The organism is Ruegeria sp. AP11 (assembly GCF_056535865.1).
Map to the genome: position 1 here is coordinate 632,781 of NZ_JBQFJB010000002.1, position 57,671 is coordinate 690,451.

Genomic DNA, 57,671 nt, shown 5'->3' on the forward strand with positions numbered 1-57,671 from the left:
CGTCGAATTTCCGGCTCATCATCCAGAATGGTGACCAAAGGGTTTGTCATCTAAGCTGCCTCGGTACGGATCAGCGCCGACAATTGCGCCTGTGTAAAGGGTTTGCGCAGGACCGGTGCCCGGGTCAACGCCTGATTGTGCAAAGGATCGGATTGCGGCAGAGAGGTCATCAATATGCAGGGCAGCGTGCCTTTGACCCGGTCCACAAGGTCGATACCGGTTGCTTCGCCCTCCAACCGGATATCGGACACCACCAGCGAAATCGCGTCGATATCCGCCGTCAATTCCAGCGCTTCATCGGCAGAACTGGCCTCGACGACAGAATAGCCGAGCTCGACCAGCATCTCGCGGAACTGATCGCGCAGGTCATCATTGTCCTCGACAAGCAGCACAAGGCCGGTCTGTGCCGGGGGTGCGGGCCGGTACGGCAAACGCATGACCACTGACGCGCCGGACGGTGTGTTGCGCAGGCTCAGGTCCCCCCCGGCGAGTTTCACCGTGTCATAGACCATCGGCAGGCCCAACCCTGAACCATCACTGCCTTTGGTGGTAAAAAAAGGGTTCAAAGCCTTGTCGAGCGCTTCAGAAGAAAAGCCCGGTCCAGTGTCGGAAACCGTAATCTCGGCCCAAATCGTGCCGATCGCATGGGCGCTGATTGTGATCTGGCCGGAATTGCCACACGCGTCACGGGCGTTGAGCACCAGATTCAGCAACGCATCCTGCACCATGCCCGGATCAAGCATCAACGGTTTGTCGGGCAGAGTATTCACCACCGACAACCCCATCCCGCGCGGCAGTGATGGGGTGGCCAGAACCCGCAGATCCTCGAGCAGACCGCGCATATCGGTGGCCTTCGGCTGCAATGTCCGGTTGCCGGTCATATCAGCGATGCGGTTCAGCAACTGTCCGCCCCTGCGTGCTGTGGTTTGCGTCGCGGCAACAAGTTGCCGGGCCTCATCTGGCAGGTCCATTTTAGTCAAACGCGCCTGCATCCCCAGAATGATGGTCAGAAGGTTCGAAAAGTCATGGGCCAGCCCGCTGGTCATCTGAGCGGCCATGGCCCGGCGTCGGGTTTGCTGCAATGCGACCCGGGCCTGGGTCTCTTCGGTGATATCCACCGACATGACATAGACACCACCCGCCTTGTCGGGTGTAAAGGATACCCGGATGCGACGGGCATCTTGATCTTCGGTAAACTCAAAGACCGAAGGGTGCCCGCCATAGGCCCGCTCCAGATGCGGTTTGACCCGGTCATACGCCGATTGGCCCAACGCCTCGGAAATATGAAGCCCCAATATCTCGGACGGTCGCCCCGGCATGACCGAACTGAGACGCCGGTTGGAGTAATCATACCGTCCGTTGGCATCGAGATGCGCGATATGGGCAGGCATCATCTCGGTCGTCATTCGGGTGCGGGCTTCGATTTCGGTCAGCTGGCGCTTGGCCTCTTCAAGCGCGGTGATCGTGGCGGCCAGTTTACGGTTTGTTGCCGACAGCTCCTCGGCACGGTCCAACAGTTGTTCCGACAACTCTTCGGACCGGGCACGCAGCAGGTCTTCGGCCTGCTTTGTGCGAGTGATGTCGGTATAGACCGCAACCCATCCGCCGGTTGGCAATGGCGCCCCTTCGACCGAGATCACCTGCCCGTTCGGTCGCGTCCGTTCAATGTAATGCGGCTCGAATGCCAAAGCTTGTTCGACACGCTGGGCCACCATGCCATCCACATCCTCGTCATCACCGTATTCGCCACGGCTGGCCAGAAAATGGATTGTGTCGTGAAAGCTGGCACCGGGCTGAACCAGATCGTCCGACAAATCAAACATTTCCTGAAAGCGTGCGTTGCACAGCACCAAGCGCAGTTGACTGTCGTAAATCGACAGGGCCTGGCCGATCAGATTCAATCCGGCCGACGTCATCGCCTTGATGCGTTGTTCGGTGATGTTCAATTCCATCCTCCCCTGCGCCTATGGGTAACACCAGTTCAGGCGCAGGTGTAGGGCCTTGTCTAATCGTGCAGTGGTCGATAGCTGACGGCGCGATCAGCCAACGCTCTGCTCAGGCAACCTGCACGAATGACCCAAGGAACATTTCTGCGCCGCTCAAAAAATGCTTCCTCCGAAATAAGGGTACGATTTGCGGCAGATTACCTCTGGCGTTAACCGACCAAGCAACCGCTTTCTGACTGGAAGCCACTGTAACACCAGTGCTATTGCCGTGCGCGAAATCCCGGCTTGGTTGAACAAAGCCATTGCAGCCGCAGCCGGATTGACATCACATACCGCCATGACTCGTCCCACGATCACCACTGAAGCCGACGCGACCGGTCTTTGCATTCGGATTTCGGGTGATCTTCGTACGCAACAGTTGGACACAATCGAAAGCGATTTCGCTGCAATCAGGGCCAGCGGGCAAGACGCTGTAATGGACATGTCTGAGCTGCAGGCGCTGGATACAGGCGGCGCATGGCTGGTGGCTAATCTGGCGCGACGTCTGGGCGCAAATGGCACAAATATCCGCTTCGAAGGATTGAAACCCGCCCATTCCTCGTTGATCGAGACGGTGTCGCATAACATCCCCGAGAAGGTGGGCGCTCAGGCGCCGCCTGCAGGTTTTGTGAATTGGGTCGCCCGGATCGGAGAACACACGGCGGGCGGGTGGCAGGATTCACTTTCTATTCTCGGATTTCTCGGGCTTACGCTGCACCGATTGGTACGCACACTGATCATGCCCTGGCGGCTGCGCCGTGCCGCGCTGGTTTCGCAGATGGAGCAGGTCGGCTTCAAGGCGCTGCCCATCGTGACGCTGATGGGCTTTCTGATCGGCGTGGTTTTGGCCTTTCAGGGCGCGACCCAGTTGAAACAGTTCGGGGCCGAGATTTTCGTGGTCGAACTGATCTCGATCTCGATCCTGCGCGAATTGGGCATCCTGCTGACCGCGATTATCGTCGCAGGTCGCTCGGGCTCGGCCTTCACCGCCTCAATCGGATCGATGAAAGTCCAGGAAGAGATTGACGCGATGCGCACCTTGGGCCTCGATCCTATCGAGGTGCTAGTGATCCCGCGTGTTGTAGCCTTGCTGATCATGCTGCCCATTCTTGGATTTGTGGCCGATATGGCGGGTCTGATCGGCGGCGCATTGATGAGCTGGATTGACCTTGGGGTCAGTCCGGGCATGTTCCTGACCCGGTTGAAGGAAAACACCGGTGTCTGGCAACTGGCCATCGGGATGATCAAAGCCCCGTTTTTCGCGTTGGTGATCGGGGTCATCGCTTGCTGGCAAGCGATGCAAGTCAAAGGGTCGTCCGAAAGTGTCGGCCAGCGTACCACCGCGTCGGTGGTGCAATCGATCTTCATGGTGATCGCCATCGACGCGCTGTTCTCGATCTTCTTTTCCGAGTTGGGGGTCTGAGATGGACGGTACCGCCCTGCAGGACAAACCTCAAAGCGATGCACAACGCGAAGCTGTCATTCGTGTGCGCAATCTGACCAACCAATTCGGCGAGCAGGTTGTGCATGACAACCTCAACCTCGACGTCTGGCGGGGTGAGGTTCTGGGCGTCGTTGGTGGATCCGGCACCGGCAAATCGGTGCTGTTGCGCACGATTGTCGGACTGAACAAACCCAAAGCGGGTAGTATCGAGGTTCTGGGCGTCGATGTTCTGAATGGCCCTGAGGCCGACCGCCAGCGGATCGAGAAAAGCTGGGGCGTGGCGTTTCAGGATGGCGCGCTGTTTTCCTCGCTGACCGTGTTGCAGAACGTGATGGCCCCGCTGCGCGAACATACCGGCATCAGCGAAAGCCTGATGGAGGCACTGGGCGGGCTGAAGATCAGCCTGGTCGGCCTGCCGCAGCTGAGTTGCAGCAAATTCCCTTCGGAGCTGTCGGGCGGGATGCGCAAACGGGCGGCGCTAGCGCGGGCGTTGTCGCTGGACCCCGAGATCGTTTTTCTGGACGAACCCACCGCCGGGTTGGACCCTATCGGTGCCGCCGCCTATGATGATCTGATCGGAGAGTTGCAGCAGGCGCTGGGGTTGACCGTGTTCATGGTTACCCATGATCTGGACAGCCTTTACGCCATTTGTGATCGCGTCGCGGTACTTGCGGAAAAACGCGTGCTGGTTGAAGGTCCGATTGAAGACATGACCAAGGTCGACCATCCTTGGGTGCAGGAATATTTCACAGGTCCCCGTGCCCGCGCGGCGCAAGAGAAGGGGCAAAACAGGTAGAGGCGATGGAGACCCGAGCGAATTATATCCTGATCGGTGCGTTCACCCTTGCCGGTATTCTGGGGGCCTTCGGCTTTTTCCTGTGGCTGGCCAAGTTCGAGGTGACCCGGCAATACGCCTATTACGATGTGCTGTTCGACAACGTGGCGGGCCTGTCCGCTGCGGGTGGCGTAAACTATAACGGCCTGCCGGTGGGACAGGTCATTTCGCTGCAATTGGATGATGACGATCCGTCAAAAGTGCGCGTCCGGCTTGAGGTGGATGCGGATATTCCTGTCACCAAAGAAACCATCGCACAGCTTCAGTCGCTTGGCGTGACGGGCGTGGCTTATGTCGAGCTGTCAGGCGGCTCTGCTAACGCGGAACGGCTGCCGCAAAACAGTGTCATTCAAAGCAAACGCAGTTCCATCCAGTCACTGCTTGAGGGCGCACCCAAAGTTTTGGACAAGGCGCTGACGCTGCTGGAAGACCTCAACTCAGTCGTGGATGCAAAAAACCGCAAAGCGGTGTCCGACATTCTGGGCAATCTGGCATCGGCGTCGGGACGGTTGGACAAGACGCTTTCGGATTTCGAAAGCCTGTCCAGCGATCTGGGCAGCGCCGCAAAGGAAATCGGGGATTTCACCAAACGGCTGGACACGCTGGCTGACACTGCCGAAACAACGCTCACCACTGGAACGGATACGCTGAACAGCATCAAAGACGCCTCAGAATCCGCCAAAACCGCGCTGGAGACGGCAAACGGCACGCTAGAGACGGCCCAGACCGTGATGACCGATGACATCCGGCCCTTTATCGAACGCGGATCAAGGCTGGCCGATCATCTGATCGTGTTGTCCGAGGAGGGCAGCATCACTCTTGGTACGGTCACCGAGACCTTCGCCAATGCAAACACCACGCTCGCTTCGATCAATTCCGCCATGGACACGGCCAAGGCAGCGCTGGCCTCGGCCGAGCGGGCCTTCGACTCGGCCAACCGGGTGATGGATGAAGACATCGCCTCGGTCGCAGCGGATGTGCGCAACGCGGCCAATCAGGTGGCGTCGACCGTGTCGAACATCACCGAAAAGATCGACAAGATTTCGGATGACATTCTCAGCGCGTCGCAGTCCGCCTCGGATCTTTTGGGTACCATCGACGGGATCGTTCAGGATAACCGCCGTCAGGTCTCGGACTTTCTGCGGGTGGGTTTGCCGCAATTCGTCCGCTTCATCGAGGAATCGCAACGTCTGGTCATCAGCCTCGATCGGCTGGTCGACAAGGTCGAGCGTGACCCGGCCCGTTTCCTGCTGGGCACCCAAGCATCGGAGTTCCGTCAATGATACGCCCTCTTCTTGCGAGTCTGGTTCTTGCGTCGCTTGCCGCCTGTACCGGACTGGACACGCTACGTCAGGCATCCAAGCCGAATGACCTGTACCTGCTGACGCCTAAAAGCACATTCTCCGGGTCGCTGCCACGGGTTCAGAAACAGATCGTGGTTCAGGAACCCATTGCAACGGCTGCCGTCAACACCGACCAGATCGCGGTGCAACCCACGCCGCTGCAGGTACAATACCTGCCCCGCGCCCGCTGGGCTGACCGGGCGCCGATCCTTGTACAAACACTGCTGGTGGAAAGCTACGAAAACTCGGGCAAGGTCGCGGCGGTCGGGCGGTCAACGGTAGGATTGCGGGCAGACTATGTCATCGCACCTGATCTGCGAGAGTTTCAGGGTCATGTGATTGCCGACGAGAACGGCACAAAAACCGTACAAGTCCATGTACGGCTCAATATCAAGATCATCGACGAATATAGCGACAAGATTATCGCTTCGGCATCGTTCGAAGAGAACTTCGTTGCCGCCAGCGATCAGACCCCCGATCTGGTTCTGGCATTCGACGAGGCATTGGGGGACACCATGCGCGATGCGGTGGAATGGAGTGTGCGCCGGATACACACCCACGCCGTGAATAACCCGCGCGACACCCCCAGCTGAGCCTAGAATTGACTGGCTGACGCTGCTTTCCAATCCGCCGCGAACTCCTCTGGGATGACACCACCCAGCAACGCGCCGTCATCCAGAAAACTGTAGAGATCCGCATAAGAGCGTTCACGCTCGTCTGCTGTGCGGCGACGGATGTCCGCGGGGCGCAGATCAGAGACTTTCTCTTTTCCCATCGCGCCCAGAATCTCGCGGAAGCTTTCCAGTGTTGAATCGTGATAACGGCGAACACGTTGCCGTTTCTGTGGCACATTGACAGCACGGCCGCGGATCGGGTCCTGCGTCGCAACGCCCGAAGGGCAGCGGTTGGTATTGCAGTGCAAAGCCTGAATGCAGCCGATCGCAAACATCATCGCCCGCGCCGCGTTGCACATATCCGCGCCCAGAGCGAGTTTTTCGACCAAATCAAACCCGGTCGCCACCTTACCCGAGCAGATCACACGGATCTTGTCGCGCAAACCAACCCCACGCAGGCAGTTGTTCACAAAGATCAGCGCCTCGTTCAACGGCATACCCAGACGGTTGGTGAATTCGACCGGGGCTGCGCCGGTGCCACCTTCCGAGCCGTCAATGGTAATGAAATCGGGCAGGATGCCGGTTTCCAGCATCGCCTTGCAGATCGCCATGAACTCGGACGGTTTGCCAATACACAGCTTGAATCCCACCGGTTTGCCGCCTGACATCTCCCGCAGATGCTGTACGAACTGCATCAGCCCGGTCGGCCCGTCAAATGCCGAATGCGTGGGCGGAGAGATCACGTCCTGATGCACAGGCACCCCTCGGATTTCGGCAATTTCCTCGTCTACCTTCGCTGCGGGCAGCACACCACCATGAGACGGCTTGGCCCCCTGCGAGAGCTTGATCTCAATCGCCTTCACAACGTCTTTTTGGGCTTTCTCGGCAAACTTGTCCTTGTCAAAACCACCCTCGGGTGTTCGACATCCAAAATAACCTGTCCCGATCTGCCAGATAATGTCCCCGCCTTCGGCCAGATGGTGTGGAGACAGCCCGCCCTCGCCGGTGTTATGCGCAAATCCGCCATCCTTCGCGCCCCCGTTCAGCGCTCGGATCGCATTGGCGCTAAGCGCGCCAAAGCTCATCGCGGACACGTTCAGGCGCGAGGCGTTATAGGGTTTGTCACATTGCGGACCGCCCAGCATCACCCTCTCTTCGCTTTCGGGCACGTGCTTGGGTGCAAGCGAGTGATTGGCGCGGTGATAGCCAACGGTCAGGATATCGTATTGTGTGCCGAAGGCCTGCGTATCGACCTGCCCCTTGGCCCGCGAATAGACCAGACTGCGAATGATACGGTTGAAAGGCCGGCCGCTTTCGTTGGTTTCCACGAAATACTGTCGGATTTCAGGGCTGACAAACTCCAGCATATAGCGGAAATGGCCAAGAACCGGATAGTTGTTCAGCACGTTATGCTTGGTCGTGAGCAAATCGTAGAGGCCGATCACCGCATATGGCACCAGAATGACCAGCAGCCAGTGCGCGGGAGGCCAGAAAAATCCCAAAACCACGGTCAGGGGCAGACAGAGTAAGCTAAGAACATAATAAAGTCTGCGAACAATCATATCTGATCTCCCTGGGTGGTGCCGAAGCGACGGCCTTGGCCTGTGCATTGCCGCGACCGTGGAACAATTTGACCTTTCAGTGCAAGCCTTTGTACCTGGCGATTTCATAACGAATGCTTCATCGCGCTTGCTTGAAGCGCATTGATACGATTTGTATGCCAGATAATGCAGGGGTCAGAGCAGGATCAGCCGCAGTGTCACGACCAACCTCTCAGTTCAGGCAGCGCGCTCTGATGTACATCGCGGTGTTTGTCGGTGGCGCCGCAGGATCGCTGTTGCGAGAGCTGTTTGCGCTGGAAATACCCGGCGCGCCGTTTTTGACAGCAACCTTCGGCATCAATGTGGTGTCCTGCTTCGTCCTCGGCTGGCTTTATGCCATACGCCACCGCGTTCACACCCATGTGCTGCATCTGGGGGCGGTCGGGTTCTGCGGCGGCTTGTCCACATTCTCTTCCTTTGTAGCTGAGTTGGAGCGGTTGGCCGAAACCGGCAGCGGACTCGTGCTGCTCGCCATCGCAGCCGAAATCATGATTGGCCTCGGTGCCGCCATATTGGGCGAAGCATTGGGCCGCCGCCTGCCGCCGCAGGAGGGCGCCGAATGAGCGATCTCTATCTGCACGCCATGTTTTCACTGGGCGGAGGGTTGGGTGCAGTCCTGCGCCATTGGCTGGCCCTGCGCCTAACGCATGACCTTCCCTTTTCTACGTTGATCGTGAATGTTGCCGGCAGCCTGCTACTTGGCCTCTGGATCGGTTATCTGGGCGGCCCGGTTGAGATGGGTGAAGAGGAAAAGCGACTGGTATTCGGCTTCTGCGGGGGCTTCACCACCTTCTCGAGCTTTGCCTATCAGTCCCTGCAACTGCATCGGGAACGGACCATCGCACTGGCGGCGGGGAACATCATCCTCAGCCTTGTTCTGTGCTGGTTTGCGTTGTGGCTGGGCCTGTTTCTGACCCGTTAGTGTTGAGGTATTATACCGCTGCCATCATTCTCGGCTCACATCATCGGCATATGCATCCGCATTGCCAAATTACCCAGGATCCAGACGGTTCCACCGATGATGATCAGCAATACCAGGGTCGAGAACAGGATCAAGTCCAGATCCTCGCGGCTGCTGCGGCGGCGGTCGATATGCAGGAAATAAATCAGTTGCACGAGCAATTGCGCCAGACCCAGCAGGGCGATGGTCAAATAGACGCCGGTGGTCCGGATACCGAAGTGATAGGCGATGCCGAAAACCAACAAGGTCAGCAGCAGCGAGCCGCCATAGCCGATGACATAGCGACGACGCTCGCGCCGGTGCATCTCGGTGCGTTTATCCATAAGACAGCCCTCCGAAATACACGATGGTGATGATGCCGATCCAGATCAGATCGAGGAAGTGCCAGAACAGCGCCAACCGTACCATACGCGACATCAGTAGGTCGGTCAGACCCATCACACGCAATTGGATGCCCAACACGATCAGCCACAAGCATCCGGCCGCCACATGCAATCCATGCAACGGAACCAGACCGAAGAATGCCGACAGAAAGCCGCTGCGCTGGGGCACGCCACCAAGGGCGGCCATGTTCATGAAGTCGCGGATTTCCAGCACCAGAAAGCTGAGCCCCAGCACCAGAGTAACGCCAAACCAAAGCACGATGCGCCATCTGGGCAGGTTGTATTTCAACGCAAGCATGGCCAATCCCACGGTCAGGCTGCTGGTCAGCAGGATCAGGGTCTGGGCGAAAATGCTCTTCAGATCGAACAACTCATGCGGTCCCGGCCCTCCGGCCTGCGCGTCGATCATGGTGATGTAGATCGCGAACATCAGGCCGAAATAGACCAGATCGCTCATCAGGAAGACCCAGAAGCCGAAGGTTACAACCTCGGTCGCCTTGTGCGCGCTGGCGTGATCCTCGCCCAGGTTGATGCCCGGATAGCTGTGTGATGGCGCGCGCCTCATGTCATCGCCTCCATGTCCGGGCGGGCAAGGCCGCGGTTTTCGGGGGCACTTTCGTGGTCGCGATCCACGGCGGGTGAGCTGCGGACCAGCGCCAGCCAGGCTTCGTGTTCCTTTCGGACATCTTCGGCGGGAATGATGATCTCGGTGCTGGTATCAAAGCTCCAGACGATGATGGCGAGGATTATGAGCACTGTCATCGACGCGGCCAGCCACCAGATCCACCAGACCAGAGCAAACATCCAGACACCGCTGAGTACACACAAGATAAAGCCAATCCCCGTGTTGCGCGGCATCTCGATATCTTCATAGGCGTCTGGCGCGGGGTAGGCGTCGCCGCGTTCCTTGGCGGCGGCAAAGTCATCACGTTCGGTGACGTTGGGGATGATGGCGAAGTTATAGGGCGGCGGCGGCGACGGGATCGACCATTCCAGCGTGCGCCCATCCCACGGGTCGCCCACCGGCGCGCGTGCCTGATCGCGATCGCGGATGCTGACCCAAAGCTGGATCAGGACCGAGAACAACCCGCAGGTGATCACCAGCGCGCCGATCACGGCGGTGATCATATAGGGGTGAAAGCTTGGGTCCTCCCAACTGAACGACCGGCGTGGCATGCCCATCAGGCCCACGAAATAAAGCGGCATGAAGGTCAGCAGGAAGCCGACGGTCCAGCAGAAAACCGAAACGCGGCCCCAGAATTCGTTCAGGCGAAAGCCAAATGCCTTGGGAAACCAATAGTTATAGGCAGCCAGCAGGCCGAACAGAACGCCCGGCAGCAGAGCGTTGTGGAAATGCGCCACAAGGAACAGCGTGTTGTGGACCTGATAGTCGACGGTCGGATTAGCCAGGATCACACCGCTGAGACCGCCGATCACGAACAGCATCAGGAAGGCCAGACCATAGAGCATCGGCACTGAGAACCGGATGCGCCCGCGATAGAGCGTTGCCATCCAGTCATAGACCTTTACCCCGGTTGGGATGGCGATCAGCATCGTGGCGATACCAAACACCGCATTGATCAACGCGCTTTGACCCATAGTGAAGAAGTGGTGCAGCCAGACCGTGAAAGACATGACCGCAATCGACATCGTGGCGATGACCAGCGAGTTGTAGCCATAGAGGCGCTTGGCCGAGAAGGTGGCGAAGACCTCGGAATAGATGCCATAGGCGGGCAGCACCAGCAGATAGACCTCGGGGTGGCCGAACAGCCAGAACAGGTTGGCATAGTTCATCATGTTGCCGCCCAGATCATTGGTAAAGAAGTGGAAATCAAGATAGCGGTCGGCGGCCAGCAACAGCGCCGCGACACCCAGCGGCGGCATGGCAAAAATGATCAGGATCGAGCTGCAGATAATCGTCCAGCAATACATCGGCAGCCGCATGAACTTCATCCCCGGCGCACGCAGCTTGTAGATCGTGACGGCGAAATTGATGCCGGTCAGAGTGGTGCCGACGCCCGAGACGACGATGGCCCATATCCAGTAATCCGGCCCCACCCCCGGATTGAACGCGGCCCCGGTATAGGGCGGATAGGCCGTCCAGCCTCCGGTCGAGAACTCTCCCACCACTAGCGACACCATCAACATCATGCCTGCGGAAACGGTCAGGCCAAGACCGATTTGGTTCATCACCGGAAACGCCACGTCGCGCGCCCCGATCATCAAGGGGACAACGTAATTCGCGACGCCAAAAACGAATGGCACGGCGACAAAGAACACCATGATGGTGCCATGGGTGCTGAACAGTTCGGCAAAATGTTCGGCTTCAAGAAACCCATCCCCCGGCCCCGCTGCCTGTTGGGCCCGCATCACCACGCCCTCCAGCACGCCGCGCGCCAGCATGACGATGGCGAAGACGATATACATGATGCCGATCTTCTTGTGATCCGCGCTGGTCAGCCAGTCGCGCCACAATGGCCCCCAAAGGCGGAACCATGTCAGAATGCCAATGACGGCCACGACACCGACAACAACGATTCCAGCGGCTGCGTTGGCCACGATCTCATTTGCGTTGGGGTTCTGGATGAGCCCGGTAATGGGGAACGCATCCCAACTCAGGCGGCCAAAGAATCCGGTATCGGCGGATGTCATTGGCCCACCTCCTGCCCGAACGCTGACGTGCCGGGCTGCTTGTCCAGTGGCAGTGGCTTTCCGCTGTGATACCTTCGAAGGATGTTGTGGAACAGGTCACCGTCATCCAGTTTGAAATAAAGTGCATCTTCGGGCATCTGAGCGGTGCCGAGCGCGGCCTGAACCTCATCCCGGTCGGTGCGCATCGCGAGTGTTTGATAGGTCGGCGGGTCAAGAAGAATGCCGTTCCTGCGGACGTTGTCGACCCAGGTGTTGAATTCATCTGGCTGCATGGCGACCGCCTGAAATTTCTGTTTGGTAAAACCGCGCCCGTTATACTGCGTATTCTCGCCCTGCATCGTTTCGGGCATGTCCGCCACCACATGCAACTGCGTCGTCATGCCGGGCATAGCATATATCTGGCCTGCCAAGGCTGGGATCATGAAAGATTGCATCACGGTATCGGTGGTCAGCGTCATCGCCACCTGCTGTTTGACCGGGATACCCAGCTCTCCGACGCTGGCGATACCCAGATCGGGATAGATGAACAGCCATTTCCAATCCAGACCGACGACCTGCACCCGCAGGGCAGGTTCTTCACCGAACGGGGCGCTATAGGGATCGAGACGATGCGTTGCCTTCCAAAGATAGAAAGACAGGATCGCCACGATCACAACCGGCACGCCCCACATCAGAAACTCCAGCTTCGCCGAGAAATCCCAATGCGGGGTGTAAGCCGCTTTCCCCCCCTTGTGGCGGCGGTAACGCAGCGCAATCAGCGGCACCAGAACCAGAACCGGGACCACCGCGATCAGGATCAGAGCCGTCGCACGCAGCAGGTGCGTTCGTTGTACCGCTGCAATCGGACCTTGCGGATCCATGAAACTGTCGCTCGCCCCGGCGGTCTGGGCCGATACAAGCAGGACGGCAAGCGCCGCAAGAACTTGCGCCGACGCAGTGGACATCCGAAAAATGCTCACGCCTGTTGGTCCTCTTGCGGCTGGGTTCTCCGCAACTATCGGCAGAGTCAGAGAATTTCTCAAGTTATTTTCGGGAAAAGGCATCCAATTGCGCCTGTTGACATAAAAGGTCGCGCGCGCGAGACCGGTAGAGATGCAACGGGTTCTTGCCATTCTCTGCCTGACATTGCTTGCAACGGCTACGCTCGCGCAGGATCGCGCAGCGGTTGAACGCCAGTTCCGGGACTGGCTGCATCAGACCATCTGGCCGCAAGCCAAAGCAAAGGGCGTTTCACAGCGCACCTTTCAGCAAGCCTTTGAAGGCGTTTCGTTGAACTGGGATTTGCCGGACCTGGTGCCTCCCGGAGGCAAAAAGAAGTTGCCGAAGACACAGCGGCAGGCTGAATTCGGCTCGCCCGGGCGCTATTTCAATGCGGGGTCGGTACAAGGTGCGACCTCGGTGGGCCGCAAAATGGCGCGGCGCCATGCGGACACCCTCGCGCGGGTCGAGGCAAAAACCGGGGTGCCCGCCCGCATCATTCTGGCCATCTGGGGACGCGAAAGCGGCTATGGGCAGGTACCGATCCGCCACAATGCCTTTCAGGTTCTGGGCACCAAAGGGTTCATGAGCACACGCGCCGACTATTTCACAGGCGAATTGATAGCGGCCTTGCAGATCGCCGAGGCAGGACACACGCCCGTTTTGAATAGCAGTTGGGCGGGCGCCCTAGGGCAGCCGCAATTCATGCCAACCAGCTTTCTGACTTATGCAATCGACGGGAACGGCGATGGACGCGCCGATATCTGGAATTCCGAGGCGGATACCATAGCCTCCATCGGAAACTACCTGGCACGACATGGCTGGATCGCTGGCCGCGACTGGGGCTTTGAAGTGAACGTACCACGCGACGTCTCGTGCGCGTTAGAGGGGCCGGATCAGGGTCGGCCGATCCGCGACTGGGCCGCGATGGGCATCACGCGTGTCTCTGGCCGACCATTTCCTGCACATGAAATGCCCGCCGAAGGCTACCTGATGATGCCAGCAGGTCGGAATGGTCCGGCCTTCATCGTGACGCCGAATTTCTACGTGCTGAAGGATTACAACACCAGTGACCTCTATGCACTGTTCGTCGGTCATGTCGGGGATCGTATCCAATACGGCGTCGGAGATTTCAGCGGACTCTGGGGCAAGGTCGGCGGGCTCTACCGCTCGGATATTGCCCGAATGCAACAGGCTCTGGTCCGGCAAGGCCACGATGTGGGTGGTGTCGATGGATTGCCCGGTTACAAAACCCGCCGCTCAATCGGGCGCTGGCAGGAGGCGACCGGCCAGCCGCCCACCTGTTTCCCCGAGGCGCAAATGAAAGCCCGCCTGGAGCCCTGAACCCGCCACTGATTCGCCATCTTCGGGTATTTTGCACAACTCATTCACGCTATTCGATATGTTGTGCTTCACGAAAATGTCATAGTGGCGAGATGTTTCAAAATTTTATTTCGAGGGCGCTGCCCGTTACGGTTTCATTCGACCTTTGACCTAACGACAACCTTAAAACTCTTTACCTTTGCCCAAAAACTGGCACGTTTTGCGGTAGTGAAAGACAACTTTCGCAGTTGATTTTCCGACATCCCCTGCCGTGCGAGGCCCGCAATTTCCGGCCCTTTTCGCGATTCAGATCAAAGCGACACTGCAGCAGATAGCGGAAACACAAGGGTAGTCGACCCCGCGACACCTTTCGCGTGGGCTCTGGTTGCCAAGAAAATGGGAGTAAACACATGAACAGAATAATCCGAACCTCGCTGGCGGGGCTGTTGTCCTCAACTATCATCGCAGGCGCTGCAATCGCCGCTGGTACGCACCCGGAAACCGGGGAAGCGCTGGCCGATGATCAGACTTTTACCTATCGCATTCTGGACGAGCACAGCTCGGTCGATCCGCAGGTTGTCGAAGATGTCTCGGGTGCCGAGATCGTGCGCGACCTGTTCGAAGGTCTCATGAACCAGGATGAAGAAGGCAATCTGGTCCCCGGTGTCGCCACTGGTTTCGAGGTCAACGACAGCAAGGATGTCTACACTTTCACGCTGCGCGACAATGCGAAATGGTCGAATGGCGATCCGGTTACTGCAAGTGATTTCGTCTTTGCCTGGAAACGTGCCGTCGATCCGGAACTGTCTTCGCCCTACGCATGGTTCATGGAACTAATGTCGATCGAGAATGCGGCAGAGATCATCGCTGGCAACGCATCCGTCGACGATCTGGGCGTCAAGGCCATCGACGACAAGACACTCGAAGTCCGCCTGAGCGCGCCGCTGCCCTACTTCCCGCAAATGACCACACATTCGACGACCTTCCCTGCCCCGCAGAAAGTGATCGAAGAGTTCGGCGATGCATGGACCAAGCCTGAAAACATCGTCTCGAACGGCGCATATGTCCTGACCGAGCATCTGCCGCAGGAACGCTCGGTGCGTGAACGGAACGAGATGTATTGGGACAATGACAACACCATCGTCGACAAGGTGGTTGCGCTGGTCATCAACGATGAAAACGTCGCTCTGACCCGCTATCTGGCCGGCGAACTGGACCGTACCGAAATTCCGGCTGGTCAGTATCCGCGTCTGAAGGAAGAGCATCCGGTAGAGGCCATCAGCTTCCCGCGCCTGTGCAACTATTACTACACCTTCAACCTGTCCGAAGGTGGCCCCGAAGCGTTCAAGGACCCCAATGTCCGTCAGGCGCTTTCACTGGCCGTAGACCGGGCAATCATCACCGAGAAAGTGATGGCCGGTGGTCAACCCCAAGCCTACACCTTCGCCCCCGAAGCCACAGCAGGCTTCACCGTTCCAACCGTCGAGATGGCGTCGATGAGCCAGGCCGAGCGCGACGAATTGGCGAAAGAACTGCTGGCCGAAGCGGGCTATGGCCCTGACAATCCGCTGAGCTTCGAGATGGTCTACAACACTTCGGAAAACCACAAGAAAGTTGCAGTGGCGCTGAGCCAGATGTGGAAACAGAAACTGGGTGTTCAGGCCGAACTGGCCAACATGGAATGGAAAGTGTTCCTGGAAGAGCGCGGCAACCAGAACTTCGATCTGGCCCGTGGCGCCTGGTGTGGCGACTATAACGAGGCGTCCACCTTCCTTGATCTGCTGCAGTCGGATTCTGGTTACAACGATGGCAAGTACAACAATGCCCGCGTCGATGAGCTGCTGGCCGAGGCCAAAACCTCGGACGATCCGGCTCCCTTGTACACCGAGGTTGAGCGTATCATCGCGCAAGAGACCCCTGTGATCCCGATCTACCACTATGCCGGAGTCTACATGATGGACAGCGATGTGGGGAACTGGCCGGTCAATAATGTCGAGCAGAACTGGTACTCGAAGAACCTCTATAAGCTCGCCGAATAATCGTCATTGAACCGCGCTCTGCCCCGGGAACGCCCGGGGCAGAGCCAATAAACATGGGGGCAGAATAATGCTTGCCTATAGTGTTCGGCGACTACTGGTCGCAATTCCGACGATCCTGCTGCTGATCGTCGCCTGTTTCTTTCTCATGCATGTTGCGCCCGGCGGACCTTTTACCTCGGAACGGCCATTGCCACCGCAGGTTCTGGCCAATATCGAGGCGCGCTATGGGCTGGACCAACCGCTGTGGAAGCAGCTGTGGGACTATCTTTACAACATCGTCGTGCATTTTGATTTCGGACCGTCCTTCAAGTTCAAAGATCGGGACGTGAACGACATCATCGCTCAGGGTTTTCCGATCTCGCTGACCTACGGATCTTTGTCGTTTCTGTTTGCGACCGCCGTGGGTATCAGCCTGGGCATAGCGGCTGCAATCAGACATAACACCTGGATCGACTACATTGCCGTCGGTCTTGGGATTGCCGCGCAGGCATTGCCGAACTTCATCATGGGCCCGATCCTGATCCTGACCTTCACCCTGTGGCTGGGTTGGCTGCCGGGCGGCGGCTGGCACGGCGGTCAGTGGCAGTATCTGGTGATGCCGGTGATCGCGCTGGCTACGTCCTACATGGGCTCGATCGCGCGGATCACCCGGTCATCGATGCTGGAGGTTCTGAACTCGAACTTCATCCGCACCGCACGGGCCAAGGGATTGCCGACCAGAACCGTGATCTGGCGTCATGCGCTGAAACCGACGCTTCTGCCGGTGGTGTCCTATCTGGGCCCGGTCTTTGTTTATGTACTGACCGGATCGGTTTTCGTGGACATCTATTTCTCGACCGGCGGTTTGGGGCAGGCTTATGTCGGCTCGGCCCTGTCGCGCGACTATGCGGTGCTGTTGGGGGTCACGATCCTCTATGGCGCACTAACCGTAATCGTGAACCTGCTGACCGACCTGGCCTATGCCTGGTTCGATCCGAAAATCCGTTATTGAGGGGCTGGCGATGCTTGGAAAATCACAAAAAGCCGCCCATCTGGCGGAAGACATCACTGACTACACGGTCATTCAGGGGCGGTCGCTTTGGCAGGATGCGCGGATTCGTTTTGTCCGCAACAAAGCCGCAATGGCGAGTGTCTTCATCCTTGCTATGATCGTATTGTTCACGATCTTTGGCCCGTATTTTGCCGTCTGGAACAATGAAGAGATCGACTGGAACGTCATGGGGGATGTGCGCGGCATGGGCATGCCGTCCATCGAGACCGGTCACTTTTTCGGCGTCGATGATCTGGGGCGCGATCTTTACAGCCGCGTTATTCAGGCGACCACCACTTCGCTGCTGGTGGGCCTGATCGGGGCTGCGACGGCGCTGATCGTGGGCACATGCTACGGCATCGCGGCTGGCTACATTGGCGGGCGCACCGATAGCGTGATGATGCGTTTCGTTGACATTCTGCTGGCGATCCCGGCGACATTGGTCATCATCCTGCTGCTGGTTGTCGCAGGACGGTCCTTCTTCATGCTGTTCATTGCCCTTGGCGCGGTGGGCTGGCTGACCATGGCGCGGATCGTGCGCGGGCAGACCCTGACCCTGAAGAACCGCGAGTTCATCGAGGCCGCGCGTGCCGCCGGTGTCAGCGAGTTCACCATCATGTACCGCCACATTCTGCCCAATCTTCTGGGTGTGGTGATCGTATATGCCTCATTGCTGGTGCCAGAGATGATCCTGACCGAGAGCTTTATCTCATTCCTCGGTCTCGGGATCTCGGAACCCTACACCTCGCTGGGTCGTCTGATTGCCGAAGGTGCTGGCACGATGAGTTACGGCACCCTGTGGCAGTTGATGTACCCGCTAACCTTCTACGTCACCATCATCATCACGATGTTCTTCATCGGTGATGGTTTGCGTGACGCCCTGGACCCGAAGGATCGCTGATATGAGTTTGTTCTCCGTCAAGGACCTGAGCGTCCAGTTCGACACCCCCGATGGTGTGGTCGAGGCCGTCAAAGGCATCAGTTTCGACATCAACCCCGGCGAATGCCTTGGCATCGTGGGCGAAAGCGGGTCGGGCAAAAGCCAGACCTTCATGGCCGCAATGGGCTTGTTGCCGCCCGCCGGACACGCCTCGGGCTCGGCCATGTTGAACGGCAAGGAAATCCTGAACCTTCCGATTAACGCGCTGAACCGCATCCGTGGTGCGGATGTGGGCATGATCTTTCAGGACCCCCTGACCGCCCTGACCCCGCATTTGCGCGTTGGTCAGCAGATGCGCGAAGTGTTGCAGATTCATGAGGGTCTGCAGGGCCCTGCCGCGCGTCAACGCTGCTTGGACTGGCTGAACCGCGTGCGCATCCCCGAGGCGGCGCGCCGTCTGGACCAATACCCGCACGAACTGTCGGGTGGCATGCGTCAACGGGTGATGATTGCCATGTCGATGCTGTGCAATCCCAAGCTGTTGATCGCGGATGAGCCGACAACTGCGCTGGATGTCACCGTTCAGGCCGACATTCTGGACCTCATGGTGCGCCTGCAAAAGGATGAAGGCACTGCCATTGCCCTGATCACACATGACATGGGTGTGGTGGCGCGGATGTGCGACCGGATTCAGGTCATGCGCATGGGTGAATTTGTCGAATCTGGCGACACGCGCGATATTTTTAACGCGCCACAACATGACTATACCCGCACCTTGTTGGAAGCCATGCCGCGCATTGATGCGGGTGACGCGCCGAAGGCACTGCCCGTGGTTGATGAGCCACTGCTAAAGGTCGATGACGTCAAAGTTCACTTCCCCATTCAAATCTCGGGCGGGCTGTTCGGGCGAAAGGTGCCGTTGAAAGCGGTTGATGGCGTCAGCTTTGACATTCGCAAAGGTGAAACCCTGGGCGTCGTAGGCGAATCCGGATGCGGCAAATCCACGCTGGCGCGGGCTGTGCTGCAATTGATCGAACCCAGCGCAGGCAATGTCAGCTGGTTGGGAAATCCGATTGTCGGATTGAAACGGGCCGAGCTGAACAAGTATCGCAAAGACCTGCAGATCGTGTTCCAGGACCCTCTGGCCAGTCTCGACCCGCGCATGACGATCTCGGCCTCGATTGCCGAACCCCTGAAGACCTATCGCCCTGACCTGACCGAGCGCGAGCGCAAGCAGATGGTGGCGGAAATGATGGAGCGGGTCGGTCTGAACGCCAACATGATCAACCGCTATCCGCACGAGCTGTCTGGTGGTCAGAACCAGCGGGTCGGAATCGCCCGCGCGATGATCAACAAGCCAAAACTGATCATCTGTGACGAGGCAGTTTCGGCGCTTGACGTGTCCATTCAAGCCCAAATCGTCGAATTGTTGCGTGAACTGCAACAGGAATTCGGCCTTTCGATGATCTTCATCAGCCATGATTTGTCGGTTGTACGGGCGATCTCGAACCGAATCATGGTTCTGTATCTGGGTCGCATCGTCGAGCTGGGCGATGGTGAGGTGATCTGTTCAGATCCAATCCACCCCTACACCAAGTCGCTGATCTCGGCTGTACCTATTCCCGATCCGGATGTCGAACGCAGCCGTCAAAGGCTTAAATTGCCGGGAGAATTGCCCTCACCAATGGACCCGAAGGCAGCGCTGCGGTTCTTGCCCAGCCGTTTGTCGACGGGTCAGATGGATTATGTCCCGCAACTCAGCGAAGTCGCGCCGGATCATTTCGTTGCAGAACATGACTCGCTTGAAACCATCATGGCCAACGGCTGACGCTCTGAGCACCCCCGATTCTGTCTCAGGTCGGGGGTGTTGCTTTTCTGCTGGTCTGGTTTGCTTTTGACTCTGGCCTGATGTTGATGGCAAGTTTTAACCGGCCCACGCTGTTCCTGCCTGGGGCGATTGATTGATACGGATTTAAGATTTATGTGGAGGCGCCGGCGCTGATACGACCTGCCGGCAAAGCATCGAATTTGAGAGGTAACATGACACGCAAGGTCACCAAGGCGATTTTCCCGGTTGCAGGAATGGGTACGCGCTTTCTGCCGGCGACCAAATCGGTGCCAAAAGAAATCATGACATTGGTTGACCGCCCTTTGGTCCAATATGCCATCGACGAAGCCCGCGCGGCCGGGATCAAGGAATTCATCTTCGTGACGTCGCGCGGCAAATCTGCGCTTGAGGATTATTTCGACCACAATCTGGTGCTGGAACAAGATCTGAAAGCAAAGGGCAAGGACGAACTTCTTGAGGTTCTGAACAAGACCAACATGGAAAGCGGCGCGATCGCCTATATCCGGCAACACAAGGCGCTGGGGCTGGGTCATGCGGTATGGTGCGCAAGGCGCCTTATCGGGGATGAACCCTTTGCCGTCATGCTGCCTGACGACGTGATCGCCGCAGACAAACCCTGCCTGCAACAGATGGTTGAAGCCTATGAGGAATCCGGCGGCAATATGGTGGCCGCGATGGAAGTTCCGAACGAGAAGACAAGCTCTTACGGAGTTCTGGATACCGGTGAAAATGTAGGCACCGTTGTCCGGGCACGGGGCATGGTGGAAAAACCAAAACCCGAAGAGGCCCCTTCAAACCTTGCCGTGATCGGTCGCTATATTCTGCGCCCATCGGTTCTGTACAACCTGAACCAAAAGAAAGCGGGCAGCGGCGGGGAAATCCAGCTGACCGACGCAATTGCCGAGGATATCGCCAACGGTGTACCGGTTTTTGGCTACAAGTTCGATGGTCGGCGGTTCGACTGCGGTTCAAAAGCGGGCTTCCTGCAGGCAACCGTTTCGTTTGCACTGGATCGTGACGATTTGCGGGACGATCTGAGCGGATATCTGCACGACATCGTTGCTTCGGACCGGGCAGCCCAATAACAAGATCCGGTCTGAGGGAGCAGCCATCATGAGCAAGGTCTATCCGGTCATCCTGTGTGGCGGCTCTGGTACACGGCTTTGGCCGTTGTCACGCAAAAGCTATCCCAAGCAGTTTGTATCGCTGATTGGTGAAACCAGTCTATTGCAGCAATGCGCCAATCGAATGAGCGGCCCTGATGACGCCCCTTATGGCAAGCCGTTGATTCTGACCAACGAAGCTTTTCGCTTTGTGGTGCCCGAGCAGCTGATGGCCATCGGCATTGATCCTGGCCCCATCCTGATCGAGCCCGAGGGGCGCAATACCGCCCCTGCTGTTCTGGCCGCCGCGCTACATCTTGCATCAGTCGACCCGGAGGCGGTGATGCTTGTGGCCCCATCGGATCATGTGATCCCCGACGCTTCGGCGTTTTACGCGGCCGTGGCCGAGGGCACCCGCGCAATCGCCGAGCGTGGCGATCTGGTAACTTTCGGCATCGCCCCCGACCGGCCCGAGACCGGTTATGGCTATCTCAAGTTGCGTCATACACCTGACGCCACCGGCGCGGCCGTTCCCTTGGACCGATTTGTCGAGAAACCCGATTTGGAGAATGCCAAGGCGATGATGGCCGAGGGCAGCTATCTTTGGAACTCGGGTATCTTCCTGTTTGCCGTGCAGGACATCCTGAAAGCGTTTGAACAACATGCGTCGGACTTGGTGGCCCCGGTCCGTTCCGCAGTTGAGCAGGCGCAGACCGATTTGGGGTTCCTGAGGCTTAACCCAGAAGCTTGGGCGACGGTCGAAGACATCTCAATCGACTACGCGGTGATGGAAAAAGCCGACAATCTGAGCGTCATTCCCTATGCCGCCGGGTGGTCCGATGTGGGCAGCTGGTCTGCAGTGCAGGAGTTGGGCAATCCCGATGCAAATGGCGTCGCAACCTCGGGCGAAGTGACCGCCATCGATTGCCGCAACGTGCTGGTGCGGTCAGAATCCCCGGCACAGGAAGTTGTCGCAATGGGGCTTGAGAATGTGATCACCGTTGCAATGCCTGACGCGGTGCTCGTGGCCAGCATGGACCGGGCGCAGGACGTGAAACAGGCGGTTGCGGCTTTGAAGGCCAAAGGCGCGAAGCAAGCGGAATCTCTGCCTGTTGATCACCGCCCATGGGGCTGGTTTGAGAGCCTTGTGATTGGCGACCGGTTTCAGGTCAAACGCATCCACGTCCATCCCGGCGCTTCGCTCAGCCTGCAATCGCATCACCATCGGTCGGAACACTGGATCGTTGTGGAAGGAACGGCTGAGGTCACCATTGATGACAAGGTGCAGTTGGTTTCCGAAAACCAGTCGGTCTATGTGCCGCTGGGGGCCGTGCATCGGATGGTCAATCCAGGCAAGGTTCCGATGGTACTGATCGAGGTACAGACCGGGACCTATCTGGGTGAGGACGATATCATTCGCTATGAAGATATCTATGCCCGCGATTAACGGCAGTCTTCGTTAACAACCGACAAATCGGGCGTTCGGCCCGGTCAGGCGGGATTCACGCGGATCACGGCAGTGTGGCGCGCAATCATCGTCGGACCGACAGCCACAGGAGGACGCCCGTGCCACAGAACTCACCCCGATTGAACCTGCCCTATCTGCAACCCGCGCAAGCCCAGAAACATGTCACCCATAACGAGGCGCTGCTGGCGCTGGATCTGGCCGTTCAACTGAGTGTTTCTTCGCTAAACGCAACAACACCGCCCGCTGTACCGGATCAGGGAGAAGTCCATGCCCTGGGCGCTGCCCCGACCGGAGATTGGAACGGACATGCAGGCCAGCTGGCGGCATGGGTTGATAACGCCTGGCATTTTGTGACGCCGAACACCGGGTGGCGCGTCTGGGATCAGAGTTCGGGCCTGATCAAAGTTTGGGACGGGGCCGCATGGATCGATCCGCCCATAAGCACGCAGAACCTGACCGGTGTGGGGATTACAACCAACTCTGACAGTACCAACCGACTGGCTGTGCGCAGCCCCGCCACGTTGCTGACCCATGAAGGTGCCGGGCACCAGTTGAAGGTCAACAAGGCAGGCACGGGGGATACCGCGTCGCTGCTGTTTCAGTCAAACTGGACCGGCCATGCCGAGATGGGTCTGTCCGGCAGCACCGATTTCTCGATCAAGGTGTCTCCAGATGGCGGCAGTTGGACCGATGCGCTGCGGATTGATGCCGCGACCGGCGTGGCAAGCGGCGCGGCGGTGCAGAACAGTGCCGAAGACACCACCCCGGGTCGCCTGATGCGTGCAGATTATGGCTATGGGCCTGGTAATCTGTTGGGCACCGTATCCGAAAGCGGAGGAACCCCCGGCGGTGCCGTTATCGAACGCGGCAGCACGGCGGGTGGGGATTATGTACGCTTTGCCGATGGAACCCAGATTTGTTCGGTTACCATGAGCGCGGTGACATGCACCGTCACCGCAGGGGCCCTGTACACCAGCTCAACCACAACCTGGGATTTCCCGATGGTCTTTGCCAGCGGCACCACACCTGCTCTGAGCGGCAATGGCGGCGCGCTCACCCGGTTCGTTGGCTTCGACACACCGTCAGAGACCCAGGTCACCTGTCAGATCATGTCAGTGACATCAGACGCGGCAGCCGTGCCGCCGACACTTATAGCAGTTGGCCGCTGGTTCTGACGGCTCGGGCCGCTTGACCCTGTGGGTCGGGCGGTCACAAATCTGCGGTCCAGACTCGGTAACGTCCCTGCCCTGTCACCTCGCGGATCAGGCCTCTTTTGGTGAATGTGATCAGGTTGCGCTGCACGGCGGCGCGCGAGGATTTCGTCAACTCTTCGGCCAGCGGTGCCGAAACCATCGGCCAGGCGGTCAATACGTCGATCAGGACGGGTGGCGTGCGGCCGCTCAGATCGGATGTTGCTTCGCGCGCGCGCGCCTCCCAGGCGCTTATCCGATCCAGATGAAGCAGGGCCGCAAGCGCGGCCTGACCTGCGCCGCCCACCCAGGCCGACAGTTTTTCTTCGACAGTACCGGCCCCGCGCAGCGCACCTGGTCCGGACAAAGCCAGCGGCATGAACACGGCCCCGCCCCGGCCCATCGAGGCGGCATGACGGTTCGCGACAATGGCGGCCTCGGTGTCCTGACCGATGCCCGTTGAAAACGCGCGCCATGCGTGAAATCCAATCGCTGCCTGGGTCACCGGATGGACACCATCGGCGCTGCGCATAACCTCGGCCAAATCGGCAACCGATTCTGGCACTTCCTCGATCCCCTGCGCCTGACGGTCGAGGAAAGCGGTAAGCCCGGCCTCCCACCCGCCTTCCGAAGGGGTTGCCCCCGAAGTCAAACGCCGTACCGCCCAGCCTGCCCGATAAAGGGCCTGCACGTCATCGCTTGTCGAGCCGATCCGTAGGCCGGTCCAAAGCGCAAGGCGATCAACGCCGATCCGGTCGCCGGTCCACCAGCCCAGATCCGAGACCTCCATCAACGCCAACCGATGCCCCCACCCCACCGGGCCCGCGCGCAATCGTTCATCCAGCGCCCCGAAGGTCAGGGCGAGATCTGCAAGTTCGGCCGAAAGCTCAGACTGTGCTGCGCGCCAGTCTCTTACATCGAAAAGCAGGTTCTGCTGAGGCCTTAGCCCCGGGGTCAGCAGGTCTTCCGGGTCTTCCTCGTCAGCAGGGGGAAGAAACCACAGATCCTCTTCCTCGGGTGGATCGGTGTCGTAGATGCTGCGAGGCCCCTCTTCGGGGGCCTCTTCATCCGTATCCGGCGTCAGGGGTTTCGGCGTCATGGCCATTATTCTTCGACCATTTGGCGCGGTTCACAAGAGATATTCCGCCCGATCACCCCGTGAAGATATCGGTCAGGATGCTCAGCTCGCTGTTCAGATCGGTCTGCGGATTATTGCCCAGCAGCATATAGCCATAGCCGTCGCCCGCCCAGGTGGCTGTCGCCAGACCGCTGAGCACGGCAAGATTTACATCCTTGGCAGGAGCGTCGCCACCCTGACGGATAATACAGAACGCAAAGGGGCGTCCCTGCGCATCGGCAAAAACGATCTGAATCAAAGGCTTGCCGTTGAATGACAATACCTGAGCCCGCTTCAGGTCAAGCCCGGGCAGCGTTTCCAGCACATCGCGGTTCAGCGACCGCCCCAGTTCGGCCTCGGCCCGGGCAAACTGTGCATCCAGCGCCTGGGGTGAATTATCCAGAGACGCAATGGTTTCCGGCACATAAAGGGACTGATAGATCGCGGCCTGTTCCGCCCAGCCCAGCTCGGCCGGTCGCGTGGCCCAGAAGGTTGCCGAAACTGCGATAACCGACACCGAAGCTGCCACGGCCAGCAAGCGTAGCGGACCCGAAGACGTCTGCGTTACCGTGGGCGCGGGCAATTCGATTTCAGGTGCCTCGGCGGGAAGCCCCTCAAACGCCTTTTGAACCGCTGCGGCAAACGGATCCAGCGCCATCAGTCGGAATTCGAGCTCCGGGTCATCGGCCAGCGCATCTTCGATGGCCCGAGCCTCGGACTCGTCCAGATTGCCTTCCAGATAGGCCAGAAGCGTCTCGTCTGAAAACTTCATCTGCCACTCCGTCGAGCGATGCCACCTGCGTCGTGAAGCATCACGGATTTCAGTTTCTGCCGGGCATTGGACAATCGACTCATGATCGTACCGATGGGAACGTCCAGCATGGCAGCAGCTTCGCGGTAGCTGTATCCTTCAACAAACACAAGCATTACTGTCTCACGTTGAGCCTCTGGCAGTTGCATCACTTGAGTAAACACCTGAGCAGCGAAAATATTCGTTTCTGAATCGGGTCCGGATGCGACCAGTTCACATTCAGGTGTTACCGACAGCGCCTGCGCTTTGCGAACCGAACGCGCCCGGATTTCGTTCAGCCAGATCGAGCGGCAGATTGTCATCAACCAACTGTCCAACCGGTCATAGGACGTCACCTGATGGTGTTTCTCCAGCGCCCGCAGCGCCGTGGCCTGCAACAGATCATCCGCGATATCCGACGCCCCCGACAAAGCAAGCCCGAACCGCCAGACCCGTTTCGAATGTGCCTGGATTGCGCCGCGCACGGCTTGTTCGGAACTCATTTCAACACTCATCGAATAAAACGCGACCTACCTGTGTTTGTTAGATATGGGACCGGGCCCGCTTGGTCTGAACTGACACAGACTCTGGAGGAATGAAATGAAACTTCTGTTGAGAACATTCACGATTGCGTCGGCAATTATTGCAACGCCGGTACTTGCAGCCAATTGGTCATTAAACCCGGATGCCTCGCATCTGGCTTATGGCACAGTGAAAATCGAGGATGTGGGCGAGGTCAATTCCTTCTCGAACCTCTCGGGCCATGTCACCGAAGACGGCAAGGTCGAGATCGACATCGACCTGTCGTCGGTCGAGACCAATATCGATATTCGCAACGAACGGATGATCGAACATGTATTCCGCAAAGCGGCCACGGCGACCCTGTCGGCACAGATCGACATGGACACGGTCTCGAAACTGGCCGTGGGTGAGACCACCGTGATGGAGGTGGATGCGAAACTGTCGCTGGTCGGCACCGATGTCGATTTCTACACCGATCTGTTCATCCTGCGCGTCAGCGAGGAGTCCGTCATGGTTTCGACCAATGACATGGTCTTTATCAGCACCGAAGATGCTGGCGTGACCCCCGGCGTCGACAAGCTGATGGAACTGGCACAATTGCCCAGCATCACTCGCACCGTTCCAGTCACAGCGCGCCTGATGTTCACTCAGGAGGGCTGAGACCCTGCGGCGCGGCGGGCTGTCATCAGAGTAATGAGTTCTTCCTTGGTTCGCCCGATATGCGCCGCAAGCAAAGCGCAGGCCGCGTCTGTCTGACCGGCCTGCGCCAGTTGCAACAGCTCCCGATGTTCTTTGCGCGCCGCGCTGCGCTGCTGGTTCACGCTCAGATGCATGCGGACATAGCGATCAGATTGCAGTGACACGCGGTACAGCAGATCATTGGTCAGGCCACGCCCCGCTGCAGCGTAAAGCGCCGCATGAAAACGATGGTTCAGCGCGCCCCATTGGCCGACATCATTGGCGTCATACGAGGCCTCCATCTGCTGCAAGATGTCCTTGCATTCGGCAAATTCCACGGTGGTCATGGCGGGAATGGCGCGGCGGAACAGATCCACCTCAAGCAGGACCCGCAGGTCGAAAATCTCGGCAATCTCATTCAGCGAATGTTCAGTGACCGAGGCGCCACGATTGTTGGTCAACACGACCAACCCCTCGGCATCCAACTGTTTCAGAGCCTCACGTACAGGCATGCGAGACACATCGTACTCTTCGGCCAATGCCTCTTGCCGGATGGTTTCCCCCTCGGACAGATCGCCGCTGAGTATCCGTTCGCGCAGGTCACTGGCGATTACTTCGGGCAGGCTTTGCCGGGTTATGGCGCGCTTGGGTCCCATGTCATTCGCCCCGGGTGTTGCTCAGCGGACTAGAATGCGGGAATGAACCCTTACGCGGTTTGTTCAGCATGAAGCAACACATGGCACCTCCCTCAAAAACGATTGGCAGAGTACAGTTGCAAAGAAATCGCAGGCGTCTGATCGTCGATCAACGCGCCGATCAATTCCGCCGTTCCGGCCGATTGGGTCAGTCCGAGATGCCCATGGCCAAAGGCGTAGATCACGTTTGCAGACTTTGCCGATTGCCCGATCACCGGAATGCTGTCCGGCATCGAAGGCCGAAAGCCCATCCACTGCGTGCCGCCTTCGGTTTTGAGGCCCGGCAAAAACTGCGTCGCCTTTTGTAGCAGAATATCCGCGCGTTTATAGTTCGGAGGCAATTTCAGACCGCCGAGTTCGACCGCACCGCCAATGCGAACCCCGCCGTTGATCCGGGTGGCAACAAAACCGTGGCGCGAGAAAGTCAGATGCATCCGCAAGTCAAAAGCACCCTCGGGCAGGGTCGTATTGTATCCACGCTCGGTCTCAAGCGGGATGTGATCACCCAGCGTCCTTGTCAGATGATGCGACCATGCGCCGGCAGCGATGATGGCGCGCGGGGTCGTGATCTTGCCGTCGGCATGGACGATCCCAACACCATCTTCACGAGCCACCAGGGCGCGGATGTCGCATTGTTCGATCTGCCCGCCACGATCCCGGAACGCCTTCGCCAGATGCTCGACCCAGGCTTTGGGGTCTACCGTATTCAACCAGTTCGGTGTGAACCCCGCATGGGTGAAACGCGGGCTGAGACCCGGTTGTTTCTCGGCAATCGCAGCGGTGCTTTCCAGCAGTTCAAATTCGATCCCATGGCGGCGGCGCAGTTCCCATGTGGGCAGGCTGGCGCGGAAATCCGCCTCGCTTTCATACAACTGCATTTGCCCGTCGCGCTGCATCATCCCCTCGCCATCAACCGAAGAGATCAGCCGCTCGAGCGCGGCCGACGACAAGTCCATAAGTTGCGCCTGTGCATTCAGCAGGCTCTCATACCGGCTTCGGCTGCTGGCGCGCCAGAACCGGTACATCCATGGCGCAATCTTCAGGGCATAAGACGGCGGTATCGAAAGCGGCCCCAGCGGATCAAGCAGCCATTTGGGCGCTTTGCGCATGATGCCGGGCGTGGCCAGCGGCTCGACTTCGGTGAAGGCAAAGGCCCCCGCGTTACCCGCCGAGGTTTCGGCAGCAACGCCTTTTCGGTCCAACACGCGGACCTGATGCCCCCGGCGCTGCAACTCCAGAGCGGTGGTGATGCCGATCACCCCAGCCCCGATGATGGTCACTTCAGTCATGTTTCGATCCCTGTGCGAAACGGGTCTTGTGGATCAAAGATCAGCTTGGCTTCGGACATGACATAGGCCTGTCCGGTGATCTGCGGTATCACGCCGCCATTCGGGCCTGATTGATAAGACAAACGATAGGAACTGCCAATCACGCTTTCCTGCACGATCTCGCACCCGGGCTTCAGCAGACCATCCGCGGCCAGACACGCCAGCCGCGCTGAACTGCCCGTCCCGCAGGGCGAGCGGTCATAGTTGTCGTCCGGGCACAGTACAAAGTTGCGGCTATGCGCGCCGCTGGAGGAATGGCCCTGCAGGATCACGTGGTCCACAGGCTCGCCCTCCTCGCCCCCTGCCCCGGCGGCGATTGAGGATTCGCGGATCGCAATCGACAATTCGGTCAGCGCATCGATATTCCCAGGCATCACCGGGATCGGGCTGGGATCGACAATGAAGAACCAGTTGCCGCCATAGGCGATATCTCCGGTTATCGATCCGTGGCCGGGCACGTCCAGCGACACGCTCTGCCGCACTCGACGGCTTTCGATATTTGTCACGGTGACCGTATTGGCGTCATGCAGTTCGACCGTCACGACACCGGCTGGTGTTTCGATGCGATGCTCTCCGACACCGATCCGCCCCATATGCGCCAGCGTCACGGCCATACCGATGGTGCCGTGCCCACACATGCCCAGCACAGCATCCACATCGAAATAGATCACGCCCGTCACGCAGGAAGGGTCCGTCGGCTCAACCAGCAATGCACCGACCATGGCGGGTTGCCCGCGCGGTTCCAGCATGACCGAGCGATAGAATCCTTCATGCTCGGTAGCCAGCCGCCGCGCCCGAACAGCCAGCGGCCCGGTGCCCAGATCAGGGGCGCCGTCCAGAATGACCCGTGTCGGCTCACCCCCGGTGTGGCTGTCGATTACATGCATTCAGCGATCACTCCGCCCTGCTTCGACCAATCGGAGAACCAGTTGCGGAAAAGGTCATATTGCTGTTCGCAATAGTTTCGCTGCGCGTCGGTCAGCGCGTCGGATTCATTGAAGTGCAGGCGATACTCATCTTCACCGTTCAGCACCAGAAGGTGCTTGTAATACAACACAAGATCCGGGCCTTCATCGAAGCTGGACAGAACGTGGATCGCTTCGGTCAGTTCCTGCGCGCGCTGGCGGGCTTCGGCGTGACCTGTGGCGGCTTTCTGAGAGAGCGCGGCCAGCAAAAGCGCCTCACGCGGCAACGCAGTTCCAATCCCCGTGATCGAACCGGTTGCACCGCAGTTGACGAAACCGTGGAAAACCTCGGTATCAACGCCGACCATCAGCGTGACCTGATCATCCTGGCTGGTGATGTTCTCAGCGGCATAGCGCAGATCAGCCTTGCCGCCAAACTCCTTGAAGCCGACCAGATTTGAATGCTCGGCGCGCAAGGCAAAGAACAGATCGGCCCGTGTGGCAAACCCATAATAGGGGCTGTTATAGATGATCGCGGGCACATCCGGCGCGGCCTCGAGGATCGCTTTGAAATGGTTCTTCTGCGCTGTCGGAGAGCTACCACGCGACAGAACGCGTGGAATCACCATCAGCCCCGCCGCTCCCATCTTCTGCGCATGAGCGGCATGGGCTACCGCAGATTTGGTATTGATCGCACCGGTTCCCACAACGACAGGCAGACCTGCTTCAATGAGGCGCTCAACCCCTTCCATCCGCTGCGCATCGGTCAGCAGCGGCCAGTCCCCCATCGAGCCGCAATAGACAACCGCCGACATCCCGGCCGCGATCATCTCTTGCCCTTTGCGGACCAGCGCATCGAAATCCGGCTCACGACCGGGCGTGCAAGGGGTCATCAGGGCGGGCATTGTACCGGTGAAAATGTTGCTTGGCATCGTGGGGTCTCCATTGAACAGGCGCACGATTCTCCAGTATCGGATATTGGATACAAAATCTATCAATAGATTTTCACACTCTTCCGGCACGGTACCATTCGAAGAAGTTGTGGCTGGTAATTCAGCGCAACCGTTGACCGGTCTCCGGATCAAACAGCATGGCACGTTCCGGACGGAATGAGATGCCAATGCGTTCCCCGGTCTTGCTGCGTTGGTCTTCGCGCTCTTCAACGATCAGTTTGTCGCCACTGGGCGTCAACAGATAGGAGTACGAAACGCCGCCAAGCGCTTCGGTCAGGTCGACCGTACAGGTATCGCCGGTGCGATCCACCTGTATGTGTTCGGGCCGAATACCCAGCGTGACTTTTGAAGCACCCGGCGGCACGCTGTTGGTAACCGGGATTGCCTCGGACAAAGCGGGGTGGCGCACGGTGCCGTCAACCACATCGCATTCCAGGAAATTCATCGCAGGCGACCCGATAAATCCGGCGACAAACCTGTTGTCGGGGTCGCGATACAGATCCATCGGAGCACCGACCTGTTCGATTCGACCATCGCGCAGCACGACGATCTTGTCGGCCATGGTCATCGCCTCGACCTGATCATGCGTCACGTAGATCATTGTCGCGCCGATTTCATTGTGCAGGCGCGCGATTTCAACCCGCATCTCGACCCGCAATTCGGCGTCGAGGTTCGAAAGCGGTTCATCGAACAGGAACACTTCGGGCCCGCGCACGATGGCGCGACCGATGGCCACCCGTTGCCGCTGCCCACCGGATAGCGCTTTGGGCTTGCGTTTCAGATACTGGTCCAGCTTCAGAATGCCCGAGGCTTCCTGAACCTTCTGGTCAATCTCGGCCTTCGCGACACCGTTCATCCGCAGGCCAAAGCCCATATTTTCAGCGACCGTCATATGCGGATAGAGCGCATAGGTCTGGAACACCATCGCCACCCCGCGCTTGGCCGGGTCCATATGCGTGACATCACGCGCACCGATATGAATCTCGCCGTCCGAAGTTTCCTCAAGCCCCGCGATCATCCGCAATAACGTGGATTTGCCACAACCCGAAGGACCAACGAAAACGCAGAACTCACCATCTTCGATTTGCAGATCAATCCCGTGAATGACCTGAGTCTGTCCATAGCGCTTGATCGCGTTTTTTAGCGTTACACCTGTCATGTCGCTTGTATCCTGTTCTTCTGGCTTTCGGGAAACCGCCATGCCTGCGCTTCGGCTCCGATTTTCTCGGCAACTTGCCGGACACGAGGCACCCATGCTTCCAGCTGTTCGAAATTCATCCGACTGGTTGATCCGGTCACCGACAGCGCGCCCAGCACACGACCGCCGGGGGTCAGGATCGGGCAGGCCACGCAGATGATGCCGGGCTCATGTTCTTCATCGTCCACCGCGTAACCCCGGCCCCGGATCAGCGCCAGATCGGTCCGCAGCGCCTCTTCCGAGGTCAGCGTTTTGTCGGTGAACCGATGAAAGCTTTGCTGTGAGATCGTTTTTTGCAGCGGGTCGTCTTCCAAAAAGGCCATCATCGCCTTTCCGACACCCGTGCAATATGCGGGCCCCACTTTCCCGGCCTCGGAATACATCTCGATCGGTCGCTGCGCATTGCGCTTGTCAACATACAGCACCTGCCCCGAATCGAGTTGAGCCAAATGCACAGTCTCTCCGGTCTCTTCGCTCAGCGCATCCAGAAATGGCCGCGCGATAGGAGCCAGCGAGTTCTGGGTCCAGGCCGAATGCGCGAGGCGGACCAGCCGCATTCCCGGCGAATAACTCTGACGTTCGGGGTCATAGCTCAGCATGCCCTGATTGGTCAGCGACTGCAGAAAGCGATAGAGCGTTGCCTTCGGAAATGCACTGCTTTCCAGCAATTCGCCAAAGCGCACCGGACGTTTGAACGACGCCACCTGATCCAGCACATCACATGCTTTTCCTATTGTTCCGTCACCTGACACGGGTGCCTGTGCTCCTCCGGTTTCACGTGGCGTGGCCACGTTGGTCTTGACAAGACTAGCTGAGTCGATGTGTAGTTTTCAATATATAAAACAAGGTTTCATTATTTGAAACTATATAAACCAGAATGGAAGCAAAAGGGAGGAAACCATGCATTCCATCTTCAAGCGTACGACGGCTGCTCTGGCCATGAGTGTCGCGCTTGCCATCCCGGCATCCGCCGAGCTGACCGGCGAGCTGCGCATTTTCCTCGACACATCGAACCCGGCGCCACGCGCGACGATGGAGGCGATGATCGAACGGTTCCAGCAGCAGCATCCGGATCTGGCCATCGAAACCACAGTGATCGATCGCGAGGCCTATAAGACTCAAATCCGTAACTTTCTGACCGCCGACACCCCTGACGTGGCCACATGGTACGCTGCCAACCGGATGAAGCCTTATGTCGAGGCGGGACTGTTCGAAGATGTATCCGACCTGTGGGCCGAGCCTGCAATCGCTGACAATCTGGCCTCGACCAAAGGTGCGATGACCATCGACGGCAAGCAATGGGGCGTACCTTATACCTACTACCAGTGGGGCGTTTATTATCGCAAAGACATCTTTGACGAACTGGGGTTGTCCGAGCCGACCACCTGGGAAGAGGAACTGGCCAACTGTCAGAAGATCGTCGATTCCGGCCGTGCCTGCTATACCATCGGGACCAAGTTCCTGTGGACCGCAGGCGGCTGGTTCGACTATCTGAACATGCGCACCAACGGGTTCGACTTCCACAACCAACTCGCCAATGGCGAAATCAGTTGGGAGGATGACCGGGTCAAACAGACCTTCGCCAACTGGAAACAGCTGATCGACATGGGTGCGTTCATCGACAACCACCAGACCTATAGCTGGCAAGAGGCTCTGCCCTTCATGGTCAACGGCGAAGCCGCCGCTTATCTGATGGGCAACTTCGCGGTGGCGCCTCTGCGTGAGGCGGGCTTGAGTGATGACCAACTGGATTTCTACCAGTTCGTTGCCATCAACCCCGATGTCGAACTGGCCGAAGATGCGCCGACGGACACGTTCCACATTCCGGCCAATGCCTCAAACAAGGAAGCCGCGCGTGAGTTCCTGCGTTTTGTTGTTTCGGCGGACGAACAGACCGAGATCAACAATGGCGCAAATCTCGGCCAGTTGCCGGTGAATGCGCAATCGGCGGTGGATGACGACAAGTTCCTGCAGCAGGGCTTTACCATGTTGTCGTCGAACAGCCCGGGCGGCGTTGCCCAGTTCTGGGACCGTGACGCACCGGCGGAAATGGCCAAGGTGTCGATGGAAGGCTTTCAGGAGTTCATGGTCAAGCCTGACAATGCCGACCGTATCCTGGCCAAGCTGGAGCGCGCGCGCCAGCGTATCTACGACAACTAAACGAACAGGGCCGGGCTGAAGCCCGGCCTATACCAGACCAAAAACGTAGGGCGGGCTTCAGCCCGCCACCCCTCAGCCGGAATGCCGCCATGACCATTGCCGCAGACGTCCCAGAACAGGAAAGCTGGTTCCACCGCAACCAACAGCGCATTGCGCCCTGGCTGTTTCTGGCCCCCGGTCTGCTGTTCTTCATGGTCTATGTGATCATCCCGGTTTTCCAGTCTTTCAACCTGTCGCTTTACGAGTGGGACGGTCTGGGCGCGGCCGAATATGTGGGGTTCCGCAACTACGAAGACCTGTATTGGGAATGGATCGATCAGGATGCCTTCTATATTTCGCTGAAAAACAACCTGATCTGGCTGATCCTTTATCTGGCCGCGATCCCGGCGGGTCTGTTCATCGCGCTGTTCCTGAACCAGACGGTGTGGGGCATTCGCCTGTACAAGTCGTTGTTCTTCTTTCCATTCGTAATCTCTCAGGTCGTTGTCGGTCTTGTGTTTACGTGGTTCTACGACCCGACCTTTGGCCTGCTGAACGAGTTCCTTGGTTTCTTTGGTCTCGGACCATTGAATGTGCTGGGCGACGAAAGGTTCGTGACCTATGGCATCATCTTCGCGGGCCTCTGGCCGCAAACGGCGTATTGCATGATCCTGTATCTCACCGGCCTGAACGCGGTGGACCCCGAACAGATCGAGGCTGGACGTCTGGATGGCGCCAAAGGCTGGCGGATGCTGTGGCACATCATCCTGCCGCAACTTCGCCCGGCCACCTTTATTGCCTTCGTGGTCACCATCATCGGCGCGCTGCGGTCGTTCGACCTGATCTCGATCATGACCCAGGGCGGGCCGTTCGGGTCGTCCCGCGTGCTGGCCTATTACATGTTCGAAGTCGCCTTGTCCGAATACGGTTTCCGCATGGGTTACGGGGCGGCCATCGCGGTGATCCTGTTCCTCATCATGCTCTGCTTCATCGCCTATTTCCTGTGGTCGATGTACCGTGAAGAGAAGGGGCACTGAGATGTTTCCCACACCCATCGAAAAACAACCCCGCGCGGCGCAGATCACCTATCAGGCTATGCTGCCGCTCGCTCTGTTGCTGTGGCTGGGCCCGCTGCTGGCGGTCGCCCTGTTCTCGGTCAAACCCGCGGCTGACTTTACAAACGCCAACTATTGGGGGATGCCCTCCAGTTTTGAAGGCGCGTTCAACTATGGGCAGGTCTTTTTCAACTCGGACATGCCGCGGTACCTGCTGAACTCGTTCCTGATCACCATACCGACCGTGATCGGAGCCGTTGCGCTCAGTTGTATGACCGGGTTTGCCCTGGGCATCTACAAGTTCAAATCGAACCTGTGGATCTTCTTCATGTTCGTCGCGGGCAATTTCGTGCCCTTCCAGATCCTTATGGTGCCGGTACGCGATCTGACGCTGGAACTGGGCCTCTACAACACCAAAACCGGTCTGGTGCTGTTCCACATCGCGTTCCAGACCGGATTCTGCACCCTGTTCATGCGCAACTTCATCCGCGCCCTGCCTTTTGAATTGATCGAGGCCGCGCGGGTGGAAGGGATCAGCGAATGGCGCATCTTCTGGTATGTGGTTCTGCCGCTGATGAAGCCTGCCATTGCGGCGCTCAGTGTGTTGATCTTTACCTTCATCTGGAACGACTATTTCTGGGCCGTCGTGCTGACCCAGGGCGCCGAAAGCCAGCCAGTGACGGCCGGGATCACTAGCTTTAATGCGCAATTCCGCGCCGCCTATCAGTTGATGAGCGCCGGTTCAATCGTCGCAGCTCTGCCGCCGGTGGCCATGTTCTTCCTGATGCAGAAACATTTCATCGCAGGCCTGACCCTCGGTGCCGTAAAATAACGTCAAGCCAAAGGTTTGCCCTATGACCAAGATCGCCTTTGTCGGTGCAGGTTCGACGATCTTCATGCAGAATATCGTGGGCGATGCACTGCTGACCCCGGCCCTTGCCAACAGCCACTTTGCGCTGATGGATATCGATGCGAAGCGCCTTGCCGAAAGCGAGGCGGTGGCCCGCGCCATGATCCGCTCGGTTGGCACTGGCGCGACGGTTTCTACCCACACGGACCGACGCGCGGCGCTGGAAGGGGCGGATTTCGTCATCACCGCCTTCCAGATTGGCGGCTACAGGCCCTGTACGGTGACCGATTTCGAGATCCCCAAGCAATACGGGTTGCGCCAGACCATTGCCGATACGCTGGGCGTTGGCGGCATCATGCGCGGGCTGCGCACGGTTCCGGTGCTTTGGGATGTGGCGCAGGACATGATGCAACTGTGCCCCGATGCGACCTTGCTGCAATATGTGAACCCGATGGCGATAAACACATGGGCGCTGGCGGAACGGTTTCCGGCCTTGAAGCAGGTGGGCCTGTGCCATTCCGTCCAGAACACAGTCGAGGAACTGGCCCATGACCTGGACCTGCCCAAAGACGAGATCCGCTACAAGGTCGCAGGCGTCAACCACGTCGCATTTTTCCTGCGTTTAGACCATGAGGGCCGCGATCTTTACCCCGCCCTGCGGCGCGGCTATGCCAGCGGGCACCTGCCCAAGCCACCCCTTCTGATGCCGCGTTGCCCCAACAAAGTACGTTATGAGGTGATGGATCATCTGGGTTATTTCTGCACCGAAAGCTCGGAACATCTGGCGGAATACGTGCCGTGGTTCATCAAGGACGGACGTGCCGATCTGATCGAGCAATTCTCGATCCCGCTGGACGAATATCCAATCCGGTGCGAGGAACAGATGGCCAGTTGGAAAGAACAGGCCCTGACGCTGACGGATGGTCGCGACATCGCGGTGACCCGCAGCCATGAATTTGCCGCCGACCTGATGAACGCCATCGTAACAGACACACCTTATACGGCTTACGGAAACCTGCCCAATACTGGGCAAATCCCGCAACTGCCCATGGGCGCTGCGGTGGAAACCCCCTGTCTGGTCGATGGCAACGGGGTTCAGCCCTCGGTCGTCACCGATATCCCGCCACAACTGATCGCCCTGATGCGCAACCAGATCAATGTGCAGGAACTGACGGTTCGTGCTTTGGTCGACCAGAACCCGGAATTCATTTATCACGCCGCCATGATGGACCCGCACACTGCAGCCGAGCTTGACCTGCGCCAGATCCGCAATCTGGTGAGTGATCTTCTGACCGCCCATGCAGACTGGCTGCCCGACTGGTGCCGCCCGGCGCGCGCCGCCTGATCTTCATCTTTTCACAAATACTCACTTCCAACCGCAGCCACGAAAAGCCCCGCCAAAATGACAAAACGCCGCTCACAGCACTGGTACGGAAAGCTCGACAAGGACGGGTTCATCCATCGGTCATGGATGAAAAACCAGGGCTTCCCTGACCACGCTTTCGATGGCCGTCCGGTCATCGGCATCTGCAATACATGGTCGGAACTGACCCCCTGCAATTCGGGCCTGCGTGACCTCGCCGAAGGTGTCAAACGCGGTGTGTGGGAGGCCGGGGGCTTTCCGGTCGAATTCCCGGTCATGTCGCTGGGCGAAACGCAGATGAAGCCCACCGCCATGCTGTTCCGAAATCTGCTTGCGATGGATGTCGAGGAATCCATCCGCGCCTATGGCATCGACGGCGTCGTCCTGCTGGGCGGGTGCGACAAGACCACACCGGGGCAGTTGATGGGCGCGGCCTCGGTCGATCTGCCCTCGATCGTGGTCAGTTCCGGTCCGATGCTGAACGGCAAATATCGCGGTCAGGATATCGGTTCAGGCACCGATGTGTGGAAGTTCTCCGAGGCCGTCCGGGCCGGAGAGATGACCCTGCAGGATTTCATGAACGCCGAATCCGGCATGTCGCGCAGCGCCGGGGTCTGCATGACCATGGGCACCGCGTCCACCATGGCCTCGCTGGTCGAGGCGATGGGCATGAGCCTGCCAACCAATGCCGCCCTGCCCGCCGTTGATGCCCGCCGCATGGCGCTGGCGCATCTGACCGGCAAGCGGATTGTCGAGATGGTAGACGAAGACCTCAAGCCCTCGGACATTCTGACCAAGGAGGCGTTCGAAAACGCCATCCTGACCAATGCCGCCGTTGGAGGGTCTACCAATGCGGTAGTGCATCTGCTGGCGCTGGCGGGTCGTGTGGGCGTGGATCTGGCGCTGAAGGATTTCGAGCTTGGGTCCGATATCCCGCTGCTGGTGAACTGCATGCCATCGGGCAAATACCTGATGGAGGATTTCTGCTATGCGGGCGGTGTGCCGGTTGTGCTGAACGAACTCAAACCCTTCCTGCGTCCCGCAAAAACGGTGCTGAACAAGGATATTTCGGCCCATTACGAGGGGGCCGAGTGTTTCAACTCCGACGTCATCCGCCCGTTCAATGACCCGGTAAAACCCGCCGCCGGGCTGCGCGTTCTGCGCGGCAATCTGGCGCCGAACGGGGCCATCGTGAAACCCTCGGCCGCCACCGACGCGCTTCTAGAAACCGAGGCCGAGGCTTACGTCTTCGAGAATATCGAAGACCTGAAGGCCAATATCGACCGTGACGACTTGCCAGTGACGGCCAATACCATTCTGGTGCTCAAGGGCTGCGGTCCCAAAGGCTATCCCGGCATGCCCGAGGTCGGCAACATGCCGATCCCGGCCAAGCTGGTGAAAGATGGTGTGCGTGACATGATCCGCATCTCGGACGCGCGCATGTCGGGCACCGCCTTCGGCACCGTCATCCTGCATGTCAGCCCCGAGGCGCAGGCAGGCGGCCCACTGGCGCTGGTCAAAACTGGCGACCGCATCCGTGTTTCTGCCAGCAAAGGCGAGCTGGAGTTGCTGGTGGATCAAAAGGAACTGGACGCCCGCCGTGCTGAATGGCAACCGGACGAACCGCACTACACGCGCGGCTACGCGAAACTGTATATCGATCACGTTTTGCAAGCCGATCAGGGGGCTGACCTTGATTTTCTTGTCGGCAAAGATACCCGCCTTGTCACCAGAGAGAGCCATTGATGACACAGCCCGCCACATTCCACGATCTGAACGGCGCTTCGGTCTATATCACCGGCGGCGGCTCGGGCGTTGGGGCCGCGCTGACCGATGGGTTCATGGCACAAGGAGCCAATGTCGCCTTCATCGGCCGTTCCGACGCCAGTGCCTTTGTCGACGAAATGCGCAACAAGCATGGCCGCACGCCGCTGTTCCTGCAGGGTGACATGACGGATATCGAACTTCTGCACGCCACAATGCAAAAGGCTGCCGAAGCGCATGGTCCGCTGAACGTGCTGGTCAACAACGCGGCCAATGACAAACGCCATGGGCTAAAGGAAACCACTTCTGAGTTCTGGGACTGGATGATTGAGGTGAACCTCAAGGCCTATTACTTCGCCTGTCAGGAAGCTGCCCGGCAAATGGACAAGGGCGGGTCGATCATCAATTTCAGCTCGATCAGCTATATGATGGGCAACTCCGGCTATCCGATCTACACGACCTCGAACGCGGGGATCACCGGCATGACCCGGTCACTGGCGCGCGAACTGGGGCCGCAGAACATCCGGGTGAATGCGCTGGCCCCGGGCTGGGTGCTGACCCAGAAGCAGTTGGATATGTGGGCCACGCCCGAAGATCTGGCCGCGCATCTGGAACGACAATGCTTGAAAGAACACCTCACACCCGAAGACATGGTTGCACCGACGCTGTTTCTTGCGTCAAAGGCCAGCCATGCAATGACCGGCCAGTGCATGGTGGTTGATGGTGGTGTGGTGACAACGGGATGACAACATGAACACGGATTGGATCGCAGTTGATTGGGGAACATCCCGCCTGAGAGCGTGGGCCATGCAGAATGACCGCATTCTGGACCATGCCCAATCACAGGATGGTATGTCCAAAACAGCCGGCGGCGACTTTCAAGCGGCATTGATGGCGCTGATTGAACCCTGGCTCCCTTCCGCCCCCGTAGACGTGATCACCTGCGGCATGGTCGGAGCCCGGCAAGGCTGGGTCGAGGCACCCTATGTCACTGTCCCTTCGACCCCGGTGCCAACATCTCCGATCCGCGTCCCCAATACAGACCCCCGTATTCACGCCTTTGTCGTACCCGGTCTGAAACAATCCGACCCTGCGGACGTCATGCGCGGTGAGGAAACACAGATTGCTGGCTATCTAGCCGGGCATCCAAATTGGGACGGCGTCATCTGTTTGCCCGGCACCCATACCAAATGGGTGCAGATCAGCGCCGGAGAGGTGATCAGTTTCCGCACCTTCATGACGGGCGAGATGTTCGACCTGCTGCGCGGGCAATCGGTCCTGCGGCACTCGGTCGGGGACGGATGGGATGACAATAGCTTTGGCGAAGCGGTCGCTGATGCCCTGTCGAAACCGGAACAGCTTGCTGCGCGCCTGTTCGGGCTTCGCGCCGCCGACCTGTTGCATGGACAAAGCAAGTCGGTTGCGCGGGCGCGATTGTCCGGCCTGTTGATCGGCGCGGAGCTTGCCGCGACACGACCTTATTGGTTGGGGCAGCAACTGGCCATTGTAGGATCAGAAGATATGACCAACGCCTATGCCGCAGCGCTTAAGCAACAAGGCGCGATGGTTGAAACAGCAGAGGCCACAACCGCAACTCTTGCAGGTTTGCGACAGGCCCGGTCTCTGACGAAGGAAACCGCATGAGCCGGCCCATAATTGCAATCCTGCGCGGTTTGACCCCGCCCGAAGCCGCCGCCGTCGGACACGCGCTGATTGACGCCGGGATCGACCGGATCGAAGTGCCGTTGAATTCGCCCGGCCCGTTGGAAAGCATCGGCGTTCTGGCACGCGAATATGGCGAGAACGCCCTGATCGGCGCGGGTACTGTCCTGAAGCAGGATGAAGTCGACGCCGTGGCCGCGGTCGGAGGTCAGCTGATCGTTTCACCCAATTGCGACGTCGACGTCATCTCTCACACCCGCAGCCTTGGTCTTGAAAGCTGGCCCGGCGTGTTCACCCCGTCCGAGGCCTTTTCGGCACTCAAGGCCGGTGCGAGCGGTCTGAAGCTGTTTCCGGGGTCCATGGCCGGACCCTCGGGTCTTGCCGCGATGCGGCCGATCTTGCCTGCCGGAACCCAGGTGTTTGCGGTTGGCGGAGCGGGGCCTGAGAACTTCAGGGACTGGATAAAGGCCAGCGCAGATGGGTTTGGCATCGGGTCCGCGCTTTATAAACCCGGCATGTCGGTCGGGGATATCTCCGAACGCGCCCGCCAGATCGTTGCGGCCTATGACGAGGCCATCGCATGAGCCAAATCTTTGACGATCACCCCTGTGAACTGGGTGAAGGGCCGTTGTGGCACCCTGAACGGCAACAATTGTTCTGGTTCGACATTATCGGCAAACGCCTGATGTCGCGTGAGGGGGATAACAGGCAGGTCTGGCAGTTTGATGAGCATGTCTCGGCCGCAGGCTGGGTTGATCGCGACACGCTGCTGATTGCGTCTGAAACCGGGCTCTGGCGGTTTGGACTGGAAACCGGCGAGAAAGAACTGATAGCGCCGCTTGAGGCGGACAACACGATCACGCGTTCTAATGACGGGCGCGCCGACCCATGGGGCGGGTTCTGGATTGGCACCATGGGCAAGCAGGCTGAGGCTGGTGCCGGGTCAATCTATCGCTATTGGCAGGGAGAGCTGAGGTGTTTGGTCGGGGACATCACAATCTCGAACGCGATCAGCTTTGCGCCCAATCGGTCGTGCGGCTATTTCTGCGACACTGTCACGAAACAGGTCATGCGATGGCGGTTGAACGCACAGACCGGATGGCCCGAAGGGGACGCAGCTGTCTTTCTCGACCTCACGCAAGAGGGTCTGAACCCGGATGGTGCCGTCGTGGATGCTCAAGGCAATATCTGGATCGCCCAATGGGGTGCCAGCCGTGTGGCCGCTTATGATGTGAACGGGCAGTTTCTACGCGCAATCGGTTTCGACGCGCTCCACACGTCCTGCCCTGCATTCGGAGGAGATGACCTGACCACTCTGTTCTGCACCTCAGCCCGACAAGGGCTGGACGCGGACGTCCTGAGTTCAAACCCAACCAACGGTATGACCCTTTGCGCGCGAAACGTTGCGCAGGGACAGATGGAACATAGGGTCCGCTTATGAAACCCGAACTTGGCGTATGCTATTATCCGGAGCACTGGCCCGAAACACAGTGGTCCGAAGACGCAGAGCGTATGGTGCGGGCAGGCCTGAAATGGGTTCGTATCGGCGAATTCGCCTGGAGTCGGCTGGAGCCAACGCCCGACGATCTGCAATTCGACTGGCTTGATCGCGCGGTTGAGGTGTTGGGCACGGCGGGGTTGAAGGTGGTGATGGGTACACCTACGGCAACGCCACCCCGGTGGATGCTGGATAAGCACCCCGACATGCTGGCCTTTGACGACCAAGGCAACCCGCGCAAGTTCGGATCGCGCAGGCACTACTGTTTCAGCCACGAAGGTTATGTTGCTGAAAGCGTGCGTATCGCGCGGATCATGGGCGAACACTATGGGCGCAATCCACATGTCGTCGCGTGGCAGATCGACAATGAATATGGCTGTCACGACACGACGCTCAGCTACAGCCCCGTGGCGCTGCAGGCCTTTCGGGGCTGGCTGAAGGAGCGTTATGGGACGGTTCAGGCACTGAATGAGGCCTGGGGCAATGTGTTCTGGTCGATGGAATATAACAGCTTTGACCAGATCGACCTGCCTAATTTGACAGTTACGGAACCCAACCCATCCCACGTAATGGCCTTCCGCAGGTTCAGTTCAGATCAGGTTGTGGCCTTCAACAAAGCACAGGTCGATGCGCTGCGCCCGCTGACCGATGCGCCGCTGCTGCACAATTATATGGGCCGGGTCTTGGAGTTTGATCACTTCGAGGTCGGCAAGGACCTCGATATCGCCACGTGGGACAGTTATCCGATTGGCTTTCTGTCCGACCGGCTTGAGGCTGATGACGCCCACAAGTCCGCTTTCCTGCAGCAGGGCGATCCGGATATGCAGGCGTTTCATCACGACCTCTACCGCGCGGTTGGCCGTGGACGCTGGTGGGTGATGGAACAACAGCCGGGCCCGGTGAACTGGGCACCCTACAACCCTGCCCCGCTGCCCGGTATGGTACGCCTCTGGTCACTTGAAGCGGTGGCGCATGGCGCTGAAGTTGTCAGCTATTTCCGCTGGCGGCAGGCGCCGTTCGGGCAAGAACAGATGCATGCGGGCCTTTTGACTCCGTGGGGGGAAGATGCCCCCGCTCTGGCCGAGGCCAGACAGACCGCCGATGAATTGGCCGAGCTTGGAAAGATTGCCCCCGCGCGCGCGAAGGTGGCGATCCTGTTCGACTATGCCTCGGACTGGGCGTGGGAGACGCAACCTCAAGGCGCGGGATTTGGATATTTCCGCCTTGTGTTTTCGGCCTATCGGGCGCTGCGGCGCGCGGGGCTTTCCGTGGATATTCTCTCTGCGTCAGATCCGCTGCCCGAAGGGTATAACCTGATCCTGGCGCCCGGTCTTGCGAGTATCTGCGAGGAGCTGCAGCAGGAACTGCGCAAAGCCAAACTCGCAATCCTCGGCCCGCGCACCGGCGCTATCACGCCCGAATTCCGCATTCCCGACCACGGACGCCCCGGTCTTTCGGCCATGGATTGCTCGGTCGATCTGGTCGAGACCCTGCCCCCCGGCACCGAACGCCCGGTTCAAGGCGGCGGCGCAATTATTCATTGGGCCGAGCGCCTGTCTGGAAACGCACCCGACCTGCTGAGCTTTACCAACGGCGAGGCAGTTCTAAAGGGGGATGCCAACCTCTGGTATCTGGGCGGTTTCCCGGATGAGCCTCTTTGGGAAAGGATCATCGCCATGGCGGCGACGCAGACAAATCTGCCCATGATACAGATGCCGCCGGGTTTGCGGCGGCGCGAGACAGCGACCCATGAGGTTCTGATCAACTACAACGCAGACCCTGTCGTCTGGCAGGACATCCGGATCGACGGTTGCGACGTTGTGTTCCAAACGCGCCGACAGCCTTAATCATAAGGGTAGATAACGCTAACATAACCTGCTAGGTGGCATGCGCAGGTCACGCCCAACAGGTTGCAATGATGAAATACACCCGTTCAGACTTTCCCGATGGATTCCTGTTTGGTGCGGTCGAACCTGCGCAGATAGCGCGAGGATTCGACAGCTATCGCTTGCACATTCACTGGAACCAGATTCAGCCGGATGGGCACTCTCTGGACACCGAGGCCCTGGATCGCCTTGCGCAGCAGATTGATCTGGTACTGGAACACGGGCTGCGGCCCTGCATAACGCTCGGGCATGAAACTTTGCCCGCCGCACTGGAAGATCTTGGCGGATGGCGCAATCGGGACATCGCCAAACGCTTTGCTGATTTCGCCGAAACAGTCGTGGCCCGGACCGGCGAGCTTTTGTTCAGCGTCGCAACCATTGGCCTCTGCCCCAGCCAAGGAAATGACCAACGCAGCAACACGCGAAGCCTGCATCACCAGTTGCTGGCCCATGGCCATGCGGTGCAAGCGATGCGCAGTTTTGGCGTGACCAATATTGGCACAGAACTGAACCACGTACGGGAGGCGATCATCGGCGGCTCCTATCCTGCATCACTGCTCGGCGAATGTGTCACCCATCTGCCAGACGCGTGTCAGCACGACCTTGCCATCATCGCTGAACCGGTGGACTGGTATGGCCTTGCGGCGCAAGACTTGCCAAATCTCCTCGCTAAACAGGGTTATTCCCATGACCTGCCGCTAGTGGTCACGCTGGATGGTGATGCCCCGACTGAATTGGGGCGTGAGCTGGACGTGGTGCAAGACGCGCTTCGGCAGAGCATGCCGATCACAGGTGTTTTCCTGAATACTCAGAACTCAGAGCTTATGACCGTCCTAACCGATCAGCCACGCCCGGCGCCATGGGTCAGGCCCCAAAGCCATGTGCACGCCCATTGGAACCTTGTGGCGGATATCGGCGGTACCAACACACGGTTGGGCGTCGTCACCAACGGAGAGCTGACGGATCTGCAAAAACACCCGACAGGTACACTGTCCGATCTACAAGAGGCGTTGCACAGCCTGCGTGATGAAATTGGCACCGATCCGCGCGCCGTGGTTGCCGCAGGCGCCGGTCCGGTTAAGGATGGTGCCATTCGTTTTACCAACGCCAATCTGGTGCTGACCGAAGATGAACTCGCCCAGGCCACAGGTGCGCGCCACACTTTTGTGATCAACGATTTCACCGCTGCTGCATGGTCGGTGGCCGAAATCACCGGTGATCATGTTGAGGTTCTGCAAGGGGAAGGCACGCCTCCGATGGGAACCCGTTTGGTTGTGGGACCAGGGACCGGACTGGGCGTCGGCGCTTTGATTTGGTCCGAAGGGCATTTCCACACGGCCTCGGGCGAAGGCGGACATATGGGTCTGTCGCCAAGGCACCGCGATGAGGTCGAAATCTTCGACGCTGCCCTGCGCATCGTGCCGGAATGCTTCTTCGACGACAGTCTTGTGATGGAGGCCGAGATGTTCCTGAGCGGCACGGGCCTGCCGGTCCTGTATCAGGCCATCGGAATGGCGCACGGTTTGGCCGAACCCGCTGTGCGATCCGCAAAGGACATCCTGCAGGACGCGCAGGATGGCACGGATCCTTGCGCCGTCAAAGCCGCGCGTATGTTTACCGAACATCTCGGCGCGATCATGGGGGATTTGGCGGTGGCGCTGGTTCCAACAGGTGGTGTGTTTCTGGTTGGCGGCGTTGCTGCAAAGAACCGTTGGCTGTTCGGGCAGGATTTCCTGCGCGCCTTCAATGCAGGCGGCCGGTTCGACGCGCTGCGACAGGGCATGAATGTCTATGTCTCGGAACAGGATGAGTTCGGCATTGTTGGCGCTAACAATTTCTGCAAGAATGCACTTGCGCGATAGGGTCCCGATGGATCTGCCAAAGGAAAGGACAGCAGGATGATCCTGTGCTGCGGAGAAGCGCTGATCGACATGATTGCCGCCCCGACCGTTTCAGGCGAACACGGGTTTGTACCGCATTCCGGCGGGGCCATCTTCAACACCGCGATTGCATTGGGGCGATTAGGGGCTCAGGTCGGGCTTCTGAGCGGCCTTTCGAACGATATGTTCGGGGAACAACTGACCGCCACATTGCAGATCAGCCATGTGTCAACCAGCCATATCATCCGCTCGGATCGCCCGACGACATTTGCCTTTGTGCAGCTTCAGGACGGTCACGCGACATATAGCTTTGTCGACGAAAATTCAGCGGGCCGGATGTTGCGGCCCGAAGACATGCCGGATCGGCTGCCCGGGATCTCGGCACTGTATTTCGGCGGGATCAGCCTAGCCTGCGAGCCCTGTGCAGACGCCTATGCGGCGCTGCTGGAGCGTCACGGTGCAGACCGTGCCGTCATGCTGGACCCGAACATTCGGCCAAGCTTCATCAAGGACCAGACACGCTATCGCACCCGGCTGAACCGGATGATCGCGCAGGCCGATATCGTCAAAGTCTCGGACGAGGATCTCGACTGGATCATCCCCGGCCCGGAAACTCATGCCGAGAAGATACCTCTGTTGCTGCAAGCCGGACCCTCGGTAGTGATCGTCACTCGCGGCGGTGATGGCGCAACGGGTTATCTTGCTGATGGTTCAGTGGCCTCGGCCCCGGCTCAGAAGGTCGATGTCATCGATACCGTTGGCGCGGGCGATACTTTCAACGCTGGCGTTCTTGCTCAACTGGACCGGGCCGGACATCTCAGCAAAACGGCGCTGCGATCCCTCTCGGCGAATGACTTGAAAGCAGCGCTGGAACTGGGCGCGCAGGTGGCTGCCATAACCGTATCCCGTGCCGGGGCAAACCCGCCCTGGGCGCATGAAATTTGACAGGCACGAGACCATGAAACGATCCGACATCAACCGCATCAAGGCTGAAGCACAAGCCTTTATCCACTCGTTTGGAGCTGTTTTGCCACCCTTTGCCGAGTGGTCACCCGAGCAAATGCGTAGTGACGAGGCAGCAGGCATCCGTGACCGGGGTCTGGGCTGGGATATCACCGACTATGGCCAAGGTCGGTTCGACGAGCTGGGCCTGTTTCTGTTCACCCTGCGCAACGGTGATGTGAAGGATCTGAACCTAGGGCGCGGCATGCTTTACGCCGAGAAACTGTTAATCTCGCGCGACATGCAACTCTCGCCCATGCACCGGCATATCCTGAAGGCCGAAGACATCATCAATCGTGGTGGTGGTGATTTGGTGATGGAGATTTATGCCTCGGATTCTGACGGTGGTATCGACCGTGAAACGCCGGTCGTTGTTCCCAGCGACGGGTGCCCGATCACCATTAAGCCCGGTGAATTGCTGCGCCTGAAACCGGGTCAGAGTGTCACCCTGATGCCAGGCATCTGGCATGCCTTCTGGGCCGAACAGGGCGATTGTCTGATTGGAGAGGTCTCGACCGTGAACGATGACCGCACGGACAACGTATTCAAAGACCCGATCCCGCGCTTTGCAAGCATCGAAGAAGACGCCGCACCGGATTTTTTGCTGGTATCCGACTACTGAACGGCCCCCGAAATTATTCGGGAGCCGCTTCTATGCTGTGATCCGACAGATCAGCTGCGGCCTTTCCACGGCACCAGCCAGTTTTCAGCCTTGCGCATCAGGATATCGATGCCATAGCCAATCACACCGATCAGAACGATCCCCATGATCACGATATCGGTCAGCTGGAACTTGGACGCGGCGATGATCATCATCCCGGCGCCTTTCTGGGCTGCCACCAGTTCAGCAGCAACAACCGTACCCCAGCAAACGCCCATAGCCACCCGGGCGCCCGTGAAAATCTCGGGCAGCGAATTGGGCACGATGACATAACGCATGATCTGCCACTTGGAGGCCCCAAGCGAATAGGCTGCATGGATTTTCGAGATATTCACCCCGGAAACCCCTGCACGCGCAGCGATGGTCATGATCCAAAGCGCCGCCAGGAACAGCAGGACGATCTTGCCGGTCTCCCAGATACCAAACCAGATGATGACCAGCGGGATCAGCGCCAGCGGCGGCACCGGACGCATGAACTCGACAATCGGGTCGAACCAGCCACGGAACCAGCCGGACAGGCCCATCGCATAGCCCAGCGGTATCCCGACTAATGCACCGGCGACAAACCCGGCGATCACGCGCAGCAATGACCAGCCCAGATGCTGCCACAGCGAGAAGTTCTGATATCCCTCGCTTGCGATTTCAAAGAACCGCGCGACAACCGTTTCCGGTGCGGGCAGCCAGATCGGGTTCATCTGAAGGCCCTGTTTGGGCGTAAAACTGATCGCGCCCTTGCCGGTTAGCCGAACTTCACCATTACCCGTGTCAATTGTGTCATCCGGGCCAATCGGTGCACCATTGATAGCGATGATCTTGGCACCATCCTTGCGGGTCACCTCATCATTCTTGTCGAACAGAATGGTCGAGGACCGGCCTGCGGGTGCTGCAAAGGCCACATCCTTGGCAAAGCCGCTGCCGGGCTCAACCTCGAAATCTTCCGCCTCTTCGCCGAAGGCCGGAACGCGCACGAACACCGTCGCATCGTCGGTGCTGCCGTCGGGATGTTCCAACGTATAGGTGAACTGCGTCTCGCCAACAAATGGCCCCGGTACGTGGATCGGCATGATCTTCGAGCCGGTGAAAGCCCCCCAGATCAGAAAGATCACCACCACCGAGATGATCGAGGCGGCCCTGTCCGCGCGAACAGCGCTTTCATCCCCGAAGGTTACCGTCTTGAGGCTGGTGAAATCCTGACGCGCATGCAGGCCACGCCGCAAGGCGTACACGATGAAGAATGCGCCGGCAAAGAGACCGATATAGAAAAGAAGGACAATCATGCGACCTGCTCCGTCCGACCCATGATTTCTTCTTCCATTTCCCAGATCATCGACAGGATTTCGTCGCGTTTTTCGGCGAAGCCTTCGGATTTCTTCACGTCACGCAGGTCCGCATTCACGCCGCGTTCCGCAAAAGGAAGATTGTATTCCTTGTGGATCCGCCCGGGCCGAGGCGCCATGACGATCAGGCGTTCGCCCAGCAACAGGGCCTCTTCAACCGAGTGCGTAATGAGGATGATGGTCTTGCCCGTCTCTTTCCAGAGCTTCAGCACCAGACCCTGCATCTTTTCACGTGTCAGCGCATCCAAAGCGCCCAAAGGTTCGTCCATCAGAATAACATCCGGCTCGTTGGCCAGACAGCGGGCAAGTGCAACACGCTGCTGCATACCGCCGGACAGTTCGTAAACCGCCTTTTCCTTGAAGTCCTGCAAACCCACGACTTCCAGCAAGTGGTCCGATATCTTTTCCCGCTGGGCTCTGGGCATGCCTTTCATGCGGGGGCCGAATTCCACATTGTCGCGCACGTTCATCCACTCAAACAGCGCGCCCTTCTGAAATACCATTCCGCGTTCGGCATCGGGGCCGGTGACAACGTGACCGTTAAGTTCAACGGTGCCCGAGGTCGGTGCAAGAAACCCGGCCAGAATGTTCAGCAAAGTTGTCTTGCCGCACCCCGACGGGCCCAGCACGGACATCAGCTCACCCTCTTTGAGGCTAAGCGAAACGTCCTTGAGGGCTTGCACTGACGCACCATTGGGCAGGTCAAAGCGCATCGACACCTTCTTTATGTCCAATCCGGACATCGCATTTCCTTCCTGTTTTTATTATGAGAGGACCGGCCCGATGATCGAGCCGGTCTACCACGCTGTTTTTTCAGCGATTTAGTTGGTTGCAGCGGATTGAGCTGCGGTCAGCGGATCGGCATTCACCGCACCATCATAGGAATCCAGTGCCGCCTCAATGCTGCCTGCGTCAACGAACACGTTGGCCACACCTTTCATGAACTCCTGAGCACCGCCTCCCAGCCACTTTTCAGACAGCTGTTCATCAACCGACGGGAAGGTGAAGGTCGCGATTGTGGCCTCGGCATCTGCCGGGTCCATGCCCGCATCCTTGGCGATCACCGGCAACATCTCGTCCTTGGCATCACCGGCATTCCATTTGGCATTTGCATCTGCGGTGACTTTCAGGAACTTGGACAGCAACTCTGGCTGTTCTTCGATAAAGCCGGACGGCGCGCTGGTAACGTCAAAGACCAGAATGCCGATCTCTTCCTTTTCCGCGCCGGTCAACAGGATGTTGCCGTGCTCGGTCATGCGACGCAGCGCACCACCCCAGCCACAAACCATATCCAGGTTACCTTGCGCAAAGGCCGCCGCACCGTCGGCCGGGGCCATGTCGACGATTTCCAGTGTGCTGGTATCAACTCCGAAATGCGCCATCTGGGACAGGAAGCCATAATGCGCCGCCGTACCGATCGGAACACCGACCTTCTTGCCGGCCAGTTCACTGGCACTGTCCTTATCGATCTCCAGCGCTTCGGCGACAACACAGTTGTCATTGTCCGAATAGCTGACAGCCACATCCACAATCTGGATATCCTGGCCCGCCGAGGTGGTGACTACGAAAGGGGGCACGCCCTGGCTGACCGCGATTTGCACGTCGCCCGATGCCATGGCAGCAGACATCGCGGTGCCGGTGTCGAACGACACCCAGTTGATCTTGACGCCAAGCTCTTCCTCGTAAGTGCCATTTGCCTTGGCATATTGGAACGGCATCGGCCATTCCAGGAAATATGCGACCGTGATTTCATCCAACGCCGCCGCCTGCGAGGCAGTCAGCGCAGCAATCCCGGCAAAGGCCGTGGTGAGCAGTTTTCTTTTGATCATTTTGACTATTTTCTCCCTGCTGGTCCCGTCTGTCCGACTGCAATGACACGTCGAACTCCGGATCAGTGAGAAAACCTTAATCGGAAGCAGGCGGAATCGAGAAATAAAAATCTTGTTGCGGTAAAACCGAAACTCTGTTTCGCTTTCCCCAAATGAGCGAGAGATAAGGAGCGTCTGGATGCCACAGAAATCACTCAGCCTCAGATGGCTGGAGGTGTTCCAGCTGATCTCCAAACTTGGGTCAATTCAGAAAGTCTCGGCAGAGACCGGCCTATCAATTAGCACCGTATCCAACCATCTGAAAAGTCTGGAAAAAGCACTGGATGTCAGGCTGGTGGATCACGGCCGGCGACCGATGAGCCTGACCCCGGCGGGAACGGTGTTCCAGCGCCATGTACAGGAAGGGTTGATAGCCCTGAAACGCGGCGAGGCCGAGCTGCGCTCGGGCAGTTGGCAACATGCAACAGATCTGAGACTGGGGCTGTTCGATGATTTGGATATTCGTGTTGTGCCAGAGCTTTTCCGACAACTTTCAGCTTCGCTGCCGCGATGCAACTTTCGTCAGTTCACCCGCCCCAGCCATGAAATCATCGACAAGCTTCAATCGCAAAAACTGGATGCCGGGGTAGCGGCACGACCTTCGGATCATGTCGAAGGGTTGATGGAGTTTCCGTTGCTCAGGGACCCGTTCATCCTGATCCTGCCGCATTCGTTTGAAGGCCCGGTCGAAGATTTGCTTGATTCCGAGGCCACGTTGCCGCTGCTGCGATACTCTCGCGATCACAACATTGGCAAGCTGATCGAAAGTCAGTTGACCCGAAGCAAGATCAACCTGCCCAACCGGTTCGAGCTTGAGTGCAATCAGTCCATCATCGGGCTGGTCGCCGAAGGCAGTGGTTGGGCAATCACAACCGCCGCCAGCTATTTTCGCGCGCGTCGGTTCCACAAAGATACGCGCGCGCTGCCGTTTCCCGGCAAAAGCTTTGCGCGAACCGTGTCGCTGTTCACCACCGATGTCTATCCACATACAACCACCCGGCTGCTGCACAACACGCTTCTCAACCTGATCCGACAGCACGTAGCCGAACCGATGACGACCCGTTTTGCGTGGTTGGAAGGTGACTTTCGAACGATCCCCATGCCGGATAGTTGACCTGGGCAATTCATGAGACCAGCTTGGTAGCGCTTAAGCTATGCCCCTGGCACCGTCAGTCATTTGCCGAATTGAGAGCCATCTTGCGCTGCCAGGCACTCGCCGCTTCTGCAAAATGCTCCGTACGCCGCCGGAACGTCGCTTCGAAACAGTGCTCCCGGGCAAAGTCACGCCCTGTTCGGGCCGCATCAATCAGCAGTTGACGATTGCGATCAAGTTTCGCGATCTGATCTGCCAGCTTTTCCGCCTCTCCCGACGGCGCAAGAAATCCGCTGCCGGAATGCGATACGATGCCCTCGAACGCCTCGTTGGCAAAACCTGCGATCGGCACACCGCAGGACATCACCTCGGTATAAGTGCTCGACGGATCGCCTTGCGGGTGGCAACTGACGAACAAATTCGGCGTGTTCTTCAACAGCGGAACCCAGCCTGAAAGAAAATCAACCGGCGGATGGATCGTCACACGGTCTTCGATGCCATAGCGCCGGATGGCCGCGCGAAGCGGTTGTTCATCTGGGCCAGACCCATGGATGTCGAGCTGAAAATCGACGCCACGTTTCATCAATGCCTGTGCGACGCGAGGAAGATGCAACACACCTTTCATTGGCACAAACCGCCCCCCGAAGATCAGGCGAAGCGGTGAATCTTCGCGCAATCTTGCCGCTTTCTTCTTCAGGTCTTCATCTGTCGCGACATCGGACTGTCTGACGCGATTGTCGAAGAACAGAAACGCATCTTCTCGCGCAGGCCTGTAGGCATCATAGATCGGTACGCCATTGCACTGCAGCCCCGCCAGCAGGCCGAGCAAGCTCCTGCGTATACGCTCGGCATTCCGGACCCAATGCTTGCGGCGCAATTTGACCAGCCGATTGATCCGCGTCGCCTCAATGATCTGATATTCGGTGCGCAACGTGTATTCACAGACATGAACCAGCGGTATTCCGGCAGAATGGCACCGGCGCGTCAACTCTGCCTGGCTCGGATCGAGAAATCCGACCACGCAACCTGCGCCACCAATACGTTGGATCAGTTTATCAAGTGCTATCGGTCGCTCTTCGATCCGGGTTTGGTGGCTTTGATCGCTATGTACCTCAACATGATCCATATCGGTCGAAGCGGTCAGAGAAACTTCGGCGAGTGTGGTTACCTGACCGTCCCAATGCTTGGCATATTCAGTCGCGCCATCAAGATATTTCTGCGTCAATACCAACCCGCCACCGTCGCCACGATGCGCCTTCAGCACAGGCAACAGGATGAGTTCGTTTGAAACGTTGGGAGAGATCAAGGAACTTTTTTCAACACTCCAAATGGGACAACGAACTCGGTGTAAAAACTATCTTTCGAAGAGGTCCGCAGTTTGAAACCATTCTTTACGCTAACAATTACCGTGAACTATTTACAAGAGCTTTCAAATTTATCGAACTACTTCGCCAATATTTGAGACCAAATGATTGCAATGGCAAAGCCTCATGATCTGCGCCCCAAGTTTCCTCCACTTCACGGAGAGTCCTTGGGTTTGGCTTGATGAACTTACGCGGCCAGTTTGTCCATGCTCATTTTCTCTGCAAATTCCATCGGTGTCAGGTTGCCCAACGCCGAATATGGTCTTTGAAGGTTGTTATTCTCCTGCCATGCTTCCAGCGTTTCACGGGCCTCGGCCAGTGAGCTGAGAAGAGCGTTTCATTCAGGCATTCGTCACGCAGCTTACGCATTTGCAGTTAGGTGATGTCTGCGACCCAGACCTGATTGGGCGGGGTCACTCGCAAGCCGCACAACAAGTAGGGGTAGGTTTTGTGCCCCTCCGCCGCCTTGCTGGTATTGAGCTTTTGATAGATAGGCATGAGGCCCATCAGCCGCATCAGGCGGCGTAAGTGTTTTTCGTACACCAGATGGCTTTCGTTGCGCAGATGCCAGGTCATCGGCCGCACGCCAAAGAACGGCGCTTCCAGGAACTGCTCATCAATCTGACACATCAGCATCAGATTCAGCGCCGTCTCGCCCTTGGGCGTGTAATAGAATGACGACCGCAAGATCGACAGCGGCTTGCATTACTTGCCGATGGGCAGGTCCGGATTGGTCGGCTCAACCATCTTGCGCCTCACTTGCCGATCCACGGCTTAAGCTTTCGTGACAAAAAATCATAGCTTACGTCAGTGTCCTAATTTCAGGGAGTAGCTCAACACTCTGGACGCGCTACCTCGCTTACCGTCACGCCAACTAGAAGCGTTTCCGCAACAACCCGTGCCTTCAGATCACAAGGCCAGCGTCGATGGCCCCGTCGTGCGACCAATACATTAATGTCATTAAGAAACTCCCTGAAAACAATCACTCAGGCTGGAATCTCAAATCACAAACCAAAACAGAAGGTGGGGCCGAAACTCCGCTTACTCAAAATCTGGATCGCATCTTCATTTCCATACTAAACCAAAAAAAGCCCACCGTTGGCAACAACGGCGGGCTTTAGCAATTACATAAGCGGAGCAGCTAAATTTGCGCTCAACTCACAAAGGTCAGATATCAAAGACCTCTATGGTAACAGTTGCTTCATTCAACTGCCCGGAGGAGTCCGCCACCCAGTAGTCGAAGCTGTCCGTTCCCTCAAAGCCGACATTTGGCTGATATAGCAATCGCCCGTCGTCCTGCATATAAACATCGCCATTGTCGGGGTCGGTGAAACCACTGACACTCAGAACCGCATCTTCGGCATCAGAGTCATTGGCCAGAACGTTGACCAGTATTCCCTGATCCACGCTGGTCGAGAAATTGTCATCCCGCGCGTTCGGAGCTGATCCACCCAGATCGATTACACCATTGTATCTGGCACCGTTTGCGGCATTGTTGATCATATAATTGTTTGCCAGCTCTTCATGGGTCATTTCCAGCGTCACAACATGAGTGATCCGGGTCAATTCACCAGTGGCGCGATCAGCAAGGAAATCGTCGATCAGAATGACGTTTCGTCCATCTGGCGTCGAATAGTATCCCTGTTCTGAGATGATGTGGATGATATGATCATAGAAATCGAGCTCAAGCGGGTCCTGTGACAACACACGATCGCGGGTTCCGATTGAGTCCGTCTTAATTCCGTCAAAGCTGAAGCTTTCGCCCACTGCAAGGCTGGTGTCGCCATTGTGGATGAACTCCATCCGGCCTAGCGTGAGGTCTTCTGATGTCAACAACTGATGCTGATTGGGATTGAAACCGAAAAGATCGATACTGTTGTTGATGCCCTCATAGTCAATCAGTACATGCGCAATGTCTTCATCTGGAACGGTCCAGTGCGGATCCCATTCCATGTCGACACCTCTGTCAAAGCCTTCGACACGCAAGCCGTTGAATACCATATCGGTGGTGTTGCTGCCCAAGATCACCCCATAGTGATCGACATCACCAAACCGCTCAGTCGTGTTGATCAGATCAAAGTCAATCAAAGTGTAATGAGACGTATAACTTAGGTTTACCCCGTTCGCGGTCTCCCAGTTAAGGAACCCGTCAAACACAGATCGGATTTCATGCGTCTGCTGTGAAGGATTGTCTTTGATAACAATGATACCTGTATTTGTTCCAAAAGCTTCATTATCACGGAAACCCTGAATCGGCGCATGGTTGTTCCAAATCCAGTCCTCTCCTCCATACGCGATCTCGGGATGATCCAGGTTGTCGACCAGAGGGTTCTCTTTGCTGTTGCGGTGCATCCAGACAAAGCCGTTGTTGGTATTCGCAGCAACGTTCTCGGCCGCTTCAACCAGACGTCCGGCGAAAAAGAAACCGTCTCCAGTGTGGCCGGTGTCCTGTGCGTTGACACGCGTTGCGTCTTTGACACTCCAATCACCCCAGCTGGTACCTTCAACGTTGATCGCCATATTTCTGAGCCAGACGCCGGTTTCATCTCCAGCTTCTGCCACAAATGCCGCTCCAAATATATCGAACGCAACGTTGTCAGTGAAGTTCGCATTGCTGGAATGGTGCACGAATCCCCAGCCAGGAGAACCATCAACAACGTTCCCGACCGCCATAGCCGGATCGTCCTGATCAGCCGTCCCGGTTCTGTGGAAATGAAGCGAATACCGCCCCTGAATATTACTGTCTGGCTCTATAACTGCCAGATCAGCAGTACTCAGCGCGGCGGGAGTAGATTTATCAGTTCGACCCAGATCCTCGAACGCTGCGTAGCGCACATCGACATCGTCGTTATGCATAAACATAACGTGCCCGCGGTGATGTGTTTCGGTAGCGTCACCATCCTCGCTCGAGATCGTAATGTTGCGCGACATGTTCGAAACGTAAGCGAACAGATCTTCTCGCGGTGTATCGTGATCGTACGCCAAAGGAGGTTCAAAGATAATCTGGTTACCGTTGATGGCTGTGATCGTCAGTTCTTCATCCTGAGGTTCGATATATCCAGCTGCGGTACTGGAGTGGCCCATCTGGTGCGTGCCAGTAAGGACGAGTTTGTCACCCACTTGCCAGCCATCCGGCACCTCAGACAGGTTGAGGGACGAGTCCCCTGTCATCGGTGCTTCGGAGACACGCAAGAAGGCATCCTTTTCCGCGCCATAGATTTCGACCTGGCCGTGCGAAATCACCCCGCGCGACAGCAACGCCGGATCCCAGTTGACGTCGATATCGCCATTGTTGGCAATGACAATGTCGACATTCACATTCGCTGCAATCGGGTTCTCGGCGGTGCCGATTTCAAGCCGGCCCGATGTATCGACAATCAACGTGTCGACAACCATCCGGGAATCAATATCGGTTGCGAAAGAAAGCTCACCATCGACTCGAACCGTAAACAACGAAGTGTCACTTTCGCCATTATAATGGACCGCAATGTTTTTCGGAATCAGAACATTGGCCCCTGCATCCGGTATTCGACCTTCGTGCCATGTATTGGGATCGAACCAATCGCCATCAGATACGGCCACATGCGTAGCTTCGGAGCGAGGGACAAGGTCCATCAAATGGCTGTGTTCCGTTGCCCTGCTGTCGTCGTCTCCATGCGGGTGTGCATTCGGTTCGGCCATCACCGCCGCGACGAAAGCATCATACTCTTCCGGGCTTGTCGGTTCCGGGATCGTGCCCGGAATGTTGGCACCGCCGTGGTCCACTTCGTCGTCGCTACCATGACCGCCATGGTCACTGTGGTCGGTTCCGTCGGTGGTATCGTCGGTGGAATCAGTGCCATCCGTGGTGTCGGTACCGTCGTGACTGCTATGATCAGTCCCATCAGTGGTGTCAGTGCCGTCCGTGGTGTCAGTACCATCGTGACCGCCGTGATCAGTCCCATCAGTGGTGTCGGTGCCGTCCGTGGTGTCAGTACCATCGTGACCGCCGTGATCAGTCCCATCAGTGGTGTCAGTACCGTCCGTGGTGTCAGTACCGTCGTGTCCGCCGTGATCAGTCCCATCAGTGGTGTCGGTGCCGTCCGTGGTGTCAGTACCGTCGTGTCCGCCGTGATCAGACCCATCCGTCGTATCGGTGCCGTCGGTGGTATTGGTATCATCCTGCCCACTTTGATCGGTATCATCAGTAGTATCGGTACCGTCGTGCCCGGAATGATCCGTATCATCCGCGCCGTTTGCCGGATGCGTCAGGCTGTCGCCCGAGATAACCTCGGTCGCCCCGTTTGTATCAGGACCGTTCCATTCCAATCTGAGGACCTGTTCGCCCCAGATCTCGAAATACCGGATTTCGATGTCGTGTTCGCCCGCTTCCAGATCAAGTGTGA

52 protein-coding genes (2 of these 52 cut by a window edge) are annotated in these 57,671 nt (G+C 58.1%); 29 read left to right on the plus strand and 23 right to left on the minus strand.

The annotated features are described in order from the left end of the window. Positions 1-50 carry the 5' portion of a response regulator transcription factor gene (locus tag ACR3E4_RS20775; RefSeq protein WP_480531260.1) on the minus strand. 652 nt of this gene lie to the left of the window's left edge, so 50 of the gene's 702 nt are visible here — the first part of the coding sequence; its start codon is at positions 48-50; its stop codon lies off the left edge, out of view. Then, positions 51-1,952, minus strand: coding sequence for a PAS-domain containing protein (locus ACR3E4_RS20780; protein ID WP_480531262.1), 1,902 nt, complete (start codon positions 1,950-1,952; stop codon positions 51-53). A 331-nt stretch (positions 1,953-2,283) separates the two neighbouring features. Here ACR3E4_RS20780 and ACR3E4_RS20785 point away from each other — a divergent pair, with 331 nt between their 5' ends. Genes ACR3E4_RS20785 through ACR3E4_RS20800 form a run of 4 tightly spaced genes read left to right on the plus strand, consistent with a single transcriptional unit; the run spans position 2,284 to position 6,200 of the window. Further along, positions 2,284-3,408 carry an MlaE family lipid ABC transporter permease subunit gene (locus ACR3E4_RS20785; protein ID WP_480531264.1) on the plus strand — a complete coding sequence of 375 codons (1,125 nt, stop codon included), beginning with the start codon at positions 2,284-2,286 and terminating at the stop codon, positions 3,406-3,408. Between the two features lies 1 nt (position 3,409). Then, positions 3,410-4,225 carry an ABC transporter ATP-binding protein gene (locus tag ACR3E4_RS20790; RefSeq protein ID WP_480531266.1) on the plus strand — a complete coding sequence of 272 codons (816 nt, stop codon included), beginning with the start codon at positions 3,410-3,412 and terminating at the stop codon, positions 4,223-4,225. A gap of 5 nt (positions 4,226-4,230) precedes the next feature. Beyond that, the gene (locus tag ACR3E4_RS20795) at positions 4,231-5,547 is read left to right on the plus strand and encodes an MlaD family protein (protein ID WP_480531269.1); all 1,317 of its coding nucleotides are present in this window, start codon (positions 4,231-4,233) and stop codon (positions 5,545-5,547) included. Then, a complete protein-coding gene (locus ACR3E4_RS20800) occupies positions 5,544-6,200 on the plus strand; it encodes an ABC-type transport auxiliary lipoprotein family protein (RefSeq protein ID WP_480531271.1) in 657 nt (218 codons plus the stop codon). Before ACR3E4_RS20795 ends, ACR3E4_RS20800 begins: the two co-directional genes overlap by 4 nt. Before the next feature lie 2 nt (positions 6,201-6,202). Here ACR3E4_RS20800 and ACR3E4_RS20805 read toward each other — a convergent pair whose 3' ends face one another. Next, positions 6,203-7,783: an FMN-binding glutamate synthase family protein gene (locus ACR3E4_RS20805; protein WP_480531273.1), complete on the minus strand. Its 1,581-nt coding sequence runs from the start codon at positions 7,781-7,783 to the stop codon at positions 6,203-6,205. Positions 7,784-7,977: 194 nt separating this feature from the next. Here ACR3E4_RS20805 and ACR3E4_RS20810 point away from each other — a divergent pair, with 194 nt between their 5' ends. Next, the gene (locus tag ACR3E4_RS20810; protein WP_480531275.1) at positions 7,978-8,385 is read left to right on the plus strand and encodes a fluoride efflux transporter FluC; all 408 of its coding nucleotides are present in this window, start codon (positions 7,978-7,980) and stop codon (positions 8,383-8,385) included. Further along, positions 8,382-8,744 carry a fluoride efflux transporter CrcB gene (gene crcB, locus ACR3E4_RS20815; protein ID WP_480531277.1) on the plus strand — a complete coding sequence of 121 codons (363 nt, stop codon included), beginning with the start codon at positions 8,382-8,384 and terminating at the stop codon, positions 8,742-8,744. Before ACR3E4_RS20810 ends, crcB begins: the two co-directional genes overlap by 4 nt. Positions 8,745-8,779: 35 nt before the next feature. Here crcB and ACR3E4_RS20820 read toward each other — a convergent pair whose 3' ends face one another. Genes ACR3E4_RS20820 through ACR3E4_RS20835 form a run of 4 tightly spaced genes read right to left on the minus strand, consistent with a single transcriptional unit; the run spans position 8,780 to position 12,777 of the window. Next, entirely contained in the window at positions 8,780-9,106 is a 327-nt protein-coding gene (locus tag ACR3E4_RS20820) for a cytochrome o ubiquinol oxidase subunit IV (protein WP_480531280.1), read from the minus strand. After that, positions 9,099-9,731, minus strand: a complete 633-nt coding sequence (locus ACR3E4_RS20825; protein WP_480531282.1) for a cytochrome c oxidase subunit 3 — start codon at positions 9,729-9,731, stop codon at positions 9,099-9,101. Before ACR3E4_RS20825 ends, ACR3E4_RS20820 begins: the two co-directional genes overlap by 8 nt. After that, entirely contained in the window at positions 9,728-11,818 is a 2,091-nt protein-coding gene (locus tag ACR3E4_RS20830; protein WP_480531284.1) for a cbb3-type cytochrome c oxidase subunit I, read from the minus strand. Before ACR3E4_RS20830 ends, ACR3E4_RS20825 begins: the two co-directional genes overlap by 4 nt. Then, complete coding sequence (locus ACR3E4_RS20835; protein WP_480531286.1) at positions 11,815-12,777, minus strand: cytochrome ubiquinol oxidase subunit II; 963 nt, start codon at positions 12,775-12,777, stop codon at positions 11,815-11,817. The genes ACR3E4_RS20830 and ACR3E4_RS20835 overlap by 4 nt, the downstream gene beginning before the upstream one ends. Before the next feature lie 133 nt (positions 12,778-12,910). On the opposite strand from ACR3E4_RS20835, the gene ACR3E4_RS20840 reads away from it, so the two are divergent. From ACR3E4_RS20840 to ACR3E4_RS20875, 8 genes are all read left to right on the plus strand, one after another. Next, positions 12,911-14,140, plus strand: a complete 1,230-nt coding sequence (locus tag ACR3E4_RS20840; protein ID WP_480531288.1) for a lytic murein transglycosylase — start codon at positions 12,911-12,913, stop codon at positions 14,138-14,140. Between the two features lie 389 nt (positions 14,141-14,529). Continuing rightward, a complete protein-coding gene (locus tag ACR3E4_RS20845; RefSeq protein WP_480531290.1) occupies positions 14,530-16,158 on the plus strand; it encodes a peptide ABC transporter substrate-binding protein in 1,629 nt (542 codons plus the stop codon). Positions 16,159-16,225: 67 nt separating this feature from the next. Beyond that, positions 16,226-17,149 (plus strand): oligopeptide ABC transporter permease OppB, encoded by a 924-nt coding sequence (gene oppB, locus ACR3E4_RS20850; RefSeq protein ID WP_480531292.1) that lies wholly within the window; start codon positions 16,226-16,228, stop codon positions 17,147-17,149. Positions 17,150-17,159: 10 nt separating this feature from the next. After that, positions 17,160-18,089 (plus strand): ABC transporter permease subunit, encoded by a 930-nt coding sequence (locus ACR3E4_RS20855; protein WP_480531294.1) that lies wholly within the window; start codon positions 17,160-17,162, stop codon positions 18,087-18,089. 1 nt (position 18,090) lies between these two features. Beyond that, a complete protein-coding gene (locus ACR3E4_RS20860; RefSeq protein ID WP_480531296.1) occupies positions 18,091-19,896 on the plus strand; it encodes an ABC transporter ATP-binding protein in 1,806 nt (601 codons plus the stop codon). Between the two features lie 212 nt (positions 19,897-20,108). Continuing rightward, positions 20,109-21,002, plus strand: a complete 894-nt coding sequence (gene galU / locus ACR3E4_RS20865) for a UTP--glucose-1-phosphate uridylyltransferase GalU (RefSeq protein WP_480531298.1) — start codon at positions 20,109-20,111, stop codon at positions 21,000-21,002. 28 nt (positions 21,003-21,030) lie between these two features. Then, positions 21,031-22,467 carry a mannose-1-phosphate guanylyltransferase/mannose-6-phosphate isomerase gene (locus ACR3E4_RS20870; protein ID WP_480531300.1) on the plus strand — a complete coding sequence of 479 codons (1,437 nt, stop codon included), beginning with the start codon at positions 21,031-21,033 and terminating at the stop codon, positions 22,465-22,467. 119 nt (positions 22,468-22,586) lie between these two features. Further along, entirely contained in the window at positions 22,587-23,663 is a 1,077-nt protein-coding gene (locus ACR3E4_RS20875) for a DUF2793 domain-containing protein (protein WP_480531302.1), read from the plus strand. A gap of 34 nt (positions 23,664-23,697) precedes the next feature. Here the strand turns inward: ACR3E4_RS20875 and ACR3E4_RS20880 are convergent, their stop codons facing one another. From ACR3E4_RS20880 to ACR3E4_RS20890, 3 genes are read right to left on the minus strand one after another with little or no spacing between them, the layout of a single operon-like run. Beyond that, positions 23,698-24,777, minus strand: coding sequence for a helix-turn-helix domain-containing protein (locus ACR3E4_RS20880; RefSeq protein ID WP_480531304.1), 1,080 nt, complete (start codon positions 24,775-24,777; stop codon positions 23,698-23,700). A gap of 52 nt (positions 24,778-24,829) precedes the next feature. After that, positions 24,830-25,567 carry an anti-sigma factor family protein gene (locus ACR3E4_RS20885; RefSeq protein ID WP_480531306.1) on the minus strand — a complete coding sequence of 246 codons (738 nt, stop codon included), beginning with the start codon at positions 25,565-25,567 and terminating at the stop codon, positions 24,830-24,832. Then, positions 25,564-26,088 carry an RNA polymerase sigma factor gene (locus ACR3E4_RS20890; RefSeq protein ID WP_480531308.1) on the minus strand — a complete coding sequence of 175 codons (525 nt, stop codon included), beginning with the start codon at positions 26,086-26,088 and terminating at the stop codon, positions 25,564-25,566. The genes ACR3E4_RS20885 and ACR3E4_RS20890 overlap by 4 nt, the downstream gene beginning before the upstream one ends. A gap of 97 nt (positions 26,089-26,185) precedes the next feature. Between ACR3E4_RS20890 and ACR3E4_RS20895 the strand changes: the two genes are divergently transcribed. After that, complete coding sequence (locus ACR3E4_RS20895) at positions 26,186-26,767, plus strand: YceI family protein (protein WP_480531310.1); 582 nt, start codon at positions 26,186-26,188, stop codon at positions 26,765-26,767. Here the strand turns inward: ACR3E4_RS20895 and ACR3E4_RS20900 are convergent. The 6 genes from ACR3E4_RS20900 to ACR3E4_RS20925 form a co-directional block, all read right to left on the minus strand. Further along, positions 26,755-27,441, minus strand: coding sequence for a GntR family transcriptional regulator (locus ACR3E4_RS20900; RefSeq protein ID WP_480531312.1), 687 nt, complete (start codon positions 27,439-27,441; stop codon positions 26,755-26,757). The genes ACR3E4_RS20895 and ACR3E4_RS20900 overlap by 13 nt on opposite strands. Positions 27,442-27,533: 92 nt before the next feature. Next, entirely contained in the window at positions 27,534-28,769 is a 1,236-nt protein-coding gene (locus ACR3E4_RS20905) for an NAD(P)/FAD-dependent oxidoreductase (RefSeq protein ID WP_480531314.1), read from the minus strand. Continuing rightward, positions 28,766-29,695, minus strand: a complete 930-nt coding sequence (locus ACR3E4_RS20910; protein WP_480531316.1) for a 4-hydroxyproline epimerase — start codon at positions 29,693-29,695, stop codon at positions 28,766-28,768. Before ACR3E4_RS20910 ends, ACR3E4_RS20905 begins: the two co-directional genes overlap by 4 nt. Continuing rightward, on the minus strand, positions 29,686-30,645 hold the full coding sequence (locus ACR3E4_RS20915) for a dihydrodipicolinate synthase family protein (protein WP_480531318.1): 960 nt from the start codon (positions 30,643-30,645) through the stop codon (positions 29,686-29,688). The genes ACR3E4_RS20910 and ACR3E4_RS20915 overlap by 10 nt, the downstream gene beginning before the upstream one ends. Positions 30,646-30,766: 121 nt before the next feature. Beyond that, positions 30,767-31,825, minus strand: a complete 1,059-nt coding sequence (locus ACR3E4_RS20920) for an ABC transporter ATP-binding protein (protein WP_480531320.1) — start codon at positions 31,823-31,825, stop codon at positions 30,767-30,769. Continuing rightward, positions 31,822-32,616, minus strand: a complete 795-nt coding sequence (locus ACR3E4_RS20925; RefSeq protein WP_480531322.1) for an IclR family transcriptional regulator — start codon at positions 32,614-32,616, stop codon at positions 31,822-31,824. Before ACR3E4_RS20925 ends, ACR3E4_RS20920 begins: the two co-directional genes overlap by 4 nt. A 148-nt stretch (positions 32,617-32,764) precedes the next feature. On the opposite strand from ACR3E4_RS20925, the gene ACR3E4_RS20930 reads away from it, so the two are divergent. The 13 genes from ACR3E4_RS20930 to ACR3E4_RS20990 all read left to right on the plus strand — a co-directional run bounded on the left by ACR3E4_RS20930 (position 32,765) and on the right by ACR3E4_RS20990 (position 47,585). After that, a complete protein-coding gene (locus ACR3E4_RS20930) occupies positions 32,765-34,024 on the plus strand; it encodes an ABC transporter substrate-binding protein (RefSeq protein ID WP_480531324.1) in 1,260 nt (419 codons plus the stop codon). Between the two features lie 89 nt (positions 34,025-34,113). Then, entirely contained in the window at positions 34,114-35,040 is a 927-nt protein-coding gene (locus ACR3E4_RS20935; RefSeq protein WP_480531326.1) for a carbohydrate ABC transporter permease, read from the plus strand. A 1-nt stretch (position 35,041) separates the two neighbouring features. Beyond that, positions 35,042-35,890, plus strand: coding sequence for a carbohydrate ABC transporter permease (locus tag ACR3E4_RS20940; RefSeq protein WP_480531327.1), 849 nt, complete (start codon positions 35,042-35,044; stop codon positions 35,888-35,890). Between the two features lie 22 nt (positions 35,891-35,912). Continuing rightward, positions 35,913-37,253, plus strand: coding sequence for an alpha-galactosidase (melA, locus tag ACR3E4_RS20945; protein ID WP_480531329.1), 1,341 nt, complete (start codon positions 35,913-35,915; stop codon positions 37,251-37,253). A gap of 57 nt (positions 37,254-37,310) precedes the next feature. Continuing rightward, positions 37,311-39,017, plus strand: coding sequence for an IlvD/Edd family dehydratase (locus ACR3E4_RS20950; RefSeq protein WP_480531331.1), 1,707 nt, complete (start codon positions 37,311-37,313; stop codon positions 39,015-39,017). Beyond that, on the plus strand, positions 39,017-39,781 hold the full coding sequence (locus tag ACR3E4_RS20955) for an SDR family NAD(P)-dependent oxidoreductase (RefSeq protein WP_480531333.1): 765 nt from the start codon (positions 39,017-39,019) through the stop codon (positions 39,779-39,781). Before ACR3E4_RS20950 ends, ACR3E4_RS20955 begins: the two co-directional genes overlap by 1 nt. A gap of 4 nt (positions 39,782-39,785) precedes the next feature. Continuing rightward, positions 39,786-40,679, plus strand: coding sequence for a 2-dehydro-3-deoxygalactonokinase (locus ACR3E4_RS20960; RefSeq protein ID WP_480531335.1), 894 nt, complete (start codon positions 39,786-39,788; stop codon positions 40,677-40,679). Then, positions 40,676-41,281, plus strand: coding sequence for a 2-dehydro-3-deoxy-6-phosphogalactonate aldolase (locus ACR3E4_RS20965; protein WP_480531337.1), 606 nt, complete (start codon positions 40,676-40,678; stop codon positions 41,279-41,281). The genes ACR3E4_RS20960 and ACR3E4_RS20965 overlap by 4 nt, the downstream gene beginning before the upstream one ends. Continuing rightward, positions 41,278-42,138, plus strand: a complete 861-nt coding sequence (locus tag ACR3E4_RS20970) for an SMP-30/gluconolactonase/LRE family protein (protein ID WP_480531339.1) — start codon at positions 41,278-41,280, stop codon at positions 42,136-42,138. The genes ACR3E4_RS20965 and ACR3E4_RS20970 overlap by 4 nt, the downstream gene beginning before the upstream one ends. Beyond that, complete coding sequence (locus ACR3E4_RS20975; protein ID WP_480531341.1) at positions 42,135-44,042, plus strand: beta-galactosidase; 1,908 nt, start codon at positions 42,135-42,137, stop codon at positions 44,040-44,042. The genes ACR3E4_RS20970 and ACR3E4_RS20975 overlap by 4 nt, the downstream gene beginning before the upstream one ends. Before the next feature lie 68 nt (positions 44,043-44,110). Beyond that, on the plus strand, positions 44,111-45,943 hold the full coding sequence (locus ACR3E4_RS20980; protein WP_480531343.1) for a family 1 glycosylhydrolase: 1,833 nt from the start codon (positions 44,111-44,113) through the stop codon (positions 45,941-45,943). A gap of 36 nt (positions 45,944-45,979) precedes the next feature. Further along, complete coding sequence (locus ACR3E4_RS20985) at positions 45,980-46,906, plus strand: carbohydrate kinase family protein (RefSeq protein ID WP_480531345.1); 927 nt, start codon at positions 45,980-45,982, stop codon at positions 46,904-46,906. Between the two features lie 13 nt (positions 46,907-46,919). Further along, positions 46,920-47,585, plus strand: a complete 666-nt coding sequence (locus ACR3E4_RS20990) for a D-lyxose/D-mannose family sugar isomerase (protein ID WP_480531347.1) — start codon at positions 46,920-46,922, stop codon at positions 47,583-47,585. 50 nt (positions 47,586-47,635) lie between these two features. On the opposite strand, the gene ACR3E4_RS20995 is transcribed toward ACR3E4_RS20990, so the two are convergent. From ACR3E4_RS20995 to ACR3E4_RS21005, 3 genes are all read right to left on the minus strand, one after another. Beyond that, a complete protein-coding gene (locus ACR3E4_RS20995; protein WP_480531349.1) occupies positions 47,636-48,901 on the minus strand; it encodes an ABC transporter permease in 1,266 nt (421 codons plus the stop codon). Further along, on the minus strand, positions 48,898-49,704 hold the full coding sequence (locus ACR3E4_RS21000) for a taurine ABC transporter ATP-binding protein (protein ID WP_480531351.1): 807 nt from the start codon (positions 49,702-49,704) through the stop codon (positions 48,898-48,900). The genes ACR3E4_RS20995 and ACR3E4_RS21000 overlap by 4 nt, the downstream gene beginning before the upstream one ends. A 78-nt stretch (positions 49,705-49,782) precedes the next feature. Further along, entirely contained in the window at positions 49,783-50,790 is a 1,008-nt protein-coding gene (locus tag ACR3E4_RS21005) for a taurine ABC transporter substrate-binding protein (protein ID WP_480531353.1), read from the minus strand. Between the two features lie 178 nt (positions 50,791-50,968). Between ACR3E4_RS21005 and ACR3E4_RS21010 the strand changes: the two genes are divergently transcribed. Then, entirely contained in the window at positions 50,969-51,943 is a 975-nt protein-coding gene (locus tag ACR3E4_RS21010) for a LysR family transcriptional regulator (RefSeq protein WP_480531355.1), read from the plus strand. A gap of 55 nt (positions 51,944-51,998) precedes the next feature. On the opposite strand, the gene ACR3E4_RS21015 is transcribed toward ACR3E4_RS21010, so the two are convergent. From ACR3E4_RS21015 to ACR3E4_RS21030, 4 genes are all read right to left on the minus strand, one after another. Continuing rightward, positions 51,999-53,048: a glycosyltransferase gene (locus ACR3E4_RS21015; protein WP_480567215.1), complete on the minus strand. Its 1,050-nt coding sequence runs from the start codon at positions 53,046-53,048 to the stop codon at positions 51,999-52,001. A gap of 425 nt (positions 53,049-53,473) precedes the next feature. After that, entirely contained in the window at positions 53,474-53,605 is a 132-nt protein-coding gene (locus tag ACR3E4_RS21020) for an integrase core domain-containing protein (RefSeq protein WP_480531419.1), read from the minus strand. Positions 53,606-53,661: 56 nt separating this feature from the next. Continuing rightward, positions 53,662-53,973, minus strand: a complete 312-nt coding sequence (locus ACR3E4_RS21025; RefSeq protein ID WP_480567217.1) for an IS3 family transposase — start codon at positions 53,971-53,973, stop codon at positions 53,662-53,664. 480 nt (positions 53,974-54,453) lie between these two features. Beyond that, positions 54,454-57,671 carry the 3' portion of a PA14 domain-containing protein gene (locus ACR3E4_RS21030; RefSeq protein ID WP_480531361.1) on the minus strand. 1,594 nt of this gene lie beyond the right edge of the window, so only the last 3,218 of its 4,812 coding nucleotides appear in the window; the start codon falls outside the window, past its right edge — the gene reads right to left on this strand; its stop codon occupies positions 54,454-54,456.

What these genes read in the sequence shown, in the direction of transcription:
- ACR3E4_RS20780 (WP_480531262.1), bottom strand. Translation starts at nt 1,952, where the DNA reads ATGGAATTGAACATCACCGAACAACGCATCAAGGCGATGACGTCGGCC.
- ACR3E4_RS20785 (WP_480531264.1), top strand. Translation starts at nt 2,284, where the DNA reads ATGACTCGTCCCACGATCACCACTGAAGCCGACGCGACCGGTCTTTGC.
- ACR3E4_RS20790 (WP_480531266.1), top strand. Translation starts at nt 3,410, where the DNA reads ATGGACGGTACCGCCCTGCAGGACAAACCTCAAAGCGATGCACAACGC.
- ACR3E4_RS20795 (WP_480531269.1), top strand. Translation starts at nt 4,231, where the DNA reads ATGGAGACCCGAGCGAATTATATCCTGATCGGTGCGTTCACCCTTGCC.
- ACR3E4_RS20800 (WP_480531271.1), top strand. Translation starts at nt 5,544, where the DNA reads ATGATACGCCCTCTTCTTGCGAGTCTGGTTCTTGCGTCGCTTGCCGCC.
- ACR3E4_RS20805 (WP_480531273.1), bottom strand. Translation starts at nt 7,783, where the DNA reads ATGATTGTTCGCAGACTTTATTATGTTCTTAGCTTACTCTGTCTGCCC.
- crcB (WP_480531277.1), top strand. Translation starts at nt 8,382, where the DNA reads ATGAGCGATCTCTATCTGCACGCCATGTTTTCACTGGGCGGAGGGTTG.
- ACR3E4_RS20820 (WP_480531280.1), bottom strand. Translation starts at nt 9,106, where the DNA reads ATGGATAAACGCACCGAGATGCACCGGCGCGAGCGTCGTCGCTATGTC.
- ACR3E4_RS20825 (WP_480531282.1), bottom strand. Translation starts at nt 9,731, where the DNA reads ATGAGGCGCGCGCCATCACACAGCTATCCGGGCATCAACCTGGGCGAG.
- ACR3E4_RS20830 (WP_480531284.1), bottom strand. Translation starts at nt 11,818, where the DNA reads ATGACATCCGCCGATACCGGATTCTTTGGCCGCCTGAGTTGGGATGCG.
- ACR3E4_RS20840 (WP_480531288.1), top strand. Translation starts at nt 12,911, where the DNA reads ATGCAACGGGTTCTTGCCATTCTCTGCCTGACATTGCTTGCAACGGCT.
- ACR3E4_RS20845 (WP_480531290.1), top strand. Translation starts at nt 14,530, where the DNA reads ATGAACAGAATAATCCGAACCTCGCTGGCGGGGCTGTTGTCCTCAACT.
- oppB (WP_480531292.1), top strand. Translation starts at nt 16,226, where the DNA reads ATGCTTGCCTATAGTGTTCGGCGACTACTGGTCGCAATTCCGACGATC.
- ACR3E4_RS20855 (WP_480531294.1), top strand. Translation starts at nt 17,160, where the DNA reads ATGCTTGGAAAATCACAAAAAGCCGCCCATCTGGCGGAAGACATCACT.
- ACR3E4_RS20860 (WP_480531296.1), top strand. Translation starts at nt 18,091, where the DNA reads ATGAGTTTGTTCTCCGTCAAGGACCTGAGCGTCCAGTTCGACACCCCC.
- galU (WP_480531298.1), top strand. Translation starts at nt 20,109, where the DNA reads ATGACACGCAAGGTCACCAAGGCGATTTTCCCGGTTGCAGGAATGGGT.
- ACR3E4_RS20870 (WP_480531300.1), top strand. Translation starts at nt 21,031, where the DNA reads ATGAGCAAGGTCTATCCGGTCATCCTGTGTGGCGGCTCTGGTACACGG.
- ACR3E4_RS20880 (WP_480531304.1), bottom strand. Translation starts at nt 24,777, where the DNA reads ATGACGCCGAAACCCCTGACGCCGGATACGGATGAAGAGGCCCCCGAA.
- ACR3E4_RS20885 (WP_480531306.1), bottom strand. Translation starts at nt 25,567, where the DNA reads ATGAAGTTTTCAGACGAGACGCTTCTGGCCTATCTGGAAGGCAATCTG.
- ACR3E4_RS20890 (WP_480531308.1), bottom strand. Translation starts at nt 26,088, where the DNA reads ATGAGTTCCGAACAAGCCGTGCGCGGCGCAATCCAGGCACATTCGAAA.
- ACR3E4_RS20895 (WP_480531310.1), top strand. Translation starts at nt 26,186, where the DNA reads ATGAAACTTCTGTTGAGAACATTCACGATTGCGTCGGCAATTATTGCA.
- ACR3E4_RS20900 (WP_480531312.1), bottom strand. Translation starts at nt 27,441, where the DNA reads ATGGGACCCAAGCGCGCCATAACCCGGCAAAGCCTGCCCGAAGTAATC.
- ACR3E4_RS20905 (WP_480531314.1), bottom strand. Translation starts at nt 28,769, where the DNA reads ATGACTGAAGTGACCATCATCGGGGCTGGGGTGATCGGCATCACCACC.
- ACR3E4_RS20910 (WP_480531316.1), bottom strand. Translation starts at nt 29,695, where the DNA reads ATGCATGTAATCGACAGCCACACCGGGGGTGAGCCGACACGGGTCATT.
- ACR3E4_RS20915 (WP_480531318.1), bottom strand. Translation starts at nt 30,645, where the DNA reads ATGCCAAGCAACATTTTCACCGGTACAATGCCCGCCCTGATGACCCCT.
- ACR3E4_RS20920 (WP_480531320.1), bottom strand. Translation starts at nt 31,825, where the DNA reads ATGACAGGTGTAACGCTAAAAAACGCGATCAAGCGCTATGGACAGACT.
- ACR3E4_RS20930 (WP_480531324.1), top strand. Translation starts at nt 32,765, where the DNA reads ATGCATTCCATCTTCAAGCGTACGACGGCTGCTCTGGCCATGAGTGTC.
- ACR3E4_RS20935 (WP_480531326.1), top strand. Translation starts at nt 34,114, where the DNA reads ATGACCATTGCCGCAGACGTCCCAGAACAGGAAAGCTGGTTCCACCGC.
- ACR3E4_RS20940 (WP_480531327.1), top strand. Translation starts at nt 35,042, where the DNA reads ATGTTTCCCACACCCATCGAAAAACAACCCCGCGCGGCGCAGATCACC.
- melA (WP_480531329.1), top strand. Translation starts at nt 35,913, where the DNA reads ATGACCAAGATCGCCTTTGTCGGTGCAGGTTCGACGATCTTCATGCAG.
- ACR3E4_RS20950 (WP_480531331.1), top strand. Translation starts at nt 37,311, where the DNA reads ATGACAAAACGCCGCTCACAGCACTGGTACGGAAAGCTCGACAAGGAC.
- ACR3E4_RS20955 (WP_480531333.1), top strand. Translation starts at nt 39,017, where the DNA reads ATGACACAGCCCGCCACATTCCACGATCTGAACGGCGCTTCGGTCTAT.
- ACR3E4_RS20960 (WP_480531335.1), top strand. Translation starts at nt 39,786, where the DNA reads ATGAACACGGATTGGATCGCAGTTGATTGGGGAACATCCCGCCTGAGA.
- ACR3E4_RS20965 (WP_480531337.1), top strand. Translation starts at nt 40,676, where the DNA reads ATGAGCCGGCCCATAATTGCAATCCTGCGCGGTTTGACCCCGCCCGAA.
- ACR3E4_RS20970 (WP_480531339.1), top strand. Translation starts at nt 41,278, where the DNA reads ATGAGCCAAATCTTTGACGATCACCCCTGTGAACTGGGTGAAGGGCCG.
- ACR3E4_RS20975 (WP_480531341.1), top strand. Translation starts at nt 42,135, where the DNA reads ATGAAACCCGAACTTGGCGTATGCTATTATCCGGAGCACTGGCCCGAA.
- ACR3E4_RS20980 (WP_480531343.1), top strand. Translation starts at nt 44,111, where the DNA reads ATGATGAAATACACCCGTTCAGACTTTCCCGATGGATTCCTGTTTGGT.
- ACR3E4_RS20985 (WP_480531345.1), top strand. Translation starts at nt 45,980, where the DNA reads ATGATCCTGTGCTGCGGAGAAGCGCTGATCGACATGATTGCCGCCCCG.
- ACR3E4_RS20990 (WP_480531347.1), top strand. Translation starts at nt 46,920, where the DNA reads ATGAAACGATCCGACATCAACCGCATCAAGGCTGAAGCACAAGCCTTT.
- ACR3E4_RS20995 (WP_480531349.1), bottom strand. Translation starts at nt 48,901, where the DNA reads ATGATTGTCCTTCTTTTCTATATCGGTCTCTTTGCCGGCGCATTCTTC.
- ACR3E4_RS21000 (WP_480531351.1), bottom strand. Translation starts at nt 49,704, where the DNA reads ATGTCCGGATTGGACATAAAGAAGGTGTCGATGCGCTTTGACCTGCCC.
- ACR3E4_RS21005 (WP_480531353.1), bottom strand. Translation starts at nt 50,790, where the DNA reads ATGATCAAAAGAAAACTGCTCACCACGGCCTTTGCCGGGATTGCTGCG.
- ACR3E4_RS21010 (WP_480531355.1), top strand. Translation starts at nt 50,969, where the DNA reads ATGCCACAGAAATCACTCAGCCTCAGATGGCTGGAGGTGTTCCAGCTG.
- ACR3E4_RS21015 (WP_480567215.1), bottom strand. Translation starts at nt 53,048, where the DNA reads ATGGATCATGTTGAGGTACATAGCGATCAAAGCCACCAAACCCGGATC.